This is a genomic window from Bacillus sp. JH7, assembly GCF_001563515.1.
Taxonomy (GTDB): Bacteria; Bacillota; Bacilli; order Bacillales; family Bacillaceae_G; genus Bacillus_A; species Bacillus_A cereus.
Window position 1 is genome coordinate 1 of sequence record NZ_LPUS01000032.1, and the last position, 57,671, is coordinate 57,671.

A 57,671-nucleotide genomic window follows, 5' to 3' on the forward strand; every position below is an offset into this window, starting at 1 on the left:
GTAAGATCCCTGAAAGATGATCAGGTTGATAGGTTCGAGGTGGAAGCATGGTGACATGTGGAGCTGACGAATACTAATAGATCGAGGACTTAACCATATAATATGTAGCAATGTTATCTAGTTTTGAGAGAACATAAAAAACTTGTTGACTTTTAAAGTAAATAAGTTATAATAATGATTGTCTCAAAAGAATAATGTCTGGTAATGATGGCAGAGAGGTCACACCCGTTCCCATACCGAACACGGAAGTTAAGCTCTCTAGCGCCGATGGTAGTTGGGACCTTGTCCCTGTGAGAGTAGGACGTTGCCAGGCAATATTATTCCGCAGTAGCTCAGCGGTAGAGCTATCGGCTGTTAACCGATCGGTCGTAGGTTCGATTCCTACCTGCGGAGCCATTGGAGAGCTGTCCGAGTTGGCCGAAGGAGCACGATTGGAAATCGTGTATACGTCACAAGCGTATCAAGGGTTCGAATCCCTTGCTCTCCGCCATAGGATTTATAATATTTGGCCCGTTGGTCAAGTGGTTAAGACACCGCCCTTTCACGGCGGTAACACGGGTTCGAATCCCGTACGGGTCACCACTTTGGAGGATTAGCTCAGCTGGGAGAGCACCTGCCTTACAAGCAGGGGGTCGGCGGTTCGATCCCGTCATCCTCCACCATATAAATTTTATATGAATAGTATTACCGCGGGGTGGAGCAGCACGGTAGCTCGTCGGGCTCATAACCCGAAGGTCGCAGGTTCAAATCCTGTCCCCGCAACCAAATGGTCCCGTGGTGTAGTGGTTAACATGCCTGCCTGTCACGCAGGAGATCGCCGGTTCGACCCCGGTCGGGACCGCCATTTTAATAAGGCTCGGTAGCTCAGTCGGTAGAGCAGAGGACTGAAAATCCTCGTGTCGGCGGTTCGATTCCGTCCCGAGCCACCATTTATTTTAATAAAATACGCCGGCTTAGCTCAATTGGTAGAGCAACTGACTTGTAATCAGTAGGTTGGGGGTTCAAGTCCTCTAGCCGGCACCATGTAAGTTTCGGAGGGGTAGCGAAGTGGCTAAACGCGGCGGACTGTAAATCCGCTCCTTCGGGTTCGGCAGTTCGAATCTGCCCCCCTCCACCATTTACATAGGGGCATAGTTTAAAGGTAGAACTGAGGTCTCCAAAACCTCCAGTGTGGGTTCGATTCCTACTGCCCCTGCCAAAATATATTTACACAACATGGCGGTTGTGGCGAAGTGGTTAACGCACCGGATTGTGGCTCCGGCATTCGTGGGTTCGATTCCCATCAGTCGCCCCATTTTTATTTTAAAAATTACAAATAATCTAATGGATACTTACATATAATTAAGTAAGAATTCGATGGGCTATAGCCAAGCGGTAAGGCAACGGACTTTGACTCCGTCATGCGCTGGTTCGAATCCAGCTAGCCCAGCCATTTTTGCGGAAGTAGTTCAGTGGTAGAATACAACCTTGCCAAGGTTGGGGTCGCGGGTTCGAATCCCGTCTTCCGCTCCAATAAATTTTATATGGCGGCATAGCCAAGTGGTAAGGCAGAGGTCTGCAAAACCTTTATCACCGGTTCAAATCCGGTTGCCGCCTTTTCTTTTGTGCCGATGTGGCGGAATTGGCAGACGCGCACGACTCAAAATCGTGTTCCTTCGGGAGTGTCGGTTCGACCCCGACCATCGGTATCATGAACGGCGTAAAAAAGCTCTATACGATTAGTATAGAGCTTTTTTGTTTTCTTTTCATTACATGACAAAATAAGCAGAAAAAATATTGTATATACAATATTTCTTTCGAGTACTCTAGAGAGAATTTCTCCACCCCGGTGACATGAAGTTAAATCCGATACCACCAGTAGATATTAGTACATTATCAACGGTTAAGTTTGTAACCTCTAAAAACTTCTTTTCAAACCCTTCTCTGTTGTACTTATACATAGTTGAGTGGCATGCCCACATATGCGTTGAAGTACTTAACCAGTCCCCTAAATCTTTTAATTCAGGGAACGACTCAAATTGAATTGGTTCATCTAATTTCATGAATCTCACTTGATAGATAGTTGGGTTTAACTTTTCTTCTATCCCTTTAAGACTATGTGCTTTTTTCTCATTTGAATGTGTCATAATTCTCCCTCTCTCTTTTCTTCAAATTTTTCCCTATTTTTATTATACAACAATAGAAAGTAATTATGGGAATATTATGGAAATAGGTGTCAGCAATATAAAAAGACTCTAACAGAAATGTTAGAGTCTTTTTGTTAAATTATACTATGTGCTTCTAAAATTCGTAATAAACGTAGGAATTCATGTATAATATAACTTGTCGAAAGAACAAAATGATAGTGATTTATATTATGTCTGTAATATGAATCAAAAATGAACTTTTTATATTTCTTTTAAAAATGTGTTGAACACACATTATATTTCATATTAATATTTTTATGTAGATTTAAAACGGGAAAGAGAGTGGAAAGTATGGGCCGTAAATGGAACAATATTAAAGACAAAAAAGCATCAAAAGATGCAAATACAAGCCGTATATACGCGAAATTTGGGCGTGAAATTTATGTGGCAGCAAAACAAGGCGAGCCAGATCCAGAATCAAACCAAGCGCTAAGAGTTGTATTAGAGCGTGCGAAAACATACAATGTTCCAAGAACAATTATTGATCGTGCAGTTGAAAAAGCAAAAGGCGGTTCAGAAGAAAATTATGACGAGCTTCGTTATGAAGGATTCGGACCAAATGGAGCTATGGTTATTGTAGATACACTTACAAATAACGTAAACCGTACTGCAGCAGATGTACGAGCTGCATTTAGCAAAAACAGTGGTAATATGGGTGTGAACGGTTCTGTAGCTTACATGTTTGATGCGACAGCTGTTATCGGCCTTGAAGGTAAAACATCAGATGAAGTTCTTGAAATTTTAATGGAAGCAGATGTAGATGCACGTGATATTCTAGAAGAAGAAGATTCTGTTATCGTGTATGCTGAACCAGATCAATTCCATGCAGTACAATCTGCACTTAAAGGTGCTGGCGTTGAGGAGTTTACAGTTGCAGAATTAACAATGCTTGCACAAAGTGATGTAACACTTCCTGAAGATGCTCAAGCACAATTTGAGAAAATGGTTGATGCATTAGAAGATTTGGAAGATGTTCAACAAGTTTATCACAACGTAGACTTAGGAGAGTAATACGATAGATGACCCTTTTCGCTTAGCGGATAGGGTCTTTTTTTATGAAGTTAATTAAGGTGATGAAGTATTAAAGGTATTTTGTTGTAGGTAGTGAATATGATTATAGGGATATATAATATTCATTATCTCTAGGAGGCTTAATATGGAACATAAGACACCAAAGCATATAGTTGCTGTAGCAGGTTATTTAACAAATGAAAAAAATGAAGTGTTATTAACAAAAGTGCACTGGCGAGCTGATACGTGGGAGTTGCCAGGAGGACAGGTAGAAGAGGGCGAAGCGCTCGATCAAGCTGTCTGTAGGGAAATAAAAGAGGAAACAGGGTTAACGGTGAAGCCTATCGGAATTACAGGGGTTTATTATAATACCTCTATGCATATTCTAGCTGTTGTTTTTAAAGTAGCATATATAAGTGGTGAAATAAAAACTCAACCTGAAGAGATACAAGAGGCTAAATTTGTTGATTTAAATGAAGAGAACATAGATGAGTATATAACGCGTCCTCATATGAAATCCAGAACGCTTGATGCAATGAGAGCAACACATTTTATTCCGTGTGAAACGTGGGAAGTACAGCCGTATAATTTAATAGGAAGATTGTAAAGAAAAGAGTAGCCGATTTGAGATACATTCGAATCACTACTCTTTTTTGTATACTGTTTAAGAAAAAGGTCAAAATAATAATAGCACTAGTATTGATTTGTAGAACGTTTGTTCTGTATAATAAATCTATATGTTATATACATTTAGATTACTAGATAGTCAAAAGTATATATATTTGTAGATGATATAATTAAAGTGTAAAGTGAAAATATAATAGTCTTAAGGGTTTCTCTTTTATTGGTTATTCATGCTTTAACATAACCTATATTCAATATTTCAGATGAATAGTAGATAAAAAAATACTGTGATACAATACTTTTTTATCCCACTATTTGCTGGACAGTAAGCCTGATTGATGAGGGCTCATTAAAGTTCCACTTTATACCTTACAATGATGTAAGGTACGTGTAAGAGAAATCGATGGGATATTTTTTTACAACAATGTATTCTTAAAGTAAGAGTTATATGCTGTGTGGAAAAGAGGTGTTCAAGATGAAAGAACGAGTATTATCTAGGGTGAACTATCATCAAAAAGTTGCATTAAATCCAATGACTAAACTTTTTTATAAAGCCATTATATTATTATTATTGTTAAGTTGTACGTTATTATTCATTGGAAATGTAATGATTGAGAAAAGTGATATTAGTAAATTACATGTACCGGCTAAGTTAGAGGTGCCAGAATCATTAACACATGCATTTATTGCGACAGAAGATAAAAGATTTTATCATCATAACGGTTTAGATTATATAGCAATTATTAGAGCCTCAGTTGAGAATATAAAGGCTGGTGGTGTCGTGCAAGGAGGAAGCACGATTACACAACAGCTATCTAAAAATGCCTTTTTAACAAATGAACGTACATTTTCTCGTAAGTGGAAAGAGATTTTTTATACGAAAAAAATTGAACGCACATTTACGAAGGATGAAATTTTAAAATTATATGTAAGTAATATTTATTATGGAGAAGGAGCGTGGGGAATTGAAAAAGCAGCAAACCTTTACTTCGGTAAAAAGGTGAACCAATTAACGTTGGCTGAAAGTGCAATGATGGCTGCTGTAGTAAAAGCACCTGCTTATTACTCACCTGCCCAAAACTATGATAAAGCAGTAGAGAGACGAAATGTCGTTTTGAGACTAATGGAGAAAGAAGGCTATATAAGCCATGATGAGTATGTTCAAGCAGTTAGTGAGAAATTAGTAATTCGTCATGATATAAAAATAGAGCAGTCGATGTTAAATAGCGCGCGTAAAAAAGCAGTAAGTTAAGAGAAGTTCCTACAGAGGAGCTTCTTTTTTTGAATAAATTGTGACACAATATCGTCACAATTATTGTGTTTTTGTAATTTATGTGAGCGTGTTCATTGCGTGACGTATATAAGTGTTGATATTATGTGTATTGTGTACAATGCTGTATACAGAATATGAATTTAAAGAGGAATGTATATGAAATCAAATAAACTCATGGCTCTTGGTATAGTTTTTTCTATCGCAGTATTGATTGTAATTGGAACAATTGCGTATAGCATCATAAATGACAAAAAAGATAAAGGGAATGAGATGTTTGCTTATTCTACGCAACAATCTTTAGGGAAAGATGATGCTCCAGTTAAGGTAGTTGAATTTGGAGACTTTAAATGTCCTGCTTGTCGTACTTGGGATGTAACAGTATTACCTCGATTAAAAGAAGAGTATATTGATAAAGGCAAAGTGCAGTTATATTTTATTAACTTCCCATTTATCGGAAAAGACTCGGATTTAGGTGCAGCAGCTGGTGAAGCAATTTATAAACAAGATAAAGATTCATTCTGGATCTTCTATGATGAGATTTATCAAAATCAAAAGAAAGATACGGAAGAATGGATTACAGAAGATTTGCTTCTTAGCATTGTGAAAGAGAAACTTCCAAAAGTTGATGTAGAGCAATTTAAGAAAGATTTACACAGTAAAGACATTAAAGAAAAAGTACGTAAAGATTCAGATCGTGCTCAAAAATTAAAAGTTCAAGGTGCTCCTTCTGTATATGTAAACGGAAATCTTGCAAACCCTGATTTCGATAGTATGAAGAAGGCAATTGATAAAGAATTGAAAAAGTGATGAGGTCTCTCATCACTTTTTCGACTTTTTTCGATAAAATTCTTGCCTCTACTTTTTTTACATGCTATACTACTTTACATAAGTTATTCTAATATCTTATATGTAATTCATATTTGCGGGTGTAGTTTAGTGGTAAAACAAGAGCCTTCCAAGCTCTGGTCGAGAGTTCGATTCTCTTCACCCGCTCCAAATTTTATTAAATGTTTTTCTATAAATTGTGATCAACGCAGTGTTTCGTTTCCGAGATAAACGAGGCATTGCGTTTTTTAATGTTTGAAAAACCTAATTACATGCGAAAATAGAAGTAAATAATAGTATTCCAAAAGTGAATTACTAACCAATAGAGTCGTTACATAAGGGATGGATTCATCTGAGGAGGCGATTAAGAGTGGATTTTGAACAATTAAAGCAAGATGTAATTGCGTATAGTAAAACAATTGGCATAGATAAAATAGGCTTTGCGAGTGCTTCTCCTTTTGAGGAATTAAAGCAGCGCTTAATCCAGCAACAACAATTAAATTATCAATCTGGATTTGAAGAGCCTGATATAGAGAAGAGAACGAATCCGCAACTGTTATTACCGGGTGCTAAATCAATTATTGCGATTGCTTTAGCATATCCTTCAAAATTAAAAAATGCACCATTAAGTAAGCGTGGAGAACGCCGTGGGATTTTTTGTCGTGCTTCTTGGGGACAAGATTATCATCTTGTTTTACGAGATCGTTTGCAAAAATTAGAAGCATATTTAATTGAAAAACTTCCGGATATAGAAGTGAAGTCCATGGTTGATACAGGTGAATTAAGTGATCGAGCTGTATCAGAGCGTGCAGGCATTGGATGGAGCGGTAAAAACTGCTCTATTATTACACCTGAATTTGGTTCGTACGTATACTTAGGGGAAATGATTACAAATGTTCCATTCCCGCCAGATAAGCCGATAGAAGATCAATGCGGGGGCTGTACGAAATGTATCGATATTTGTCCTACCGGTGCTTTAATACAGGGGGGACAGTTAGATTCGAAGAAGTGTATTGCGTTTTTAACACAGACGAAAGGATTCCTACCTGAAGAATATCGCGATAAAATAGGAAATCGTATATATGGATGTGATACGTGTCAGACTGTTTGCCCGAAAAACAAAGGAATGGATTTTCATAATCATCCTGAGATGGAGCCGGATCCTGAGCTAGTTAAACCATTATTAACGCCACTTTTAACAATTAGTAATCGTGATTTTAAAGAGAAATATGGGATTATGTCAGGGTCATGGAGAGGGAAAAAGCCACTGCAAAGAAATGCGATTTTAGCATTAGCACATTTTAAAGAAACATCGGCAATTCCTGATTTAATTGGTGTTATGAAAGATGACCCAAGACCAGTACTACGCGGAACGGCAGCATGGGCACTTGGGAAAATTGGCGGAGATGGAGTAGGCGAAGCGATTGAGAAAGCGATGGAACGTGAGAAAGATGAAGAAGTGCTTCATGAAATGAATCGCGGGCTTGAATTGTTAGCACAGAAAAAAGAGTAGATAATATTTCCCTTTTTCATATTGTAATATGGGAGGGAGACAGAATGGTTGTAAAAACGAAGATTGAAAACCAAGTACAACAATTTTTAGCATATATAACGGAGAAAAGAACGAATGTGGATGGTATTGCTGAGGATTTACTACAAATGGCACTGAGAAAGAAACAATTGTTTCAAAGACGTAGTGCACATATAGTGAAAGCAACTGCGGATGTTTCTTTCATTAGACAATTAAATAGTAATGACCATCAAGAAATTGATTATCAAATACATTTTAAATATTTAATTAAGCATAAAGAATTATTTTATATTGAAGAGGAACAATTAAAACGAAAAGTTTGTTTAAATAATAGTCGGATTATAGGCGATTATGCTATTGAAGTGTCAGAAGAAATTAGAATGGGTGAGACATTAGAAAGGGAAATTACGAAAGAGAAGTACGGTTCTTATCAGTATAATCGTTTAGAGGCAGTGAAATATGCAGAGCGTTGGTGGGATGACCGAAATCCTATGTATCGTAATTTCCCTGATAATTGTACGAATTTCATTTCTCAATGTCTTCATACTGGAGAAGTACCTATGAGCGGATATCCTAATATTCGTAAAGGATGGTGGCAAAGGGAGAATCAGTGGAGCTGGAGCTGGGCTGTTGCACATTCTTTTTATTGGTATTTGTCAGGTGCTACAACAGGACTTCGAGCAGAGGCGGTAGAGAGGCCAGAAGAACTTATTCTTGGAGATGTCATTGCTTATGATTTCGAGGATGACGGAAGATGGAATCATACGACGATTGTAGTAGCAAAAGATGCAGATGGTATGCCGCTTGTAAATGCACATTCAGCGAATAGCCGTCGACGTTATTGGAACTATGAAGACTCTAGTAAATATACACCACAAATGAAATATAAATTCTTTCATATTATTAATGGGTAGAGATTTTTCGCTCAAGTGGTATAATACGTAGTAGACAAAAAACAGAGGTGAATATCGCGTGGGAGTACATGTTGTTTTATATCAGCCAGAAATTCCAGCAAATACAGGGAATATTGCTCGTACTTGTGCAGCAACTGGAACAGAATTACATTTGATTAGACCGCTTGGATTTTCAACGGATGATAAAATGTTAAAGCGTGCAGGATTAGATTATTGGCAGCACGTAAAAATTACGTACTATGATTCAATTGAAGAATTTTATGAAAAAAATAAAGACGGTGAATTCTTCTATTTAACAAAGTATGGCGAGAAAGCTCATACAGCGTTTGACTATAGCAAGCGCGAGAAGGATTACTATTTTGTATTTGGAAGAGAAACAAACGGCTTACCAGCTAATGTAATCGAAGAAAACTTTGATCATTGTTTACGTATTCCAATGACAGATAAAGTACGTTCATTAAATTTATCTAATACAGCAGCAATTTTAATTTATGAAGCGTTCCGTCAACAAAATTACCCTGGATTAGATTTAGAAATCGTTTATTAAAAGTCGCCATATGGCGACTTTTTTTATAAAATAAAAATAATATATAATCATACATTTAAAAGAGAGGACATAATCATATAGAATGGGATATATGATTAAAAATAGATAAGACGGGTTGAGATAAATATGAAGGAAGAATATAGTAATCAAAATACCTTTTTAAGTATGATAGATATGGATTTAATTAGACAAGGATTATTACATGCTATTCAAGATTTAGTATTCATATTGAAAGTTATTGATAATGAAACGTTTCAATATATGTATGTGAATAAAATAGGAATGGATTATGCTAGGTTAAGCGAAGAGTGCTATGGAAAAACCTTTGCAGAAGTATTACCAAAAGATATAGCGGGGATATTGCAAAGGCAATATGCAAAAGTAGTGAGAGAAGCGAAAGCACACACCTTTTGTGATGTAGTCAATTTACCAAAAGGTGAGATACACTATGAATCTTCACTTAATCCTGTCTGCGACGAAGAAGGAATATGTCAATTTGTTATTTGTATTACAAGAGATATTACAGCTCAAATTGAGGAGAAGACAGAGATAGAGGAAAAACAAATGTTATTTAAGTCGTTACTGGAATATAATAATGACTCAATTATATCTATAGATTCTATAGGGAGAGTTACATATGCAAATCCGGCAACGTATGAAATATTTGGATACCGGTATGAGGAATTAAATAATAAATTTATTTTTGAATTCATTAATAAAGAATATGAAAAAGATTTTCAAATTATATTTAAGGGATCGATGCAAGGAAAAGCAAAACAAATTGTTTCAAAGAAATATGTTCATAAAGAAGGGTACGAGCTATATATTTCTTTGAGAACTATCCCGATTATTGTGAACGGTGAAATTGTTGGGATTTATATTGTTACGAGAGATGTTACAAGGCAAGTATTAAACGAAATGCGAACAGAATATTTAGCTTACTATGACCAGTTAACGGGATTAATGAATAGAATTTCATGTACAAATAAGTTAAATACTTTTTTAAATGAGAGTGTAAATTTTGCACTTGTATTTATAGATTTAGATGAGTTTCATCGTATTAATGATACATTTGGTCATAAAGAGGGAGATAAAGTATTACAAAAAGTTACAGAATGTTTAAGCAATCTAAAAATAGAAGATATGCACTTATTTAGAGAACACGATGATCAATTTGTTATGTTGATAGAAAATATAACGAAAGAATATGTAGAGGAAATTGCAAAAAGCATACTGAAAAATATTAGTGAATATTTTGTAATCGAAGAAGAAGATGTATATTTAAGTGCGTCAATTGGAATTGTAATGGCTCCAGCAGATGGAGAAGATGAAAAAATACTATTTCAGAGAGTCGATGCTGCTTTAGAAAAAGCAAAAGAAAAAGGAAAAGGACACTATCATTTTTATTGTAGTGGATTAGACTGTGAGCGTGAACAAAGGTTTATAATAGAAAACCAGTTGCACCGTGCTATAGAAAAAAATGAATTTTTCTTATATTATCAGCCACAAATTAATATTGAAACGAAAAAAATAGCTAGTATGGAAGCTTTAATAAGGTGGGAGAATAAGGAATTAGGATTTGTTTCTCCAAACCAATTTATTCCGTTGGCAGAAAGAACAGGATTTATTATTAAGCTGGATGAATGGGTAGTAAATCAAGTGTGTCAGCAATTGCGCGAATGGTTAAATAAAGGGTATGATGTGGTCCCAATTGCAGTTAATATTTCAGCTAGACACTTTCGTTCTATTACATTAATAGAGATGATTACACGGGCTTTAAATAAGTACAATGTACCAACTCATTTATTAGCGATAGAGGTTACAGAAGGAGCTCTTATACATAAAGATATATCGAAGAGAGTGTTACTACAATTAAAAGAGAAAAATTTAAAGATTCATTTAGATGATTTTGGAACAGGCTATTCATCTTTAAGTTATTTAAAAACATATCCAATTGATACTTTAAAAATTGATCGTTCTTTTATGGAAGGTATACATATAGATGAACGTGATACGAATATTACAGCTGCAATTATTCATTTAGCTCATACTTTAGAATTAAATGTAATTGCAGAAGGAGTAGAAAAAAAGGAGCAAATACAGTTTTTGAAAGAAAAGAATGTGAAGCTTGTACAAGGCTATTATTATAGCCGACCACTATCCAAATATGATATGGAAAATATGTATTATAAATAAAAAATGATGTGCTAAAAGCACATCATTTTTTATGTGTACCTGGTTTGTCATTGTAACCGGATGTAAAAATAGCTGTAAGAAATGTGAGTGATACACCTAAAATTAATAATAATTTCATACTAATATCCTCCTTACTTTTTTCGGTTCATGAGTTTTATTTATTACCCAAAATGTATGTAAGGTTCTTAGAAGAAAAGAATTTATTTATAATGAATAGCAGTGTAAAAATGTTAATACCTATATTATACAGAATTTTCTTTGAATTTTGGAGAGAATTTTAGTGTGCTATTATATATTTCGTTTTGATTTAAAGAATGTTTAAGGACATCCTAGCATACCTTTTATAATAATCCGATTGAACAAGGAGATGGGGGAGGAGCTATAATGGATATTCTAAAAAAGATTGAACAGCATCGAGCAGCAGAAGAACGTTTACAATGGGAAGGTACGTTTGCGGAGTATTTGGAGCTTGTGAAAGAAAGACCATGGGTGGCTCAAACAGCACACTCTCGCATTTACAATATGATAAAAGATGCTGGAATTGAAGAAGTTGATGGTAGAAGAAAGTATAACTTCTTTAGTAATCAGCTCTTTGGATTAGAGGATGCTCTAGAACGTCTTGTAGAGGAATATTTTCATCCATCTGCAAAACGATTAGATGTTAGAAAAAGAATTTTATTATTAATGGGTCCTGTTAGTGGAGGGAAATCAACGTTAGTTACAATGTTGAAACGAGGATTAGAAACATATTCAAGAACAGATCGCGGAGCAATTTTTGCAATTAAAGGATGCCCAATGCACGAGGATCCACTGCATTTAATTCCACATCATTTACGAGATGATTTCTTTGATGAGTATGGGGTTAGAATTGAAGGGAATTTATCACCACTAAATGTCATGCGTTTAGAGCAAGAATACGGATCAAGAATTGAGGATGTAGTTGTAGAGCGTATTTTCTTCTCGGAAGATCGCCGTACAGGGATTGGTACATTTAGCCCGTCTGATCCAAAATCACAGGATATTGCAGATTTAACAGGTAGTCTGGACTTTTCTACGATTGCAGAATATGGTTCAGAATCAGATCCGCGTGCGTATCGATTTGATGGAGAACTAAATAAGGCAAACCGAGGAATGATGGAGTTCCAAGAGATGTTAAAATGCGATGAGAAGTTTTTATGGCACTTATTATCGCTTACGCAAGAAGGGAATTTCAAAGCGGGAAGATTTGCGCTTATTTCAGCAGATGAATTAATTGTAGCGCATACGAATGAAACAGAGTATCGCTCATTTATAGCAAATAAGAAAAATGAAGCATTGCACTCAAGAATTATTGTAATGCCAGTTCCTTATAATTTACGAGTAAGTGAAGAAGAACATATTTATGAAAAAATGATTCGTGAAAGTGATGTATCGAATGTTCACATTGCACCACACACACTTCGCGTTGCAGCAATGTTCACTATTTTAACTCGTTTAAAAGATCCGAAGCGTCCGGATATTGATTTAATTAAAAAGATGCGTTTGTATGATGGAGAAACGGTAGAAGGTTATAATGCGATTGATGTAGAAGAATTACAACGCGAATATCAAGATGAAGGTATGAAGGGTATTGATCCTCGTTATGTCATTAACCGAATTTCGTCTACAATCATTCGAAAAGAGGTACCATCTATTAACGCGTTAGATGTACTTAGATCTTTAAAAGATGGGCTAGATCAGCATCCATCCATTAGTAATGAAGACCGTGAACGTTACATGAATTTCATCTCATTAGCGAGAAAAGAATACGATGAAATCGCGAAGAAAGAAGTACAAAAAGCGTTTGTTTATTCATATGAAGAATCAGCTAAGACGCTTATGGATAATTACTTAGATAACGTCGAGGCGTACTGCAATAAATCGAAATTACGTGATCCGTTAACAGGAGAAGAAATGAGTCCAGATGAAAAATTAATGCGCTCAATTGAAGAGCAAATCGGAATTTCAGAAAATGCTAAGAAAGCGTTCCGTGAAGAGATTTTAATTCGCATTTCTGCTTATGCCCGTAAAGGAAAACGCTTTGATTATAATTCACATGAACGTCTTCGTGAAGCGATTCAGAAAAAACTATTTGCTGATTTAAAAGATATAGTGAAAATTACAACATCAACGAAAACGCCGGACGAAAATCAGCTTAAGAAAATCAATGATGTTGTTGCGCGTTTAATTGATGAGCATGGCTATAATTCTTCTTCAGCAAATGAATTACTACGCTATGTAGGTAGCTTGTTAAACAGATAGTTTGATAACAAAACGCTGTCTCTTGTATTTTGCGGGACAGCGTTTTATTATCCGTTCATATGTGTATAAAGTGTCATACCTTGTCCAAATGTAATAAATTAAGATGCAATTTTATGAATTTATTGTCAATTATTTTTACAATATGCATATGATAGAGTAACCAACCATTCATACGAAAAAAGCCAACACAATACAATATGTTGCAAAGTAAAAATGTGTGCAACAATGCATTGTGTTTCTTTCTTATCAGTGGCTGAATATTTCTTTCTATTATGTGAGTGGCAAAATTTTGTTTAGGATGCTCGGGGTATTGTATGAAAAACGTTATAAATGTTTATGGGATGATTTTCTATGGGCAGTTACCTTTCAAACATTCTAGCTTGCACATTACAGAACAAAATTTATAGATTGCTGTTCATACAGGAAGACAATTACAGTAAGGAGGGAAAGGAATGGGCGAAGAAAATCAACCAAATTATACGATTTCACAGGAAAACTGGTCCCTCCATCGCAAAGGATATGACGACCAACAGCGCCATCAAGAAAAAGTACAAGAGGCAATTAAGAATAATTTACCCGATCTTGTAACAGAAGAAAGTATAGTTATGTCTAATGGCAAGGATGTTGTAAAAATACCAATTCGTTCTCTAGATGAATATAAGATTAGATACAATTATGATAAAAATAAACATGTTGGGCAAGGAAACGGTGACAGCAAAGTTGGTGATGTCGTTGCGAGAGATGGATCAGGTGGTCAAAAACAAAAAGGGCCAGGAAAAGGGCAAGGAGCAGGAGATGCAGCTGGGGAAGATTACTATGAAGCTGAAGTCTCTATTTTAGAATTAGAGCAAGCGTTTTTCAGAGAGTTAGAACTGCCTAATTTAAAGAGAAAAGAAATGGATGAAAACCGGATTGAACATGTTGAATTTAATGACATTAGAAAAACAGGATTATGGGGAAATATCGATAAGAAACGAACAATGATATCCGCATATAAACGAAATGCAATGAGTGGTAAAGCATCTTTTCATCCGATTCACCAAGAAGACTTAAAGTTCCGCACTTGGAATGAAGTATTAAAGCCAGATTCAAAAGCTGTTGTATTAGCGATGATGGATACGAGTGGATCGATGGGAATATGGGAGAAATATATGGCACGTAGCTTCTTTTTCTGGATGACAAGATTTTTACGCACAAAGTATGAAACAGTAGATATTGAATTTATTGCCCATCATACGGAGGCAAAAGTAGTTCCAGAGGAAGAGTTTTTCTCAAAAGGAGAAAGTGGCGGAACGATTTGTTCTTCTGTATACAAAAAAGCACTCGAACTTATCGATAATAAATATTCACCAGACCGCTATAATATTTATCCATTCCATTTTTCAGATGGTGATAATTTAACATCAGATAATGCTAGATGTGTAAAACTTGTTGAAGAGCTAATGAAGAAGTGTAATATGTTTGGGTATGGGGAAGTGAACCAGTACAACCGCCATAGTACACTCATGTCAGCCTATAAAAATATTAAAGATGAAAACTTTAGATACTATATTTTAAAGCAAAAAGCAGACGTGTTTCATGCGATGAAAAGCTTTTTTAGAGAAGAATCAGGTGAGAAAATGGCATAACCTCTTTTAAAGAGGTTCTTTTTTTGTAAACTTTTTATTTTCCTAGTTGACAATGATAATGAAAATCATTATCATTCATTCGAGAAATGATTACATTTCGAATTATATATTTCGGAGGAGATGTAAAGTTGAAACAAAATAAAAGAAAACGTATAAATGCAATGATTATAGCGGCAGCGTTATCACTTCCGTTTGCTGTTTATTCAACACCTGCTTTAGCGGCAGTAGCAATTGAGGCGAATAAAACTGGACAAGGTTTAGAAGATGGTACATATGACGCTGTTATTAAAGCGTATAAAGATAAAACGAATGAAGAGTCTATGGCAGCTGTTTATATAAAGGATCCGAAATTAACAATTGAGAATGGAAAGAAAATTGTAACAGCAACATTAAGTGATAGTGATTTCTTTCAATACTTGAAAACAGAGGATATTCATACTCCAGGTGTGTTTCATGATGTGAAAGTAATATCAGAAGATAAAAAGAAAAATGGAACGAAAGTGATTCAGTTTGAAGTAGGGGAATTAGGAAAAAGATACAATATGAAAATGCATATTTATATTCCAACGATGGCCTATGACAATAAGTATCAAGTACAGTTTGAAGTAAATACATTGAATTTAGAGAAAAATGTTCCAGAAAAACAAAAGGAAAATAAAGAGGATAAAGTGGATCAACAAGATGGAATTGGAAATGTAATAGTAGATAAGCAACTACAAAGGCATATTAATAAATATAATTTGAATAGAGAAAATCTAGATACTCCAATAACTAAGGAAGATTTATTAAAAGTTAAATCTTTAATAGTCGTTGAAGCTAAAAATAAAGGAATACAAGACGTAAGCGGTCTAGAATATATGACGAACTTAGAAAACTTAAAGTTGGAAGAAGTTAAGTTAAAAAATATAAAATTTATCTCGGGATTGAGGCAATTAAAATCATTAAGTATAACCTATGGTGAACTTGAAGATATTGGACCTTTGGCTGAGTTAGAGCATATTGAGTTTTTAACTTTGAGAAACAATAAAATCTCAGATTTAAGCCCATTAAGCCAAATGAAGAAGATTAAAATGCTAGATTTAAATAGTAATTATATAAAAGATATTAAACCATTATTTACAGTGAAATCTTTAAAGACTTTGACTGTGGCAAATAATCAAATTAGTAATGATAACCTTGCTGGAATTGAGCAATTGAAAAATGTAAAAAACTTATCTTTAAGTAACAATGGACTTACAAATATTGAACATATTACATCAATGAAAAAATTAGTAGAGTTAGATCTTGCTAAAAATGAATTAGAAAACATCGAACCTTTATCAAGATTATCTACTGTACAATCACTTAATTTAGAAGAAAACTATATTTCAGATATAACGCCACTTAGTCACTTAACAGACTTATATGATTTAAAGCTAGGTTCAAATGAAATTCGTGATGTTAGACCTGTTCAAGAGCTAGGAAAAAGAATATATATCGATATTCAAAGACAAAAAATCTTTTTAGATAATGTAGAAAAAGATAAGGAAGTTAAAATACCTATCTATAATTTACAAGGAGAGCCACTTGATACTATTCAATTGAAGAGTGAAGATGGGATAGTTAATAATGGTTCTGTTAAATGGGGGACTACTGGTGAAAAAACATATGAATTTATGTTGGATATAAAGCCAGAAGAGAATCGTATTAAGTTTAATGGAACAGTAATTCAAAATGTTGTTGAAAGTTTAGACGAAATCAAGGAAACAATAAAAGAGGATAATGAACAAAAGGAAAATGTAATTCTCGATAAAACTTTACAACAACATATTAATAAAGAGAATTTAGGTAGAGAGAATTTAAACGCTCCTATTACAAAAGAAGATTTATTACAGATTAAAAAATTAGAGATACTTAAAGAAAATGGAAATGAGATAAAAAATATAACAGGTTTAGAGTACATGACGAACTTAGAAAAACTCACTTTAGAAGGAGTAGGCCTGAAAAATATTGAGTTCATCTCAAACTTGAAACAATTGAATAATGTGAATGTATCTCATAATCAAATTGAAGATATAACACCACTATCTTCATTGGAAAATTTACAGTGGTTAAATCTTACAGATAATCGTATTAAAGATGTAACGGTTCTTGGATCAATGCTAGACTTACTTAGTTTAAAATTAGCTGAAAATGAGATTCGTGATGTAAGGCCATTAATACAATTAGGTCAGTGGATAACAATTGATGTTAGAAGGCAAAAGGTCATTTTGGATGATGCAGAAATAAATAAAGAAGTGAAAATTTCTGTATATGATTTAGAGGGAGAGCCAATTGAAAAAATTACACTAAAGAGTGAAGGTGGAACGCTTACTGATGAGGGAATCATTTGGCGTACTTTAGGAGAAAAAATATATGAATTTGATTTAGATGCAGATCATTATGAGACTGGCATATTATATAGTGGCATTGTAATGCAGAATATAGTAGAAAAATTAATACCAAAAGAAGAAGTGAAAGAACCGGTAAAAGAAGTTGAAGAAACAAAAGAAGAAGTGAAAGAACCAGTAAAAGAAGTTGAAGAATCGAAAGAAGAAGAAAAAGAGCCGGTAAAAGAAGTTGAAGAAACAAAAGAAGAAGTGAAAGAGCCGGTAAAAGAAGTTGAAGAAACAAAAGAAGAAGTGAAAGAGCCGGTAAAAGAAGTTGAAGGAACAAAAGAAGAAGTGAAAGAGCCGGTAAAAGAAGTTGAAGGAACAAAAGAAGAAGTGAAAGAGCCGGTAAAAGAAGTTGAAGGAACAAAAGAAGAAGTGAAAGAACCGGTAAAAGAAGTTGAAGGAACAAAAGAAGAAGTGAAAGAGCCGGTAAAAGAAGTTGAAGGTACAAAAGAAGAAGAAAAAGAGCCGGTAAAAGAAGTTGAAGAAACAAAAGAAGAAGTGAAAGAACCAGTAAAAGAAGTTGAAGAATCGAAAGAAGAAGAAAAAGAGCCGGTAAAAGAAGTTGAAGAAACAAAAGAAGAAGTGAAAGAACCAGTAAAAGAAGTTGAAGAAACAAAAGAAGAAGTGAAAGAGCCGGTAAAAGAAGTTGAAGGTACAAAAGAAGAAGAAAAAGAGCCAACAAAAGAAGTTGAAGAAGCGAAAGAACCAAAGAAAGAAGTAAAAGAATCAGCAACAGGATTGGATCAAGAGCCAAAAGGGAATAATCAAGTTGTTGAAAACGAGGGAAGAAAAGCAGACACTTTAAATAAACAACATACTAATAAGCCAGAGGAAGGCAAGAAATTTTTACCATCAACAGGCGGTGAAGCTAGCACTTCGACTTTACTTTCTGGCATAACACTTGTTCTTTCCGCACTAAGTATGTTCGTATTTAGAAAGAGATTATTTAAGAAATAAATAACGCTTAATCTTATTATTATATATAATTAATTTTTGCTTTTTTGAGAAGACATTATCATGGCGGTTTTATTAGAAACATGCATATGATGATGTCTTTTTTTACTAGAGAAGGATATTACTAGTGATTGTCTAAGTGTATTAGAAAAGGAGGGGAAGTTATGCATATTAATTCTATTTCAAAGATCGAAGAAGCTGCAGAATTTATTTCGATGATGAATAAAGATATTACGCAGCATGTTGGTTATTGCGGGGAAAATCATGAAGAAATATTGGACGCTATTCTTCATGGTTTTTCTGATATAGGGTGGGAGAAGTCTTTTGTCGTTTCTTATAATGATAATAATGAAATTGTAGGTGTATTAGGATTTGATATAGATGAGATAAGCGAAAGTGCGGAGATTTGGGGGCCTTTTATTATAGCTTCGAATTGGGGAGAGATTGCTTTAAGTATGTGGAAGAAACTTATCGAGAAAATTCCACTTCATATTCAAAAGTTTCATGGATTTTATCACGTGAAAAATAGTAATGGTATCGACTTTATGAAATATTTACAAGCTAAAAAACAAGAGAAACATAGCGTTTTAATTTTAAAGAAAACTAATGTGGAGCAATGTACAATAAATCAAGTAGAGGAAGCATCTCAACAAGTATTTGAGCAGTTTATTGTTTTACATAATAATATTTTTCCTAATACATATTATGAAGGAAATGAAATCATTGAACGTTTAAGTGATACGAATAAATTATTTGTAAGTATAAAGAATGGTAAGTTAGAAGGTTATGTATATGTTGAAGTAAATCCGGAGTTTCATGAAGCGAATATTGAATTTATTGCAACCGCTGAAAATAGTAGAAGAAAAGGTGTCGGAGAGCAGTTATTACAAGTTGCAATTCAGTATATTTTCTCTTTCCAAGGGATGAGAGAGATAGTACTATGTTTGAATACGAATAATGATCGTGCGATGAAATTGTACAAGAAAGTAGGTTTTGAGGAAAAAGCATGTTTACAACACTATATAATAGAGTGAAAAACCCATTCATATGAATGGGTTTTATTACGGATTTAGAAGTGATTTGAGGCGCCAATCGTTACATAACCTTTTTTATTTTTTTCGGCACTTCTTTCGTTTGCAAATTAACATCTTCTTTTCGTAGCTCTTTAAAGAGTGAAGTAACCATAAGAACGACTACAATAGAAAATGGTAGCGCAGCAATTATAGCTGCGATTTGTAGTGCATTTAATCCTCCAGCTTGTAATAAAATAGCGGCAATTATCGCGATTGTTAATCCCCATATAAGTTTTAAACTATTTTTCGGTGATAAACTTCCGTTACTCGTTTGCATGGAAACAACAAATGTTGCTGAATCGGCAGAAGTAACGAAAAATGTGGCTACTAAAATTAACCCGATAATCGTTAAAAATGTAGAGAATGGTAGATGTGAAATAACAGCAAATAATCCAATCTCTGTACCATTTTTTGCAATTTCATCAGCTATTCCAAGCGATTGGAACATTTCCATATGGATTGCGGTACCACCAAATACTGCAAACCAAAATGTACAGATAAGAGTCGGGACTAATACAACTCCAAAAATAAATTCTTTTATTGTGCGCCCTTTAGAAATACGAGCGATGAATGTACCGACGAATGGAGACCAAGAAATCCACCATCCCCAATAGAAAATAGTCCAGTTTTCAATCCAAGAAGAAGATTTTTCATTAAATGCTCCTAAATTTAATCCCATACTAGGCAAAGCTCCAATATAAGAACCGAGTGTAGATGTGAAATATTTCATAATAAATACGGTTGGCCCTAAAAATAAAAAGGAGACGAGTAAAATACCTGCAAGAGAGAAATTTAAGTTACTCAAATATTTAATCCCACGATCTAAGCCAGTTTGTGCACTCGTTAAATATAAAACGGCGAAGATGGCGATAAGTACGAGCTGTGTAAGTAAAGTGTTATGAATAGAAGGGAATAAATAGCTTAATCCTCCAGCAATTTGTTGAGCACCAATCCCAACAGATGGTACAATGCCAAATACTGTGGCTAAAACAGCTAAAATATCGACTGTTTTTCCGATACGAGAATTTTTCGATCGATTAAATAATGGAGTAACTGTAGCCCCGATAGTGCTACCTTTTTGTTTGCGGAATGTGAAATATGCAATTGTTAAAGCGACCATTGCGTATAGTGACCATGGAAAGAGACCCCAGTGGAAAAATGAATATTGCATAGCGAGTTTGGCACTTTCCTCTGTCCCCGCTTTTCCTGTTAATGGATCTGTAAAATGTGAAATCGGTTCAGCGATTCCATAAAAGAGGAGTCCAATCCCCATTCCTGCTCCAAACAACATGGATAGCCAAGATGGATAATTATATTTTGGCTTTTCTCCATCTTTACCAAGACGAATAGAACCGTACTTAGAAAATGCTAAATAAGCAGCCAAAATAATCATTGTAGTCATAAGTAGAGAGTAAAACCACCCAAATTTATTGAGGATAAATGAGTTTAAAGAAGATGTAACACTTTGTAAATCGTAGCCTTGTATCCAACTTGCTGGGGTAATTCCCCATATAATGAATAATGTTGTTAGCAAGAAGGAGATATAAAATACACTGTTTTCTTTTTTTATCATAGAATCCCACCCTTATTTAATAAAGTTAACAATTATAATAATCATAACAATTAAGTTTTTAATTGTCAAAAAATTCCCTTTTTATAATGTGAAAGGATGCAATTTGTTTTAGGGAGGTAAAGAGCAATGTGTTCACGATATGTACAAATTATAGGAAGAAATAATATGAAATATTGCATTTTATATTGTTACATCCAGATTTTATGTTAAATTCTTGAATGGAATATTAAAATAGGGGGCAAGGATATGAACAAGAAATCAAAGATCAATAAAGTGATGCTTAGCATTAGTACAATGGCTTTATCGTTAGGCGCACTTCAAACTCATGCAGCAGCGGAAGAAAAAGTACCGTATAACGTGTTGAAAACGAAACCGGTTGGAATTGAAAAGTCGGTAGATGAAGTTGGACATATTTCAAAAGTTGATGAAACTTTATCATTTCAAGAACGTTTAAAAGTAGGAGATTTTTCACAGCGACCAGCATCTATTACGAAGAAAACTGCAGTAAAGCAAGTTAAAGAAAGCTATTCAATGGCTGATTTAAACAAAATGAATGATCAAGAATTAGTTGAAACGTTAGGCAGTATTAAGTGGCACCAAATTACAGACTTATTCCAGTTTAATGAAGATGCAAAGGCTTTTTATAAAGATAAAGGAAAAATGCAAGTCATTATAGATGAATTAGCTCATAGAGGTAGTACATTTACGAAAGATGATTCAAAAGGAATTCAAACGTTTACTGAAGTGCTGCGTTCAGCTTTTTATCTTGCATTTTATAATAGTGAATTAAGCGACTTAAATGAAAGAAGCTTCCAGGACAAATGTTTACCTGCTTTAAAAGCAATCGCAAAAAATCCGAATTTTAAGCTTGGTACAGTTGAACAAGATACAGTCGTATCTGCATACGGTAAATTAATTAGTAATGCTTCAAGTGATGTTGAAACGGTTCAATACGCATCGAATATTTTAAAGCAATACAATGATAATTATACTACTTATGTAAATGATCGAATGAAGGGACAAGCAATATACGATATTATGCAAGGTATTGACTATGATATACAGTCGTACTTAACTGTGGCTCGTAAAGAAGCGAATGAAACGATGTGGTATGGAAAAGTAGATGGGTTTATTAATGAAATAAATCGTATTGCTCTTCTAAATGAAGTAACGCCAGAAAATAAATGGCTCGTTAATAATGGCATTTATTTTGCTAGCCGTTTAGGGAAGTTTCATAGTAATCCAAATAAAGGATTAGAGGTTGTTACACAAGCAATGCATATGTACCCGCGCTTAAGTGAACCGTATTTTGTTGCGGTAGAACAAATTACAACAAATTATAATGGTAAAGATTATAGCGGGAATACAGTAGATTTAGAGAAAATACGTAAAGAAGGAAAAGAGCAATACTTACCAAAAACGTATACATTCGACGATGGATCAATTGTGTTCAAAACAGGAGATAAAGTATCAGAAGAAAAAATTAAGAGACTATATTGGGCTGCGAAGGAAGTAAAGGCACAGTATCACCGGGTAATTGGAAATGACAAAGCGTTAGAGCCAGGAAATGCGGATGATGTATTAACGATCGTAATTTATAATAGTCCAGATGAATATCAGTTAAATAGACAATTGTATGGATATGAAACAAACAACGGTGGAATTTATATTGAAGAGACAGGTACATTCTTTACATATGAGCGTACACCAGAGCAAAGTATTTATAGTTTAGAAGAGTTATTCCGTCATGAATTTACTCATTATCTGCAAGGGAGATATGAAGTTCCTGGTTTATTTGGAAGAGGAGATATGTATCAAAATGAAAGGCTAACTTGGTTCCAAGAAGGAAATGCAGAGTTTTTCGCAGGATCTACTCGTACGAATAACGTTGTACCAAGAAAGAGTATAATTAGCGGATTATCATCTGATCCTGCAAGCCGTTATACAGCAGAGCGTACACTATTTGCTAAATACGGTTCTTGGGATTTCTATAATTACTCGTTCGCATTGCAATCTTATTTATATACACATCAATTTGAAACGTTTGATAAAATTCAAGATTTAATTCGAGCGAATGACGTGAAAAATTATGATGCTTATCGTGAGAATTTAAGTAAAGACTTAAAACTAAATAAAGAGTATCAAGAGTATATGCAGCAGCTAATCGATAATCAAGATAAATATAATGTACCGGAAGTAGCAGATGATTATTTAGCTGAACATGCAACGAAGTCGTTAGCAGCGGTGAAGAAAGAAATTAGTGATACGTTGCCTATGAAAGATACAAAAATGACAAAACATAATTCTCAATTCTTTAATACATTTACATTAGAAGGTACGTATACAGGTAGTGTCACAAAAGGTGAATCAGAAGATTGGAAAGCAATGAGTAAAAGAGTAAATGAATCTTTAGAACAATTGGCGCAAAAAGAATGGAGTGGCTACAAAACTGTTACAGCATACTTCGTCAATTATCGTGTGAATAGCTCAAATCAATTTGAATATGATGTAGTTTTCCACGGTATCGCAAAAGATGACGGAGAAAATAAAGCTCCAACGGTTAATATAAATGGCCCTTATAGCGGTCTTGTAAAAGAGGGAATTCAATTTAAAAGTGATGGCTCAAACGATGAAGATGGAAAAATTGTTTCTTATTTATGGGAATTTGGAGATGGAAGCACAAGTGCAGAAGTGAATCCAGCACATGTATATGAAAGAGAAGGTTCTTATAAAGTATCGTTAAGAGTAAAAGATGATAAAGGCAAAGAGAGCAGAAGTGAAACAACTGTTACGATTAAAGATGGAAGTTTAACAGAATCAGAACCAAATAATCGTCCAGAGGAAGCAAATCGTATCGGGCTAAATAGTACGATAAAAGGTAGTCTTATTGGCGGGGACCACACTGATGTTTATACATTTAATGTAGCATCAGCGAAAGATATCGATATTTCCGTTTTAAATGAGTATGGAATCGGGATGACATGGGTGCTGCACCATGAATCAGATATGCAAAATTATGCAGCTTACGGTCAAGTTAATGGGAATCATATAGAAGCGAAATTTAATGCAAAACCAGGCAAGTATTACTTGTATGTATATAAATATGATAATGGCGATGGAACGTACAAATTATCAATAAAATAAGTGCTTTTCCAATGTATGTTTAACTTTACTTTTTGTGGAAAATAGTATATTATATAGATATATAATATATCGGTTATTTTCTAGGAGGAGCCTGTCACAATAGGTTTCTCCTGTTCTTTTTTAGAGGCCTGTCTTACAGGTTTTTCTTTAAAAGATAAATAACTGAAAATTAAGAACTATAATCTTTGAAAGAGGTGGGGCATACACATAACAAAAAAGGGATTGTTTAAGAGAGGGGGATAAGAAATGGTTTTGTTTGGTTATCCACTTGAAACAATTTATTTATACGGATTTATTATTGCTACTATACTCACTGTGATTTATATCTTTTTTGGAGATATATTTGAATCCATATTTAGTTTTGGAGGCGGATCGGTATCCGTTGTTACTTTATTACTTAGTTTTTTCGCCATGTTATGTGGGCTTAGTTATATAGGAGAATATTTATTTTCCTTTAATAGCATTCTTATTTTCGGGGCTGCATGTGCTATATCCTTTATTGGTGTATTCATAATGAAAATACTAATTTTAAAGCCGATTGCAGAAGCAGAACAAAATACTGTGCAACGTATGGATGAGTTCATAGGTTGCAAGGGGGAAGTCATTACAACAATTCCTACAGAAGGATTTGGAGAAGTACTAATCTCCTCTCAATTTGGAAGTAATGCAATTCCAGCTAAAACAATTGGGAAAAAAGATATTTCACAAGGAACTGAAGTTATTATCGAGGGAGTCCAAGATGGTGTTTTACTTGTACAAAACATCGCTTATTCTTTAAAAAAACCAAAATTATAAGGGGGAATTCACATGACGATTCCATTAATTATTGGTGGAGTGTTACTCGCAATTTTAATTTTACTCATTTTAGTATTCATTACGAAGTATCGAACAGTTGGACCAGATGAAGCGTTAATTGTTACAGGGAACTGGCTTGGTGGCGGAAAAAATGTAGTTACCACTGATGATGGAAAGAAGATTAAGATTATTCGCGGTGGCGGTACATTCGTAGTTCCAATTATGCAACGAGCAGAGCCTTTAAGTCTATTAAACTATAAGTTAGAAGTGGGTACACGTGATACGTATACGAAGCAAGGTGTTCCAGTTACAGTAAATGGTGTTTCTATTATTAAAGTAGGTTCTACGATTGAAGAAGTATCTACAGCAGCTGAGCAATATTTAGGAAAAGAAACAGAAGAGTTAAAAGTAGAAGCAAAAGAAGTTTTAGAAGGTCATTTACGTGCGATTTTATCTTCTATGACAGTAGAAGATGCGTATAGTAATAGAGAGCAATTTGCTCAAAAAGTACATGAAGTAGCTTCTACGGATTTAAAGAAAATGGGTCTTCGCATCGTTTCCTTTACAATTAAAGAAATTATGGATAAGAATGGTTACTTAGATGCACTTGGTCAGCCGCAAATTGCGACAGTGAAGCGTGATGCAACAATTGCGAATGCAGAGCGTGAAAAAGAAGCTCGTATTGAAAAAGCTCGTGCTGAGAAAGAAGCAAAAGAAGCTGAATATCAACGTGATGCTCAAATCGCTGAAGCTGAAAAACATAAAGAATTAAAAGTACAATCTTATAAGAGAGAGCAAGAACAAGCTCGAGCAGACGCGGATCTTTCTTACGAATTACAACAAGCGAAAGCACAACAAGGTGTTACAGAAGAGCAAATGCGCGTTAAAATCATTGAGCGTGAAAAGCAAATCGAGTTAGAAGAAAAAGAGATTGCGCGTCGTGAAAAGCAATATGATGCAGAAGTTAAGAAAAAAGCAGATGCAGATCGCTATGCTGTTGAGCAATCAGCGGAAGCAGAAAAAGTAAAACAAATTAAAAAGGCAGATGCGGATCAATATAAGATTGAAGCTGAAGCGAGAGCTCGGGCGGAAGAAGTACGTGTAGAAGGTTTAGCGAAGGCGGAAATCGAAAAAGCGCAAGGTCAAGCGAAAGCGGAAGTACAAAAAGCACAAGGTACGGCGGAAGCAGATGTTATTAGATTAAAAGGTTTAGCAGAAGCAGAAGCGAAGCAAAAAATTGCAGAGGCATTTGAGTTATATGGCCAAGCGGCAATTATGGATATGGTTCTTAAAATGCTTCCAAGTTATGCGAAGGAAGTTGCAAGTCCGCTTAGTAACATTGATAAAATTACAGTTGTTGATACAGGCGGCGGTGGTAAAAATAGCGGCGCCGGAAAAGTTGCGGGTTATGCAACTGATTTAATGGCAACGATGCAAGAAACGTTAAAAGCTTCTTCTGGCATTGACTTAAAAGAGCTATTAGAAGGATTTGCAGGAAAAGGAGCGGTACAACAATTATCAAGCGATAAACCTGTTGTATCTGTAGTAGAAGATGAGAAAAAAGAAGTAGATAAAGAATAGTAAGGTGAAAAGAACCTCTAGTAAGTGAAATACTAGAGGTTCTCCTATGAATTATAATATTTCGAATAATATACATTTTTATACATTATTTTAATTATTTAATTTATATAGAATGAAAAAGATATATATCAATTCTTTAGATGTATAAAAAGATAGAGAGTCTCATTGATACATTTAAATCGTATTATTTTTATAGAAAGATTAAATGTTAATTAATTACATTTAAAACGGTATGGAGGGGTAGAAGTATGTTTCAAGGGAAATTAAGGAGTAGTAGTTTAAAAACAAAGTTACTTGTATCATTTATTATTATTTTAATTCTTCCAAGTATTGTAATTGGTTGGACGTCTTATCAACAGGCGAAGACGAATTTTAATGAAACAATTTTAAACTCGGCGAAAGATAATATAAAAATTTTGGATAATGTAATTAATAAGGAATTGGATAGTAAAAAAATAGATGCAACTTATTTTACGAAATTATTTACACAATCAAGTTACCAAGCAGATCAAATTCAAAACATACAAAATAAACTAGAAGAATACAATAAACTGCATCCAGAAATGGAAGCAATCTATACAGGATCTAGTAATGGACAGTTCATTCAATCACCAGCTATTCAGATGCCAGATGGATATAATCCTACAGAAAGAGATTGGTATAAAGAGGCAGTGAAGAAAAGCGGAGAAGTAATTGTAACTGCTCCATATAAGTCAAAAACGACAGGAAATATTGTTATTACACTAGCAAAACAAAACGAGGATAAAAGTGGAGTTCTTGGGATTGACTTAATCATTAATGATATCGTTACTACTTCTAAGATGGTTAATATCGGTAAGGAAGGATATGTAGCGATATTTGATCAAGATAAAAATGTAGTAGCGCACCCGAAAATGAAGCCAGGAGAGAAATTAGAAGAGAAACTTAGTAAAGAATTGTATAAACAGGAAGCTGGGGATTTTCATTATTCATTAGATGGTGAAGATCGCAATATCACTTTTAAAACGAATAAGAAAACTGGATGGAAAATAGCAGGAATTATGCCTTCCAAAGAAATTATCGAAGCGGCTGAACCTATTTTCTATAAAACAATAACTGTTCTTGGAATTTCACTAATAATCGGTGGGATTGTAATTTACTTCATAATTGCGTCTATTATTAAACCGTTAAAACAACTTGTCATATCATCGAAGAAGATTAGTGAAGGTGATTTAACAGAATCAATTACAGTTCATTCTAAAGATGAAATTGGACAGCTAGGAGAAAGTTTTAACGAGATGGCTGCATCGTTACAAAGTGTCATTTCTAATATAAACACTTCAGCAAGTCATGTAGCGGCATCTTCAGAAGAATTAACAGCTAGTATGAAGCAGACAAGCGAAGCAACGGAACAAATTACACAGGCTATAGAGCAAGTATCAAGTGGTGCAGAAATACAAACGAAAGAAGTTGAAGAAGGAGCAACATTGTTAGAAGAAGTTACAGAAGGAATTCAGCGTGTTGCAGATAGTTCTTCATTAGTATCTACAGCCTCTATGTATACGAAGAAAAAAGCCGAAAATGGTGGGAAGTTAGTTGAACAAACTGTGAATCAAATGCAATTAATTCATGAGTCTGTTTCGCAGTCAGACAAAATCATTGGTTTGTTAGACGATAAGTCGAAACAAATTGGAGCAATCCTTGAAGTGATTCAACATATTGCTGAACAGACAAATTTATTAGCGTTAAATGCGGCAATTGAGGCTGCGAGAGCTGGAGAGCAAGGAAGAGGATTTGCAATTGTAGCAGATGAAGTGCGAAAGCTAGCAGAACAATCAGGACAGTCTTCTACGGAAATTGGGAAACTAGTGAAAGAGATTCAATTTGATATAAAAGAAACAGTAAGCTCTATGAATCAAGTTGGAGTAGAAGTACAATCAGGACTTGTAGTTGCAAATGAAACGAAGCAAAGCTTTGCCGAAATATTGAAGTCTACAAATGATACAGTTGTACAAATTGATAGCATGGTAGATGTAGCAAAACAAATGACGGTAGATGCAAAACAAGTAAGTGCATCTATTAATGAAATTGCAGCTACGATTGAAGAAAATGCAGCAAGTGTTCAAAATATTGCTGGTTCCTCTGAGGAACAATTAGCTTCAGTAGATGAAATAAATGCAGCAGCAGTTCATTTATCACAAATGGCAGAAGAATTACAAGAGATGATTAGTAAGTTTAAAGTGTAATAACAAATATTAAGAAACGAGGTAATAATTTTACTTCGTTTCTTTTTTTATGAAGAGAAAAAGAAAGAAATATAGAGTAACCGTGTTATGATTAAGTATAATTAAAGAGACTGTATATTCTTTAAATTCTATCTTTAATCATGTTAGGGGAATGGTTTTGAAATTTAAAAAATTAAAACTCCAACCGAGAATTACATTAACTATAAGTACACTTATTTTAGTTGTACTTATGCTAACGAGTTATTTATTTTATTACATATTATCTGAAACGGTAGAAGAGCAAATTGGGAAACGAGCTTTGCATGTTGCGAAAACAGTTGCTGCTATACCTGAAATAAAGGAAGCTTTTCAAAAAGAAAACCCAGCTTCTATCATTCAGCCGATTGCAGAAAGAATTCGAATGGATACAGAGGCTGACTTCATTGTAGTTGGAAATAAAGAGGGGATTCGATATGCACATCCTGAGCGAGATAAAATAGGAGAAGCGATGATTGGTGGAGATAACAAAGGTGTTTTATTAGAAGGAAAATCATATGTTTCGAAAGCAACTGGATCATTAGGCCCTTCATTACGTGGAAAAGTTCCAATCCGTAATCAGGAAAATGAAATCATTGGTGTGGTGTCTGTTGGATTTTCAATGGACGATATTCATGGAGCGGTAGAAGTGTATGGAAAGCGTGTATTTTGGATTACAATAATAGGGCTATTAATTGGAGTAATCGGCTCTATATATTTAGCGGCAAGTATAAAAAGAATGATGTTCGGTATGGAACCAGAAGAAATTTCCTCTTTATATGAAGAGCATAGTACAGTGATTCAATCTGTACGTGAAGGGATTATTGTAATCGATAAAAATGGCATGATTAGTTTAGTCAATCAAGCAGCTTATGATATTCTTTCGCTAGATAAACAACAAAATATTATTGGGGAATTTATTTTAAATGTAATTCCTAATTCAACGATACTAGATGTACTTCAAACTGGTGAAGAACAGTTTGATCGCCAATTAAATATAAAAGGACAGGCTGTTATTGCGAACCGTCTACCTATTAAAGTAAAGAATAAAGTAACTGGCGTTGTATCGAGCTTACGTTTGAAATCTGAAATGGATCAGTTAACAGCAGAATTATCTCAGACGAAGCAATATACAGAGGCATTACGAGCGCAAGCGCACGAATATAACAATTTATTGTATACGCTTTCAGGTCTTATCCAATTAGAATCATACGAAGATGCTTTAGAGCTTATTCATAAGGAAACAGCGGTATATCAAGATTTTGTTCAATTTATTATGAAGCGGATTCAAAATCCATGGCTAGGTGGAATTTTAATTGGATTTTATAATAGAGCACGAGAGTTGAAGATTGATTTTATGCTAGATAGAGAAAGTGGTTTAGAAAAATTAAGTCCACATATTGAGAGTAATTATGTCGTTTCTATTTTAGGAAATTTAATTACGAATGCATTTGAAGCAATTGAAAAAAATGAAGAGAATGATAAGACAGTAAGGATGTTTGTAACTGATATTGGAGAAGAAATAGTAATTGAAGTGGAAGATTCAGGGCAAGGGATTCATGAGGAAATAATTACTAGCATATTCTATAAAGGCTTTTCGACGAAAGAAGGAGGAGAGCGAGGATATGGATTAGCAAAAGTGAAAGAGTTAGTAGAAGATTTAAATGGAAGTATTGCAATTGAAAAAGGGGATTTAGGTGGTGCGTTATTTATTATTGCACTACCGAAAGAGAGAGGCGAATAGTAATGGGTGAGGAGATTGAAGTATTAATTGTAGAAGATGATATTCGGATTGCTGACATTCATCGTCGTTTTACTGAAAAAATTGAGGGATTTAAAGTAATTGGAACGGCAACGACTGGAGAACAAGCGAAAGAATGGCTAGAGCTTGTGAAGCCACAGCTTGTGTTATTAGATGTGTACTTACCTGATATGCAAGGAACGGAACTTGTCACATATATTAGGCATCATTTGCACGATACAGATATTATTATGATTACAGCGGCATCGGAAACAGATGTAGTGAGGCATGCCCTGCGGGGCGGAGTAACAGATTATATCGTAAAGCCACTAATGTTTGACCGATTTAAAGCAAGTCTGGAAGGCTATCAAAAAAAGATTGTGCAGCTGAAGAAAAACAATCAATTATCTACAGAACAAATAGAACATTTATGGTCTCAAAGAGGCGTAAAGGGAAATGAAATGGAATATGCCCCGAAAGGGATAGACCCCTTAACTTTAGCAAAAATAAAAAAACATATGTTAACAGTTAATGAAGAAGGGATTACAGCAGAGGTACTAAGTTCAATGGTAGGCGTAAGCCGATCAACTGCAAGACGCTATTTAGAGTATTTGATATCTGGGAAGAAAGTTCATGCAGAGCTAATATATGGGAGTGTGGGGAGACCGGAGAGACGGTATTTTCTTGAAGTAGTAAAAAAATAAAGAAGTATCAATAATTTAATATAAGGTTTTAATAAGTATATATCAAAGACTGTGTTTAAGATTAAAATTAATGGTTTTTGAATTTTTTATTTTATAAAGTATAATGATGAAAAAATCTTAAGGGGTTTATTATCAACAGAGGAAAAAAATAATAGAGATTTTATTGAAAATGAGATTATGAATGATTCAAAAATTACTGATTCGGAAAAACAGCAGTTAATTAAAGAAGGCAGGGAAATTGTGATTATTATTGAATCAATCGATAAAAGGTTTATTTCTAATTTTACAATTCAGGGAAACTCAAAACAATTACTTAATGAATTATTAGTACTTAAAGGGATTAATCAAGCGGAATGTGTATTGACTAATGAAGAGTATAAGACTTTTCTTAATGCTTTAGTAATTGCAAAATATATTTAATAAAAAGAACGTAGCTTACTGAAGTTACGTTCTTTTTGGAAGGGAATATATTATGACTCAACGTTATTTTCTTGCTGCAAAAAAGAGGTTGCCTATAGGGATATTTGGTAGAAAAGAAACAAAGAGAGTGGAAAGGGATAAGGCTTTCTTAGGATCAGAATTAGACTTTGCTGCAATTGTTGTAAGAGAGATAAAAAAAACAGAGATACCTAGTCATTTGCGAAATCCTTTTTGTGTTTCCATTACTCCAGAAGGAGGACAATTTAAAAATGGTTGCGAAACGAATTTGAAATGTTTACAGTTACTTTTTAATTATATTCAAGATATGAAGGATGAGTTATTTACACTTGAATTTTATACGGCTTGGTATGGAGAAGAAAATAATCCTGTATCTAACTATAGTGAATTGAATTTTAAAGATTTAGTTTCTCCCTTGCAATTAATATTGGCGGATCGGGAATATGTACTCTTAACAAAGAAAGATTGGTGAGTTTTATAAATAGCACATAAATTTATTTATGTGCTATTTATATTGGAATAATCCCAATTACAATGCCAGTAATCAACATCACCATTGTCGTTCCAACTGCCCACAATAAAGTAAAACGTTGATGTTCACCAAAATCAACTTTTGCCATCCCAACTAATAAATAAGTGGATGCAACAAGAGGACTTAATAAGTGAACGGGTTGCCCAAGTAAGGAAGCACGTCCCATTTCAGCTGCACTAATTCCGTAAGTAGCAGCAGCCTTAGTTAAAATAGGTAATACCCCAAAGTAAAATGCATCATTGGACATGAAAAATGTGAATGGCATACTAAGAAGAGCTGTAATAATTGGCAATTGTGGTCCAAGTGCATCTGGTATAAGAGTTACTACACTGTTAGCCATTGCATCTACCATTTTTGTTCCAGATAAAATACCAGTGAAAATACCGGCAGCAAATACGAGAGAAACAACTGCTAATACATTCTCTGCATGAGAAGCAATACGTTCTTTCTGTTGTTCTAAGTTTGGATAGTTAATCATAACAGCAATAGCAAAAGCGACTGTAAATAAAACAGGTAACGGCATAACTTCTAGTATGAGACAGACAAGTAATGTAGCGGTTAATAAAAAGTTAATCCATAGAAGTTTAGGACGTTTATGCACTGCGGCTTCGACAGTTGCAGCTTGCTCATCCATTGTTTGCATTTGTTTTAAATACTGTACATCCATAATTCCTAAACGTTTTCTTTCTTTTTTTCCAAGATAGTAAGCAACGAAAACAACCCAAATTGCACCAGCAATCATTCCTGGAATAAGAGGTGTAAATAATTCAGAAGCCTCAAGTCCAAGTGCGCTCATAACACGAGCTGTGGGTCCACCCCAAGGTGTAAGATTTGTTACCCCCGCCCCTAACATAACAATTCCAGCTAATATGAGGGGGTTCATTCCAAGGCGCTTATATAGTGGATACATTGCGGAAACTGTAATCATGTATGTTGTTGTACCGTCACCATCTAGAGAGACGATAATAGTCAATATAGCCGTTCCGACAACGATTTTTAAAGGATCTCCTTTTACAAATTTTAAAATCTTACTAATGACAGGATCGAATAAACCGCTATCAATCATAATCCCAAAATATAAAATAGCGAACATAAGCATAATACCAGTAGGTGCTAACTTTTGAATCCCCTCTAACATCATAGGCCCCATATTGGCATAGAATCCGCCAATTAATGCAAAAACACTCGGAATTAATATTAATGCTACTAGCGCTGACATACGTTTCGTCATAATTAAAAACATAAAGACAAATACCATCGCAAATCCAAGTAGTGCTAACATGTAATTTCCCCCTCAAAAGAATGATTGCGCTTTCAAAATAGAATAAAAATTCAGAAAAAGGTTTTTTATTTATAATAAAAGCATCTATTCAAATGGTAAATAATTTAAAAAATAACATCATTAGAAGCATAATTTTTATTTTGTTCATTTTGTTCACGGTAGTTAATTTGAATTTTTAAAAAGTAAGCTGCTCCTCGTAAGAATGGTAGAATAAGATGAAAATAGTGAAGTGTGAAATAGGGAGTAGATGTTATATGAAAACGAGAATTGAAGAGATTTATAGCTCTTATGAAGGAAAAGTAGAGGAGATTTTTATTAATGAATCTTCTTACGTATATGAATGGGAAAAATTATTGATGATTCGAAAAAATGACGGTGAGCTTAAAAAAATCGCAGTCGGTATTAGTGGAAATATAAGATTGGTAAATGTAGAAGTTGGACAGGAAATTAGTGCGGATACATTATTAGTTAAGTTAGAAGATGATTTATTAATTACAGGTTGCGAGTGATGAGAGATGTGTAGAAATAACTACACATCTTTGTTTGTTTCCTATATTACAAAAAGCACATTGTTTTTTCACAAATCTCACACAACCTTTTGGTATTCTTTTCGTGGAGTATACGGTTTCTAGGGAGGAATATTGATGAAAGTAAAATATGTCGTACTTGCTATATGTTTATGTTTCGTATTTACGGTAGTCGGGTGTGGGAAAAAGGAAACAGCAGCTGTTGCCATTGATGAGAAACATGATAAATGTGATATTTGCCAAATTGGGGTAACAGATAATCAATTTGCAACAGAAATTATTTTAGAAAATGGAAAAGCGTTAAAGTTTGATGATATCGGTTGTATGTATAAATGGATGGAGATCAATTCAGGTGAAAAGACGAAAGAGAAATTTGTCCGAGATTATGATTCGAAAGATTGGATTTCGTTAGAAGAGGCTACTTACGTATATGATAAAACAATAACGACACCGATGGCTTATAATGTCATTTCATTTAAAAATAAAAAAGATGCAGAGAGCTTTGTATCTAACTATAAGGGTAAAGTTCTTTCGTATAAAGAGCTAGCAGAGCATAAATGGGAAATGAATAAAGAGATGATGGGGAAACCGAAAGCAGGAAATCATGGTGGACATCATTAATAATAGAAAAAGACAACTATATAGTTGTCTTTTTCTATTATTACTCAGGTGCAAATATAGAAAAGGTGTAAAATTTTTAGAAGAACGGTTACAATGGAATATAGTAACCTAAAGCAATCATTTATCCCGCATTAACGGGCAGTAAGATCCCCACCTCAAAATTTAGTGAAAGCAAAGAAGTTAGGTGGAGTCGGGCTGCCCGTAAAAGCCCGATTGGTGTGGGCTAATAATTAGTGGTGGATGAACAAAACCCCCACCAATTAAAGTTTCACTTTATGTACTTTTTAGAAATGTATACAAATGCGGTAAAAACGTGCTAAACTAATTGCTTCATAATGTTAATGATGGGGCCATCAGGCGTATCATTTCAATAGGTTGAGAAACATAGTATAAGCTTAAGATAATCCGATTAAAGAAGGAATATAAAGGGCTTATGGATAAATGTACTCAAGAAGAGTTATTGTATGTGATGGAGGAATGGTTAAGAAAACATTATCTTTCATAGGAGCTGTAGTTGTGAGAAAACAAAAAATTTTATTATGTATTTTATTAGGACTTTTAATGACGGTAGTGGCTTGCGATAAGCAAGAAGAACCAGAATCGAAACCGGTTCATGTGAAAAATGAAAAGAAAAAAGAGAAGCATAAAGAACAGGAAGAATCTAAAGAAGAGAAAAGTATAAATTTAATGGACAAACAGTTGTTACTTTCAGCTACCCTTGGAGACACAGAGACAGCTATGAAGTTGATTCAGGATGGAGCGAATATAAACGTAGAAGGTGACAACGGAGAAACGCCTGTCCTTGCAGCGACGTACCAAAATCATGTAGAGACAGTTAAAGCATTAATTGGTGCAGGTGCTAATATTGAAATTAAAGATGAGAAAAAAAGTAATCCACTTCTTTATGCAAGTAGAGAAGGATATACGGATATTGTAAAAGTATTAATTAATGCAGGAGTTAATACGAAAGAAACGACTAGGTCAGGTGGGACAGCACTTATTTCTGCATCTGAGCGTGGCCATGTAGAGGTTGTTAAAGAATTATTAGAGCATACAGATATTGATGTGAATTATAAAAATGAACGTGGTGGAACAGCGCTATTAGAAGCAATTGTATTAGGAAATGGTAGTGAAAACCATAAGAAAGTAATTCAATTGCTTATTGATCACGGTGCAGATGTAAATATGGCTAACAAGGAACAGCTGACGCCACTGCAATACGCTGAAAAAAGAGGTTTTAAAGATATTGTAAATATGTTGAGGGTAGCTGGAGCGAATGAAGTAGTACAGCCACAACAGCCAGTAGAGTAAAAAACGAAAAATAATCCCATTTAGATAGACAGAATGAAGAAATCAGTTAGTATGATGGATTCAGTAATGTGTATTTGAATGGGATTTTTATTTTGAACATGAAAAATAGATTATGAATGGATGGTAAATGGAGTAAATAAGGAGGCAACCTTATTTGGCAATTGTAAAAAATGAAAAGGTAGTTTCTGTTTGTTGCAGTGCCAGAAGTACGCCCGTAGCTGCTGAGGCAAGTGTGGAAACTTTAGCGGAGTTTCAAGGGAACGGATATGGTACTGATGGTGTTACAGCCTGGGCGATATCAATACAAGAAGAAAAAAGCATTCCACTTTATAGTACTTCTTGGAATAATTATGCTTCACAAGCCGTTGCGAGAAAACTAAAACTAATTAACTATGGAATGAATTTGCATATCACTTAAATTTTAAAGATAGTTGTTTGCCGTTGGGATTTATTTGTATATCTAGATTAATATTAAGAAAATATGGTGAATATTAACATTCGATTAACACCTAATTAACAATCTATCAAAACTGACTTAATAAATGCGTAATATAGTAAAGGTAACAAAATAAATAGGGTAGAGAACATTTGAGAACACCCACTTACATATAATGTGCCACTTTCTTAGGTGTGCTCTATTCCCTAGAGTTCAAATAAGGAGAAAGGCGTTCTATGTAAGTAGGTGTTTTTAGTTTGGATAAAAATAGAACAGTTAGGTGGAAAAAATGTTTAAAGAACCTTATATTGCGATGATAAAGGATTGGAAAGGATACAAAGCATACAAAAAATTGCCGAAAACAGTTTTTCTTATGACTGGTTCAATGCTGGAATTACCAGAGCGTGTATATGAATTGCAGAAACATGGACATGATGTATTTCTTCATTGTGATTTTATACAAGGCTTAAATACGAATACAGAGGAAGCGCTTTTGTATATTCAAGATGTTATCGGGGCACAAGGTATTATTTCAACAAAGGGTTCAACAATTCGAAATGCTAATAAAATTGGATTGAAAACAATTCAACGTATTTTTATTGTAGATACTTTATCTCTTACTAAATCAATTGAAAATTGTAAAACGACTAAACCAAATGCAGTAGAGATTATGCCGGGGATTATGCCTTCTATTATTAAACAGCTAGTAGAGGAAATAGAGTTTCCTATTATTGCAGGAGGGTTGATTCAAACGCGAGAAGATGCGGAAATTGCAATTCGTGCAGGAGCAAGTGCAATTTCAACAAGTCATTATGAAGTATGGATACAAGAAGAAAAAAGGAGTGCAACCTTGTGATTGAATTGAAAAATGTTTCAAAGGTATATAAAAATGCAGAAGAGACAGCGGTTAAAGGCGTATCGGTTCATATTAAGAAGGGTGAATTTTTTGTTTTAGTTGGACCTTCGGGATGCGGGAAAAGCACATTATTACGAATGATCGCTGGCTTAGAAGAGATTTCTTCAGGAGATTTAATTATTAATGAACGTGTTGCAAATGATCTAGAGCCGAAAGACCGTAATCTATCAATGGTATTTCAAAATTATGCATTATATCCACACTTATCTGTAGAAGAAAATATTTTATTTGGACTTAAGGTAAGAAAAGTACAAAAAGAAGAGCGACAAAAGCGATTAATGGAAGCTATTGAAATGGTAGGACTGAAAGAGTATGTGAAAATGAAACCAGGCCAATTATCAGGCGGACAAAGACAGCGTGTTGCACTTGCCAGGGCAATTGTGAGTCAAGCACCAATCTGTTTAATGGATGAACCACTTTCGAATTTGGATGCGAAATTACGTGCGCAAATGAGAATTGAAATTAGAGAAATTCAGCAGCGATTAGGAATTACGATGATTTACGTTACCCACGATCAAATAGAAGCGATGACTATGGGAGATCGTATCATGGTTTTAAATAAAGGAAGTATACAGCAAGTTGGAACACCACTTGACATATATAACGAACCTGCAAACGAATTTGTTGCAAGCTTTATAGGTTCTCCTTCTATGAATATAAATGATGGGGAAGTAAATAAAGAAAAAGGTGTATTACATATAGGGCAATTGCAAATTCCATTATCTATTAGACAGTTAAAGCAATTACCAGAAGGAACAATTCGCATAGGCATGCGCCCTGAGCATATTGCACTGTCTGAGGAGGGACAAGAAGTGACGTTGCAATCTGTAGAAGTATTAGGGAATGAATCTATATTGAACTTTGTGGTAAATGGAACAACTTGGAGTGCGAAAGTCATCGGACAGTTACTCTTGAACAAAGGTGACAAAGTAAAATTATTATTCTCGCAAGAAAAGTTATGCTTCTTTAATGAAAACACGAATGAACGCTTAAAAGTGGTAGCTGAAGAAGAGTTGAAAGTGGTGGCGAAATAATGATTGGAGTAAGTAAGTTACCAGTTCAAACAAAGGTGTCAAAAAAGAAAAAAATATGGGGGAGAACGAAAGATTTAAGAATAGGATTATTGTTTTTGGCGCCATCTATTTTGTTATTTTCGATTTTTTTGTTCTATCCATTGTTTAGGACGATTTACTATAGCTTTTATTTAACCGATATACATGGGGAAGCTAATCTTTTCGTTGGCTTAGAAAATTATCAATACTTATTCTCTGATCCAGCCTTCTACAAAAGTATAAAATCAACTTTATTATTTGTTTTATATACAGTGCCTACGAGTATTATATTTGCTTTGTTTCTTGCATTGATTGCAAATGGAAAAGTAAGAGGTATTGGGTTATTCCGAGTTCTGTTTTCTTCGACGATGGGAATATCAGTAGCCGCTAGTGCAGTGATTTGGCTATTTTTATTTCATCCAAGTGTAGGATTATTTAATAATATATTAGCCTCTATGAACCTTCCTGCAATCGCATGGTTAACGAGTCCGGACTGGGCACTATTCTCTGTATCAGTTACAACAGTTTGGGTGAATACAGGTTTTGCATTTTTAGTTATATTAGGTGGTTTACAAAATATCGATACGTCGTTATATGAGAGTGCATCTATAGATGGTGCTAGTTATTTATATAAACTTCGCCGTGTTACATTACCGATGCTATCACCAACTTTATTCTTTATTGTAACAGTAACATTAATTAGTGCGTTCCAAAGCTTTGGGCAAATTGATATTTTAACGCACGGTGGACCAAATGATGCAACGAATTTGATTGTGTACTCGATTTACAAAGAGGCGTTTGTGAATCATCAATTTGGAACAGCAAGTGCACAAGCAATGGTATTATTTGTTTTCATTTTCATTGCTACATTACTTCAATTTAAGTTTGCTGAGAGAAAGGTGCATTATAAATGATTGTTAAACAGTGGAAACAAAATTTCCTATTATACATGCTGCTCATTATTAGTGCAGTAATGGTATTTTTTCCTGTACTGTATGCATTTTTAATAAGCTTTATGACACCAGACGATATTCAAATGAGAAGGTTATTTCCGACTCAATTTACTTTTGATAATTTTATTAATATTTTTCAAAAGGTACCGCTTTTTACATACTTATATAACAGTTTAATTGTATCGACAGTCGTTATGATTGGACAACTTATCGTATCAAGTTTAGCAGCTTATGCTTTTGTTTTTCTTCAGTTTAAAGGGAGAAACTTAATTTTCTTCCTGTTTATTTCAACGATGCTGATTCCGTGGGAAGCAACGATGGTGCCTAACTTTTTAACGATTCAAAACTTTGGTTGGATCAATAGTTTTGCTGGGATGACAGTGCCGTTTTTTGCAACAGCTTTCGGTATTTTCTTGTTACGTCAACATTTTATGACACTTCCGAATGAACTGAAAGAAGCTGCGTTTATTGAAGGGATTGGAAATATAAGATTTTTATTCAGCGTTGTAATTCCGTATTGTAAAACGAGTTTTATTACGCTTGGAGTATATAGCTTTTTAACAACATGGAATATGTATTTATGGCCACTTTTAGTGACCACTGATGAAAAAGTAAGAACAGTGCAAATCGGTGTGAAGCAGCTTCAGTCTCAAGAAGTTGCAACTGATTGGGGAAGCGTAATGGCCGGTGTTACGGTTATCGTTATTCCAACATTGATTTTACTATTTTTAGGGCAAAAGCAATTACAACAAGGATTAACAAAAGGTGCAATTAAATAACTAAGAGAAGGTGAGATTTAAATGAGTCTAGTTAAAAAAGGTGCTGCGCTATTAATGGTAGCAACAATGGCATTATCTAGTGCCGCTTGTTCAAATAGTAAAACAGAAGGAAAACCTGAAGCACAGGCAAAAGTAGCACCAGTTGAAAAAAATGGTGATAAAACTGTAATTCGCTTCTGGCATGCGATGGGTGGAAAAACACAAGGAGTACTAGATGGTCTTGTTGCAGACTATAATAAGTCGCAAAATAAATATGAGATAAAGGCAGAGTTCCAAGGAACATATGAAGAGTCTTTAACGAAATTTAGAACGATGTCTGCAACGAAAGAAGCGCCAGCTCTTGTTCAATCGAGTGAAATTACAACGAAATATATGATTGATAGTAAAAAAATCACACCAATTGATAGCTGGATAAAAAAAGATAAGTACGATACGTCAAAATTAGAAAAAGCAATTACAAATTATTATTCAGTTGATGGAAAAATGTATTCTATGCCATTTAATTCATCTACACCAGTATTAATTTATAATAAAGATGCTTTCGCAAAGGCGGGCTTAGATCCAGAGAAAGCTCCGAAAACATATGCGGAATTACAAGAAGCAGCGAAAAAGTTAACGATTAAAGAAGGCGGAAATGTAAAACAATATGGATTCTCCATGCTTAACTATGGTTGGTTCTTTGAAGAATTGTTAGCGACACAAGGTGCTTTATATGTAGATAACGAAAACGGCCGTAAGGATGCTGCAAAGAAGGCGGTATTTAACGGTAAAGAAGGACAGAAAGTATTTGGAATGTTAGATGATTTAAATAAAGCTGGCGCACTTGGAAAGTATGGAGCAAGTTGGGATGATATTCGTGCCGCGTTCCAGTCTGGACAAGTTGCTATGTATTTAGATTCTTCAGCAGGTGTTCGTGATTTAATTGATGCATCTAAGTTTAATGTAGGTGTTTCATATATTCCGTATCCAGAGGATTCGAAACAAAATGGTGTTGTTATTGGTGGAGCATCATTATGGATGACGAATATGGTTTCAGAAGAAACGCAACAAGGTGCTTGGGACTTTATGAAATATTTAACGAAGCCAGACGTACAAGCAAAATGGCATACTGCAACAGGCTATTTCTCAATTAATCCAGATGCATATAATGAGCCATTAGTAAAAGAGCAATATGAAAAATACCCACAGTTGAAAGTAACAGTAGATCAACTGCAAGCAACGAAGCAATCTCCAGCAACACAAGGTGCTTTAATTAGTGTATTTCCAGAATCAAGAGATGCAGTTGTAAAAGCATTAGAAGCGATGTATGACGGGAAGAATAGTAAAGAAGCGTTAGATGAAGCTGCCAAAGCAACAGATAGAGCAATTAGCATTTCAGCTCGTACGAGTCAAAAATAAGAGAAAGCCGTATCCTTAAAAGGGATACGGCTTTCTTTATAGGGAGATAAGGGATCAAAGAAATGATGAAGTCTTATCTCTTTTATATGAGTAAAGGGTCTAGAGTGAATGTTGTCCTTTTCATTATTTATTTAACTCCATTGCCACTTGTTTACCATTTACGAAAACCTCTACTACCGCTACTACAACTTCCATTACTTTTTTCATCGCTCATCTCTCCTTATTTTTTGTTTCATTTCTTACTCTCAGTATAAGGAAATACAGTAATTACAACTATCGAATTGGATGACAAGAGACTTACATTGTTGTAAGGATAATAGTTTAGTTTGTAATAAAGTGAAACTGTATTCAGTGGGGGGCTTACTGCCCGTTAATGCGGGATAAATTTGATTTAAGATTAAGATTCGGAAGTTTCTGTTGTTTTGAACTATAATTAGAAAGAGGGGGGATAATATGAAAAGAATTCTTGTTATTAGTGATATTCATGGAGAGATAGAAAAGTTCGAACAGTTATTGGAAGAAGCACAATATGATGCGAAACAGGATCAATTAATCTTACTGGGAGATTATGTAGATCGTGGTCCAAATGCGCGTGCTGTAATTGAAAAGGTAAGAGAATTGAAAGAAGAGGGAGCACTCATTTTAAAGGGAAATCATGAAGATATGATGATTAAGGCGTTAACGACAAATGAGGAACGTTCATGGAACCATTGGGTAAAAAGAAATGGTGGAGATAAGACATTATATAGCTATGGATTTGTAGAAGAGGATATTGCGGTTAATGACAAAGACTTCCAAAAACCGATTTTACACTCTCGTGTATTAGAGGAACATATAAAGTTTATTCAAGAATTAGATCATTACATTGAAACAGAAGAGTATATATTTGTACATGCTGGGGTTGAACCGATGAAACGAGTTTCTGAATCTGAACCATATACGTTAATGTGGATCCGTAATGAATTTCATAATGGATATAGCGGTGAAAAGGTTGTTGTATTTGGGCATACGGAAACAAAAACGCTTCATGGTAGTGAGGATTGCGGAGTGTATTTTGGTAGTAATCGTATTATTGGAATTGATGGCGGGGCTGTGTACGGTGGTCAGCTAAATTGTTTGGAATTGCCGAGTAAAAAGGTATATGTAATAAAAAATTGAAAGAGATAAGAGGAATCTTATTTCTTTCAATTTTTTATTAAGCTAAATTTAAGACAAAGTTTTTATAATAAAACTTCAAAATTTTAGAAGGAAATAGTTAAAAATGAAACGTAATGTAACTACATTCTTTTGTTATGAAGAGAAGAAATGTAATAATAAATAGAATTGAACTATTTGATGGAAGGTGAGAGCATGCGCTTACTTGTAGTAGAAGATAATGCCTCGTTATTAGAGTCTATCGTACAAATTTTGCGTGATGAATTTGAAGTAGATACGGCAATAAATGGAGAAGATGGATTGTTTTTAGCTCTTCAAAATATATATGATGCAATTTTACTGGATGTGATGATGCCAGGGATGGACGGATTTGAAGTAATTCAAAAAATACGTGATGAAAAGATTGAAACACCAGTCCTGTTTTTGACAGCGAGAGATTCTTTAGAAGATCGGGTGAAGGGATTGGATTTTGGTGGAGATGACTATATCGTTAAGCCATTCCAGGCCCCTGAATTAAAAGCGAGAATTCGCGCTTTACTACGCAGAAGTGGTAGTTTAACAACGCAGCAAACGATTCGTTATAAAGGGATTGAATTGTTCGGAAAAGATAAAGACGTTCAAGTAGATGGACAAAGTATTAAGTTGACATTGAAACAATATGAGCTGCTAGAGTATCTCATTCAAAATAGCGGGAAGATTTTAATGCGTGAACAAATTTTTGATCGTGTTTGGGGATTTGATTCAGATACGACAGTAGCCATTGTGGAAGTGTATGTGCATCATTTGCGTAAAAAATTAGAACCATTCGGTTATCAGAAAGATATTCAAACCGTTCGAGGTATTGGATATATATTAAAAGAACAATGAAAAAGGGAAGTATGTTTCAAAAGACACGCATTCGTTTGACTATAGTGAATTCATTAGTATTTATCCTATTAATAGGTATATTAGGTAGTATTATTTATTCATACACATATAAGCGTATTTATAATGAAGTGGATCAATCTATAAAAATGATGGCTCAGTATAGAGAAAAATTAGATGTTAAAATACCACCAAGAAAACGTATGGAGAATATCCAAATTGGAGATCCGCGAGTAACTAGAATAACTTGGAATGGGAAAATAGTGAAAATAGAGGGCGATAACCGTAAATTCCGTTCTATTTTTGAAGAGAATTTGGAAAAGTTTTCTCCGGAAAAAATAGGGGAGTTACAAGATATCAAAGTACAAGGACGATATTTTAGAGCATTTTCGCTTCAAAAAGATGGAGAAATAGTTCAAATCGTGCGAGATATAACAGCGGAAGAAGGAATGTTAAATACTTTATTTTTAATCCTCGTTATAGGTTGTAGCATAGGAAGCCTCTGTGCGATAGGTATCGGCTTTTTCCTAGCTGGCAGAGCACTCGTACCTATTCAAAATTCATGGGAGAAACAGCAGCAATTCGTTTCTGATGCATCACATGAACTCAGGACACCACTTGCAGTTATTCAATCAAAAACGGATGTTTTATTTCAGTCACCATCCGCTACGATAGAAGAAAAAGCGATGGATATTTCTACAATTTCAAAAGAATGTAGGCGGTTATCGAAACTCGTTAGTAATTTATTATTGCTAGCACGTTCTGATTCTAATCAAATTGAGATGGATAAGAAAATATTTGAACTTGATAAATTGTTAGAAGAAATAGTAGCTCCATATAAGGAGATTGCTTCTTATCAAGAAAAAGAAATGATGCTAAAAGTAGAACGTGGTGTATCTTTTATGGGGGATAGAGAGCGGATTCATCAAATGATGGTCATACTGTTGGATAATGCGATGAAGTATACAAATGAAGGTGGGCATATTCAAATTGATTGCACGCAAACGAGTAGTTCAATTCGTATACAGGTGAAAGATGACGGGATAGGAGTGAAAGAAGAAGATATTCCAAAATTATTTGATCGTTTTTATCAAGGGGATAAAGCAAGAAGTACGTCAGAAGGAGCTGGATTAGGTCTTTCAATCGCAAATTGGATTGTAGAAAAGCATTACGGAAAAATATCAGTAGAGAGCAAATGGGGAGATGGCACTTGTTTTGAAGTGATTTTCCCTAAAAACCAAAAAATATAAGTAAAAAGACGACCTTGTTTTTACACAAGGTCGTCTTTTTTTAAGGTAAAGTTAAGAAACTATTTATATTATGTATGGCATAAAGAAAGTTCGTTACATGAAGAAGAGACTAGGTGTATGTGAGTGGGGTTTATCAATCATAATGTTATCTCAAGCAGCGATGAGATGTATGTATAGTATTAAAAAAACTAGGGGAATGATGGGAAAGAAAGTATAAGAGGGAGGAATTAATTTTGAAAAAGAAAATGATGACGGTATTCACTATTGGAGTAATGAGCTTAAGTATATTAGGGGGTGCCTCTCCTTCTGAAACACAAAAAGGAAAGACTGATTACACGCAGCGCAGTAAAGAACAATTAAATAATGGTAAGATACATGCAGTGCATACAGAAGAAAAAGCAGAGAAACTAGGTATTGAAACGGAAGGAAAAGAACAAATTACACTAGAAAAAGAAATTCATGAAACAGAAGTAGGAAGGGAAGCAGAGCAGTTAGGCATATCGATTGAAGGAAAAGATGTTGGGACGTTGTCAGAAGAAATCTATGAAACAAAAGTGAAGCAAGAAGCGTTAAAACTAGGCATATCTATAGAAAATACATCAATTGTAAATTTAATTAATCAAATTAATATGATTAAAATTAATGATGAAGCAGATAAATTAGGTATTTCGACAAATGGAAAAGAAATAGAGGACATTGCAGAAGAAATCTATGGAAAGAAAGTAAGAGAAGAAGCAGGGAAGTTAGACATTTCTCAAAAGGGAAAAGAAATTGAAGAATTAGCACAAGAGGTGTACGAACAAAAAGTGCAGGAAGAAGCAAAAAAATATCATATTGATTTGTATGGGAAAGATATATATCAAGTATTAAGAGAAATTAATGAACAAAAGGTGCTACAATTGGCAGATGAGCTTAATATGGACAAAGCGAACATGAATATTCAAGAGCTAACAGCAAAAATAAAAAAAGATCAACCTGAGAGAGAAAAAGAACTAAATTTTGTACCAGTGATTCGAACGGATGCTGACGCATTTTATTCTTATTTAACGAACTAAAAAGGGCGTGAGAGTGATACGGAGGTTTAAGTGGTATATATGTATAGCATTACTAGCTATAGCGGTATGGAGTGTATATACAAATGGAGTTACAAAGTATGTGGAGAAGTTGACATTCTTCAATATACAAAACGGAAAAGAACCGGAATTTAGTAATAATGATGAAAAGGTCATTTTATCAAGTGTACCATTAATTCAGCAACTACCAGAGCTAGATCGAGGCTGTGAAGTGACAAGCTTAGCGATGATGTTACAATACGCTGGTGTTTCAGTGGATAAGATGACATTAGCAAATGAAATAAAAAAAGTTGATTTTATAGATGATGGTGTGCGCGGGAATCCAAATGAAGGATTTGTAGGTAATATTTATACATTTTCTGAATCAGGATACGGTGTATATCATGGGCCACTTTTTCAGTTAGCGGAAAAATATTTACCTAATAAAGCTGTAGACTTAACAGGGAAGAATATAGAAGAAATTTATAAGAGTGTAAAAGCAGGACAACCGGTAGTCATGATCACAAATGCAACATTTGCACCATTAGATGCAGATGAATTTACTACATGGGAAACAAATAGTGGAGATGTTTCAATTACGTATAATGAACATTGTGTAGTGCTTATTGGATATGATAAGGAATTTGTATATATTCGAGATCCTCTTAATGAAAGTTTAGATGTAAAAATACCGAGAGAAAGTTTTGAAAAGGCATGGATGCAAATGGGGAGTCAGGCGATTAGTTATGTGAAAAGCTCTAAATGAATGAGTAAGGAAAGAGATGTAAGGAATTGTAAGAGGAGTTTTTGTGGGGGTTTTTTGTTACGAAATAAGAGAACTTGAACTTATTATATAAGCTGAAGTTCTCTTATTTTTTTATGATTACATCTTTAGAAGGAGTGAATATGTAAAAATGCATAATTGACGAAAAATTTACATGTTATCATTATATATTGTTTTATATATGTTAATTGTATAAAATGACACAAGTATCCACATTACATAAAGGAGGCTTATTATGCAAAAAATATTTAACGGGGTTAAATGTATGAGTATCAATAAAAAATTAATCATTTCATTTTTTATTATTTTAACTATACCAGGAATTATTATCGGTGGTGTTTCATATCAAACTGCCAAAACAAATTTTGAACATCAAATGACAGCTAAAGCAAAGGAGAATATTTCGATTTTAAATACTGTTATTTCTCAAAATATAGAAGAGAAATTTGTTGATGCGACGTACTTTGCAGACATCTTAACAGAGGATACCTATCCAAATGGACAGGAAGAAATAGTAAGAACGAAGCTAGCGCAATATATAAAACTTCATCCAGAAGTAGAAGGTATTTATATTGGAACAGAGACGGGAAAGTTTATAAGAGAACCATTTATCAAAATGGATGATGGGTATAATCCAACAGATAGATCTTGGTATAAAGAAGCACATGAAAATAAAGGGAAAGTAATTGTTACTGCACCATATCAATCAGCATCTACAAAAAATATGGTAGTAACAATTGCAAAAGAAGTAAAAGATGGTAAAGGTGTTATAGGAATTAACTTAAATTTAGATAACATCTTGAAAATTTCCAAAATGATTAACATTGGTGAAAAAGGTTATGCAGTTATTTTAGATCAAAATAAGCAAATTGTTAGTCATCCATCTAGAAAACCAGGTGCAAAAGTTACTGATCCTTGGATTAAACCGATTTATGAAGAAAAACAAGGAAATGTCTCTTATACAGAACAAGATGATAAAAAGAATTTAATCTTTGCAACAAATGAGAAAACGGGCTGGAAAGTAGTTGGAGTTATGTTTGATGAAGAAATTACCCAAGCTGCGAATCCAGTATTTTATAAGACTTTGATTGTTATTGCTATTGCTATTGCATTTGGTAGTATATTAATTTATTTCATTACAAAGTCTATTACAGGGCCATTACGAAAAATAGCTGAATCGGCATATAAAATTAGTAAGGGAGATTTAACAGAGAAAATTACAATCCATTCCAAGGATGACATAGGGAAATTAGGGAATTCATTTAATGAAATGTCTACGTCTTTACAAGATGTTATTACCCAAATTAGCTTTTCAGCAGAACATGTTGCAGCATCGGCTGAAGAGTTAACAGCGAGCGTACAGCAAGCAAATGATGCGACAGATCAAATTACAATTGCGATGGAACAAGTATCAGGTGGGGCTGAGTCACAAAGTCAAGGTGTTGAAGAAGGTGCTGCTACATTACAACAAGTAAATACAGCAATTCAAGATGTAACCGGAAGCGCAGAGTCAATTTCTATTTCCTCATTACATGCCCGTGAAAGAGCTGAAGAGGGAGAAGATTTAGTTGAACAAACCGCAAAACAAATGCAGTCTATTTCTAGGTCGGTATCCGAGTCAGATGCTATTATTAAACTTCTTGATGAGAAATCAAAGCAAGTAGGAGCTATTTCTGAAGCAATTCAAAACATTGCAACTCAAACAAACTTATTAGCTTTAAATGCGGCTATTGAAGCAGCAAGAGCAGGTGAACAGGGACGAGGATTTGCTATTGTAGCAGATGAGGTTAGAAAATTAGCAGAGCAATCAGGAGAGTCATCTGGAGAGATTGCAAATTTAATTGCAGAAATTAAGGCGGATATTGAACATACTGTTAAGGCGATGGATAATGTGAATGGAGAAGTTCAACAAGGCCTTGATGTTGTAACAAAAACGAAAGTAAGTTTTACGGAAATTTTAAGTTCTACTACACATATTGTTTCTCAAGTTAATCAAATGGTAGAAACAACGAAGAGAATTGCTGGAGATGCAAATGAAGTGACAAATGCTATTGATGAAATTGCAGCTGCTGCAGAAGAAAATACAGCTAGTATGCAAAGTGTTGCAGCTTCAACAGAAGAACAGGTTAATTCCATGGAGGAAATTAGTTCAGCTTCGCAAAACTTAGCTGAGATGGCAGAAGAACTACAAGCGATGACTAGTAAATTTAAAGTATAATAACAGCAGATAAGTAAGGTGAAAATAATATCACCTTACTTATTTTTCTATTCAGCAATTAGGGGAGTCATTAACAGGATGAAAAAAAGAAAAAGACTATGGAATTTATGGAAAACGATTACATTGTTAGTTTGTACAGTTGTAATTTTTTCTTTACTTGTGACAGATATATTAATTAGTCATAATGTAGAACGGACGACGGAGGATAGCCAAGCAGAGAAAGCAAAAACAATTGCACACATTGTGGCGAATGATTCGATTGTAATCGATGGTTTGGTTGGGAAAGCAGATACCTCTGCAATCCAAACGTATACAAATAGAATATTACAAAACACAGGTGTTCAATTTATTGTAGTTATGGACATGAATGGAATAAGAAAGTCACATCCAAATCCTCAAAAAATAGGGCATCATTTTATTGGGGGAGATGAAGGGCCTGCATTGAAAGGAAAAGAACATGTATCGTTAGCAGAAGGAACTTTAGGTATTTCCATGCGAGTGTTTGTACCAATATTTTCTGAAACAGGTGAACAACTTGGAGCAGTGGCTGTTGGTATTTCAGCAGATAATGTAAAAGAGAGAGTTAAGGAAAGTAGACATATCATTTATATTGGTGTCGGAGTGGGTGTATTAGTCGGAATTATAGGAGCAATATTGCTAGCTAGACATATAAAGAAAAGTTTATTCGGTCTTGAGCCGCACAGGATAGCAAAAATTCTTGAAGAAAGAAATACGATGCTACAATCTGTAAAGGAAGGTATTATTGCTGTAGATAAAGAGGCTAGAGTAACGTTAATTAATAATGAAGCGAAACGTCTATTTAAAAAAAGCGGACTTGAAGAAGATTTTATCGGTAAAGATGTTGAGTTGTATATGCCAAATTCACGTATAAAAGAAGTATTGCAAACGGGAGAAGTACAATTAAACGAAGAACAAAATATTTATGGAATTACGATTGTGACGAATCGAGTTCCTTTATATGTAAAAGGAGAAATAGTTGGTGCAATTGCAACATTTCGTGATAAAACAGAGATTAGAAAACTAGCAGAGGAACTAACTGGTATTAGACTATATGCAGAAGCATTACGGGCACAATCTCATGAGTTTATGAATAAGATGCATGTCGTATTAGGGCTTACACATATGAAACAGTATGAAGAATTACAGAAGTATATAAGCGGCATGGTATCAGAGCATCAATATGAAATTGGTGGAGTTATGAAAAGAATAAAAAGTCCAGTATTTGCTGGTTTTTTACTAGGTAAGCTCAGCTATGCTAGAGAGAAAAATATAAAATTAATTATAAGTGAAGATTCTTATATGCCGGAAATAGATGATGAAAGTATTACTCATGAACTTATTACGATTGTCGGAAATTTAATTGATAATGCATTAGAAGCAGTGACGAATTGTGAAAAGAAGCAAGTTGAAGTTGAGATACAACATGGGGATATACTAACTATTACAGTACAAGATACGGGAAAAGGTATACAAGAAAAAGAAATAGAGGAATTATTTACGAAAGGTTATTCCACAAAGGGAGATAACCGCGGTTATGGTTTGTATCTTGTAAAAGAAAGTATACAGCGAATAAATGGGGAAATTCATATGCATTCATTAGTAGGAAAGGGAACAACGATAACAATTGAAATACCTAAAGGTAGGGATGAGAGGCAAATATGATTAAAGTTTTAATTGTAGAAGATGACCCGATGGTAGCAATGTTAAATACGCATTATTTAGAACAAGTAGGAGGGTTTGAACTTGTTCAAGCAGTTAACTCAGTAAAGTCAGCGATAGAAGTATTAGAGAAATCACGAGTAGATTTAGTATTACTTGATATTTTTATGCCTGAAGAGACTGGGTTTGAGCTTTTAATGTATATCCGGAACCAAGAAAAAGAAATCGATATAATGATGATTTCAGCTGTACATGATATGGGGAGTATTAAAAAAGCATTACAATATGGAGTTGTAGATTATTTAATTAAACCATTTACATTTGAACGATTTAAAGAGGCATTAACTATATATCGAGAAAAATTTACTTTCATGAAAGAACAACAAAAAATTAGTCAATCGGAATTAGATTCGTTAATTTTACAAAAAGAAAAAAGAGAGCCTACTGTCACTAAAGAGCTTCCGAAAGGTTTAACGAAGCAAACGTTGCAATTAATTTGGCAGAAGATCGAGTCTCTGAATGGAAGAGTATTTACAACAGATGAAATGGCACAATTAGTTGGAATTTCAAGAGTTTCTATTCGAAAATATGTAATGTTTCTGACTGACATTGGGGTGTTAGAAAACGAAATGATGTACCAACATGTGGGAAGACCTGTAAGTAAATTAAGATGTGTTGATCAAAAGAAAATAGAGTTTTACGTATAAGCGACTTAATATAAGTCGCTTATACTTTTTTTAATTACAAAATCAATTACAAAACTTACAAAAACTATTTTTACTATTGAAAGCGTTTTAATATTGTTATTAAGAAAACGAGGGGGTGCCATATGGGAATTCAAAAGAATGTGGAAGCGGTATCACTTTCTGAAGGAAATGAAGTACAAAGAGAATCTTTCGCTTCTAAAATTATGAATGTAAAAATCGGTGTTATACCTTTACCGTTATATGTAGTATTGGCTGCTATTATTTATGGGGCATCTGTATATAATAAATTGCCAGCAGATATGATTGGTGGATTTGCAGTTATTATGATCATGGGGATTTTCTTAGGTGATATTGGGATGAGAATTCCAATTTTAAAAAATATCGGCGGTCCAGCAATACTTTCGTTATTTATTCCATCATTACTTGTATTTTTTAACTGGATGAATCCAGCTTCAATGGAAGCTGCGACTATGTTAATGAAAAAATCGAACTTTTTATATTTATATATTTCTTGTTTAGTAGTCGGAAGTATTTTAGGAATGAACCGTAAAGTGTTAGTACAAGGTTTCGTTCGCATGTTTATTCCTTTAGTAGTAGGGACGTTAGCTTCTGTAGCAGTAGGATTATTGGTCGGTTCATTATTTGGATTTGAAATGAAGCACACATTCTTCTTTATCATCGTACCAATTGTGAGTGGTGGTATCGGGGAAGGGATTTTACCATTGTCGCTAGCTTATAGTGATATTTTAAATGAATCATCAGCAACGTTTGTATCACAGCTTATTCCAGCAGCTATTATTGGAAATATGTTCGCAATTGTAAGTGCAGGGTATATGAAGCGTTTAGGTGAGAAGAAACCGGAGCTTAGTGGTAACGGTGTATTAGTGAAAACAGACAATCAAGCAGAATTATTAAAAGAACAAAATACAGAGAAGCCAATTGACTTCTCATTAATGGGAGCAGGTTTATTAATTGCGTGTACGTTCTTCATCTTCGGAGGATTTGCTTCTAAGTTCATCGGTATTCCTGGGGCAATCATTATGATTTTCTCAGCAGCGCTTGTGAAATACTTTAAATTAATGCCAGCAAAAATGGAGCAAGGAGCATTCCATTTATATAAATTTATTTCGAAGAATTTAACTTGGCCTTTAATGGTTGGATTAGGATTGCTATATATTCCGTTAAAAGACGTAGCAGCAGTTCTTTCAGTAGGATATGTTGTTGTGTGCGCATCGGTTGTTCTTACAATGGTAGCATCAGGTTTTCTTGTAGGGAAAGTGATGAAGATGTATCCAGTTGAATCGGCGATTGTAACTGGATGTCATAGCGGTTTAGGTGGAACTGGAGATGTTGCTATTTTATCGGCTTCAAATCGTATGGAATTAATGCCGTTCGCGCAAATTTCGACTCGTTTAGGCGGGGCGGCAATGGTTGTAACGGCGACAATATTATTAAAGATGTTTTCATGATCAAACAAGCTAGCTATATTCATATAGCTAGCTTGTCAAATTAAGGGGAGATTATAAGTATGTTAGCAAATCAAATTAATGAAAGATCATTGTTATTGCATAAAGAATTAGTAGGGAAAATTGAAATTACAAGTAAAGTAGAAGTAAATTCAGCGGATGATTTAAGCCTGACGTATACACCAGGTGTAGCGGAGTCTTGCAAAGCAATTGCGGCAGATGAAGAAACGGTGTATGACTATACAGCACGTGGTAATATGGTGGCAGTTGTCTCAGATGGAACAGCGGTACTCGGTTTAGGAAACATTGGACCGAAAGCGGCTATGCCTGTTATGGAAGGAAAAAGTATTTTGTTTAAGAAGTTTGCGAATGTAGATGCTTTCCCATTATGTTTAGGCACAACGGATGTAGATGAAATCGTTACCCTTGTAAAAAATTTAGAGCCTACATTTGCAGGGATTAATTTAGAAGATATTGCAGCACCGCGTTGTTTTGAAATTGAAAAACGATTAAAAGAAGAAACGAATATTCCTGTATTCCATGATGATCAACATGGAACAGCTATTGTCGTTTTAGCAGCTGTTATTAATGCATTAAAAGTTGTTAGCAAACAAATGGATAATGTGAAAATCGTTATTAACGGTGCGGGTTCGGCAGGAATTGCAATTGGAAAATTATTATTAAAGGCTGGTGCAAAGCACATTACGCTAGTTAGCCTAGAAGGTATTGTTTGTGAAGGTGAAACATGGATGAACGAAGCACAAATTGAAGTTTCAAAAAAGACAAATCGTGAACATGTGCGTGGAACGTTAAAAGAAGCGATTAACCAAGCTGATATTTTTATTGGCGTATCTGCTCCTAACGTATTAACGAAAGAACTTGTACAGACGATGAATGAGAAAGCAATTGTGTTTGCAATGGCGAATCCAATTCCAGAAATCTTCCCTGAGGATGCATTAGAGGCTGGGGCAGCTGTAGTAGGAACTGGGCGCTCGGATTATGCGAATCAAGTAAATAATGTATTGGCGTTTCCCGGAATATTCCGCGGTGCGTTAGATGTGCGCGCAACTGATATTACAGAAGAGATGAAATTAGCGGCAGCATATGGGATCGCTAACATCATTACTGATGAAGAACGTAATGCGAATTATGTAATCCCGAATCCATTAGATAAAAGAGTTGTTCCAAGTGTTGCGGAAGCAGTAGCGAAAGCAGCTATTGATTCAGGCGTGGCACAAATTACGAAAATACCACGTTATTAATAGCTAAAAGCAGTGCCTAAAAGGCACTGCTTTTTTGAGATAAGAAATCAAAATAATGAAGAAGTGTAGAATTATTTATGTTTCTTCACTATTTATTTAATTCCATTGCAACTTGTTTACCATTCACTAAAACCTCAGTTATTGCTACGATTACTTCTATCATTTTTTTCATCTCTCATCTCTCCTCATTCATTTCTTACTTTAAGTATAAGAGAAGAGAGATAATTCAACTATCGAAGTACATGACGTAGAAATTACATTGTTGTAAGAAAGTGGTTTATTTTTGTCACTTTACTCAGCGGTGATTACAAACTGATCATAATATTTTTCATTCACATATATATTTAATAACCATAATCCAGATGAAGGTAGTGACATAGCGAGAGGGAGTTCGCTTGTAGTAGAATTGATTGTATTTGAAGTAGTCCAAGTTTGTTTGGAAATTTCTTTTTGAAAGAGTACTGGTGTTGGCGTTACAGATCCTTGTTTTAGCGCAATAATAGACAATTTTCCAGTTGGTATTTCAGAATCTAGAAAGTACCACATTATTTCATTTTGTTCATTTGCGATAATAGGACTATCAGCCATTGCGATTTTTCCTTCGATGCCTTTTAAAGGTATTTTTCCGTCTATGAATGAGGGTGCTTCTTCCCAATTTACATCTTTTAAAACACTAAGATGAAAGAAGGAAGGTGCGTTCACTTGATTGGACGTTGCGACAGCTTCAGTTTTAGATGCTTTTGAATCAGGTTGTGCTTGTGTGCATCCAGTGATGAGAAAGGAGAGAAGTAGCATAGTTCCGATTTTTTTCATGGTGCCACACTCCTAGTTTTTATTGTTAGTGTAATTGTATTTGCTAGAAGGCGGGACAATTCCTTTAAAATGTCAAAAGAGGTCGTAAGTTTTGTACGACCTCTTTTGACATTTTGTATCCCGTAAAAGCCCGATTGGTGTAGGTTAATAATCAGTGGGAGATAGCCCCACTAATTAAAGTTTCATTTTATATTTGTTCCGTTGTATAGGTTGGTTCGGTTTCTTTTTGGGGCATCGTCAAAAAAATAACGGATAGAACGATACATATGCCGCCTAATAATTGATATGCTCCAAAAGATTCACTTAGCCAAGTGATTGAAACGATGGCAGCTACAAGGGGTTCAATGCTAGATAAAATGCTTGTTTCTGTTGCTGCTAAATATTTAAGACTACCGATATACAGAAGGAAAGAAAGGGTACCACTAATAATGATAAGAATAAGCATAGAAAAAGTTTTTAGTGTAAAGGTTTGTGAAAATTGATTCCACCCGAATGAATGATTATAAATAAGTAGTGCAATTCCTCCGATTAACATCCCCCAACCAATTACTATAGTTGTTCCGCATGCTTTAATAAGCGAAGCTGGATGAAGGGTATAAAATGCAAATCCAATTGCTGTTAATAGTCCAAAAATAATAGCTTCTTTAGATAAAACAATATTTTCAATTGAGCCATTTGTAATAATAAAGTATGTTCCTATTAGCGCGGCTATAATTGCGAATAGTTGCATGGAAGCAGGGAATTTTCTTTGTTCAAATGCAACATACATGGTAATAAGAACAGGACCTAGAAATTGAAATAGCGTTGCTGTGACCGCGTTACTAATATGAACCGTTTCGATAAAGGCGTATTGCGCACCAAGCATGCCGAGAATAGAGAAAATAATAAGTTGTATAGAATATCTAGGGTGTTTCCAAATTTGAAATATGTTTTGTTTCTTTATAAGTAAGAAAGACAAAATAAATATTCCTGCAAGTAACAATCGAATTGTTAAAAAATCAATTGAGGATACATTAGTATGCTGAAATAGCCACTGAATCATTGGACCAGATAATCCCCATAATGTAGCCCCTGTAATAATCATAATGAGTCCGATACGTCTACCATTGTTCATTATCATGTTTCTCCTCTCCGGTATTTGATTTTTGATGTGTGACATGATAAAAGGAATTATATATAAAATCTGGTACTGTAAAAAGTATCAGATTTTAGTTTTATTAAGGGGTCAGATATTATGTTAGAATTAACGCCTAATTTAAATGTGAATAGTAAAAAGGCATTATATGTGCAATTGTATGAGTATATAAAAAAAGAGATTAAAGATGGATCGATTGTCCCTTTTACGAAATTACCGGCTAAGCGAAAGTTAGCGATACATTTACAAGTAAGTAAAAATACAGTAGAGGCAGCCTACGAACAATTACTTGCAGAAGGTTATATTGAATCGATATCGAGAAAAGGTTATTTTGTATGCAAGATTGAGCAAATGGTTCATGTAGAGGATAGCGAAGAGAGGATAGAAGAAGTCCCGTTTCAGGAGAAGCGTTATAAATTTGACTTTACACAAACAGGAATTGATACAAATGCTTTTCCATTTAATATGTATCGGAAAATTGTAAATGAAGTATGGCAACCGCATAATAACGAACTTCTCTTTCTAGGACACCCTCAAGGGGAAGCAAGCTTAAGAGAAGAGATTACGAATTATTTGTATGAATCTAGAGGTGTGCGTTGTTCAGCTAGTCAAATTGTATTAGGAGCGGGAACACAAATATTAGTGAAACTATTGTTTCAATTGTTAAAGGGAAGCAATTATGCAGTTGAAAACCCAGGGTATCATAGAAAGATGGTTGTTTTTGAACAGGGAGAAGCAAGAGTCCAAATGTTATCTTTAGATAGAGATGGAATTTGTATTGCAGATTTAGAAAATAGCAATGCGAATGTTGTATTTGTTACACCTTCTCATCAGTTTCCATATGGAATGATTATGCCTATTACGAGAAGGATGCAGCTTTTACAGTGGGCAAAGAAAGAAGAGAGCAGGTATATTATTGAAGATGATTATGATAGTGAATTTCGTTATTCTGGAAAGCCTATACCGGCGCTGCAAGGGTTAGATACAGAGGGGAAAGTTATTTATATGGGGACGCTATCTAAAGCATTATTGCCATCGCTACGGATGAGCTATATGGTGTTGCCGAAGAAATTAATTAAAAAGTATCAACAGCAATATTTATTTTATACACAAAGTGTTTCAAGAATAGATCAAGAAGTGATTAGAAGATTTTTAAATGAAGGATATTGGGAAAAACATATTCATAAAATGCGTGTTGTCTACCGAAAGAAGAGAGATAGACTTGTTTTTGAAATAGAGAAGTATTTCTCTAATCGTGTTGAAGTGATAGGAGAAGATTCCGGATTACACATTTTATTAAAAGTGCATAATGGAATGCAGGAAGAAGAATTAATTCAAGAAGCTGCGAAATATAGTATTAAAATATATCCTGTGTCTACGTACTATAAAGACGGTACGGCGCCTGAGAGTGTAGTTTTACTTGGGTTTGCGATATTATCAGAGGAAGAGATTGCGAAAGCGATTCAATTATTACACACGGCATGGTTTACAAGAAAGTAAAAAACATCCTCCAAACATGAGGATGTTTTTTATTATTTATTTTCATCTAAGAATAAGACCATATGCTCTTCGTCCCAATATTGTCCGTTATATTTTAATGAACGTTCTTGTACACCGAATGTTTTAAAACCTAATGATTCATAAAGTTTTTTCGCTCCATCGTTGCCAACAACAACATCAAGCATAACTTGTTCTACTTCTAAAGATTTAGCAAGCTCAAGACATTCTTTAATAAGTGCTTTTCCTGCTCCAAGTCCGCGTGCTTTTGGAGATACATATACAGAACCGATTTTAGCTTTATGTTCT

45 protein-coding genes, 16 tRNA genes, 2 rRNA genes and 1 pseudogene (1 of these 64 running past the window's edge) are annotated in these 57,671 nt (G+C 34.5%); 58 read left to right on the top strand and 6 right to left on the bottom strand.

Translation table 11 applies throughout. The features are described from left to right. The 17 genes from AU379_RS26005 to AU379_RS26085 form a co-directional block, all read left to right on the top strand. A 23S ribosomal RNA gene (locus tag AU379_RS26005) occupies window positions 1-97 on the top strand; the annotation flags it as partial. A gap of 100 nt (window positions 98-197) precedes the next feature. Continuing rightward, a 5S ribosomal RNA gene (rrf, locus tag AU379_RS26010) occupies window positions 198-313 on the top strand. Window positions 314-321: 8 nt separating this feature from the next. Continuing rightward, window positions 322-396 (top strand) — tRNA-Asn (locus tag AU379_RS26015). 2 nt (window positions 397-398) lie between these two features. Beyond that, a tRNA-Ser gene (locus AU379_RS26020) sits at window positions 399-490 on the top strand. 17 nt (window positions 491-507) lie between these two features. Beyond that, window positions 508-582 (top strand) — tRNA-Glu (locus tag AU379_RS26025). A gap of 4 nt (window positions 583-586) precedes the next feature. Next, window positions 587-662 (top strand) — tRNA-Val (locus AU379_RS26030). A 26-nt stretch (window positions 663-688) separates the two neighbouring features. Further along, window positions 689-765: transfer RNA gene (locus AU379_RS26035), tRNA-Met, on the top strand. Window positions 766-768: 3 nt separating this feature from the next. Continuing rightward, window positions 769-844 (top strand) — tRNA-Asp (locus AU379_RS26040). 9 nt (window positions 845-853) lie between these two features. Then, a tRNA-Phe gene (locus tag AU379_RS26045) sits at window positions 854-929 on the top strand. A gap of 18 nt (window positions 930-947) precedes the next feature. Further along, window positions 948-1,023: transfer RNA gene (locus tag AU379_RS26050), tRNA-Thr, on the top strand. 10 nt (window positions 1,024-1,033) lie between these two features. Further along, a tRNA-Tyr gene (locus tag AU379_RS26055) sits at window positions 1,034-1,117 on the top strand. A 7-nt stretch (window positions 1,118-1,124) separates the two neighbouring features. After that, a tRNA-Trp gene (locus AU379_RS26060) sits at window positions 1,125-1,198 on the top strand. Between the two features lie 20 nt (window positions 1,199-1,218). Further along, window positions 1,219-1,294 (top strand) — tRNA-His (locus AU379_RS26065). Between the two features lie 63 nt (window positions 1,295-1,357). Further along, window positions 1,358-1,432 (top strand) — tRNA-Gln (locus AU379_RS26070). A 5-nt stretch (window positions 1,433-1,437) separates the two neighbouring features. Further along, window positions 1,438-1,512, top strand: a tRNA-Gly gene (locus AU379_RS26075). Window positions 1,513-1,525: 13 nt separating this feature from the next. Beyond that, window positions 1,526-1,596: transfer RNA gene (locus AU379_RS26080), tRNA-Cys, on the top strand. 10 nt (window positions 1,597-1,606) lie between these two features. Continuing rightward, a tRNA-Leu gene (locus AU379_RS26085) sits at window positions 1,607-1,688 on the top strand. 117 nt (window positions 1,689-1,805) lie between these two features. On the opposite strand, the gene AU379_RS26090 is transcribed toward AU379_RS26085, so the two are convergent. Next, entirely contained in the window at window positions 1,806-2,126 is a 321-nt protein-coding gene (locus tag AU379_RS26090; RefSeq protein ID WP_000149816.1) for a DUF3884 family protein, read from the bottom strand. A 351-nt stretch (window positions 2,127-2,477) separates the two neighbouring features. Here AU379_RS26090 and AU379_RS26095 point away from each other — a divergent pair, with 351 nt between their 5' ends. From AU379_RS26095 to AU379_RS26155, 13 genes are all read left to right on the top strand, one after another. Then, a complete protein-coding gene (locus AU379_RS26095; RefSeq protein ID WP_000532952.1) occupies window positions 2,478-3,197 on the top strand; it encodes a YebC/PmpR family DNA-binding transcriptional regulator in 720 nt (239 codons plus the stop codon). Window positions 3,198-3,342: 145 nt separating this feature from the next. Then, window positions 3,343-3,804 (top strand): NUDIX hydrolase, encoded by a 462-nt coding sequence (locus tag AU379_RS26100; protein WP_050964460.1) that lies wholly within the window; start codon window positions 3,343-3,345, stop codon window positions 3,802-3,804. Between the two features lie 492 nt (window positions 3,805-4,296). After that, the gene (locus AU379_RS26105) at window positions 4,297-5,073 is read left to right on the top strand and encodes a transglycosylase domain-containing protein (RefSeq protein WP_000664715.1); all 777 of its coding nucleotides are present in this window, start codon (window positions 4,297-4,299) and stop codon (window positions 5,071-5,073) included. A gap of 177 nt (window positions 5,074-5,250) precedes the next feature. After that, window positions 5,251-5,901 carry a thioredoxin domain-containing protein gene (locus AU379_RS26110; RefSeq protein WP_000841306.1) on the top strand — a complete coding sequence of 217 codons (651 nt, stop codon included), beginning with the start codon at window positions 5,251-5,253 and terminating at the stop codon, window positions 5,899-5,901. 115 nt (window positions 5,902-6,016) lie between these two features. Next, window positions 6,017-6,090, top strand: a tRNA-Gly gene (locus AU379_RS26115). 199 nt (window positions 6,091-6,289) lie between these two features. Continuing rightward, window positions 6,290-7,432 (top strand): tRNA epoxyqueuosine(34) reductase QueG, encoded by a 1,143-nt coding sequence (gene queG, locus AU379_RS26120; protein WP_000345216.1) that lies wholly within the window; start codon window positions 6,290-6,292, stop codon window positions 7,430-7,432. A 44-nt stretch (window positions 7,433-7,476) separates the two neighbouring features. Further along, window positions 7,477-8,364, top strand: coding sequence for an amidase domain-containing protein (locus AU379_RS26125; protein WP_061140038.1), 888 nt, complete (start codon window positions 7,477-7,479; stop codon window positions 8,362-8,364). A 58-nt stretch (window positions 8,365-8,422) separates the two neighbouring features. Next, window positions 8,423-8,911 (top strand): tRNA (uridine(34)/cytosine(34)/5-carboxymethylaminomethyluridine(34)-2'-O)-methyltransferase TrmL, encoded by a 489-nt coding sequence (trmL, locus tag AU379_RS26130; protein WP_000538147.1) that lies wholly within the window; start codon window positions 8,423-8,425, stop codon window positions 8,909-8,911. 126 nt (window positions 8,912-9,037) lie between these two features. Then, window positions 9,038-11,107, top strand: coding sequence for an EAL domain-containing protein (locus AU379_RS26135; RefSeq protein WP_000657167.1), 2,070 nt, complete (start codon window positions 9,038-9,040; stop codon window positions 11,105-11,107). Window positions 11,108-11,491: 384 nt separating this feature from the next. After that, entirely contained in the window at window positions 11,492-13,387 is a 1,896-nt protein-coding gene (locus tag AU379_RS26140; protein WP_000353273.1) for a PrkA family serine protein kinase, read from the top strand. A gap of 452 nt (window positions 13,388-13,839) precedes the next feature. Next, window positions 13,840-15,015 carry a sporulation protein YhbH gene (gene yhbH, locus AU379_RS26145; protein WP_000503518.1) on the top strand — a complete coding sequence of 392 codons (1,176 nt, stop codon included), beginning with the start codon at window positions 13,840-13,842 and terminating at the stop codon, window positions 15,013-15,015. A gap of 128 nt (window positions 15,016-15,143) precedes the next feature. Then, window positions 15,144-18,386, top strand: coding sequence for an NEAT domain-containing protein (locus AU379_RS26150; protein WP_061140039.1), 3,243 nt, complete (start codon window positions 15,144-15,146; stop codon window positions 18,384-18,386). A 161-nt stretch (window positions 18,387-18,547) separates the two neighbouring features. Beyond that, window positions 18,548-19,417 (top strand): GNAT family N-acetyltransferase, encoded by an 870-nt coding sequence (locus AU379_RS26155; RefSeq protein ID WP_000547920.1) that lies wholly within the window; start codon window positions 18,548-18,550, stop codon window positions 19,415-19,417. Between the two features lie 61 nt (window positions 19,418-19,478). Here AU379_RS26155 and opuD read toward each other — a convergent pair whose 3' ends face one another. Then, a complete protein-coding gene (opuD, locus tag AU379_RS26160; RefSeq protein ID WP_000591575.1) occupies window positions 19,479-21,029 on the bottom strand; it encodes a glycine betaine transporter OpuD in 1,551 nt (516 codons plus the stop codon). 246 nt (window positions 21,030-21,275) lie between these two features. On the opposite strand from opuD, the gene colA reads away from it, so the two are divergent. The 8 genes from colA (at window position 21,276) to AU379_RS26200 (ending at window position 32,144) form a co-directional block, all read left to right on the top strand. Beyond that, complete coding sequence (colA, locus tag AU379_RS26165) at window positions 21,276-24,173, top strand: collagenase ColA (RefSeq protein WP_061140040.1); 2,898 nt, start codon at window positions 21,276-21,278, stop codon at window positions 24,171-24,173. 246 nt (window positions 24,174-24,419) lie between these two features. Next, on the top strand, window positions 24,420-24,968 hold the full coding sequence (locus tag AU379_RS26170; RefSeq protein WP_000242438.1) for an NfeD family protein: 549 nt from the start codon (window positions 24,420-24,422) through the stop codon (window positions 24,966-24,968). A 12-nt stretch (window positions 24,969-24,980) separates the two neighbouring features. Then, window positions 24,981-26,549, top strand: a complete 1,569-nt coding sequence (locus AU379_RS26175; protein WP_000155016.1) for a flotillin family protein — start codon at window positions 24,981-24,983, stop codon at window positions 26,547-26,549. Between the two features lie 248 nt (window positions 26,550-26,797). Further along, entirely contained in the window at window positions 26,798-28,774 is a 1,977-nt protein-coding gene (locus AU379_RS26180; RefSeq protein ID WP_000486196.1) for a methyl-accepting chemotaxis protein, read from the top strand. A gap of 151 nt (window positions 28,775-28,925) precedes the next feature. Then, window positions 28,926-30,533, top strand: a complete 1,608-nt coding sequence (locus tag AU379_RS26185; RefSeq protein ID WP_080481826.1) for a sensor histidine kinase — start codon at window positions 28,926-28,928, stop codon at window positions 30,531-30,533. 2 nt (window positions 30,534-30,535) lie between these two features. Then, window positions 30,536-31,234: a response regulator gene (locus AU379_RS26190; protein WP_061140042.1), complete on the top strand. Its 699-nt coding sequence runs from the start codon at window positions 30,536-30,538 to the stop codon at window positions 31,232-31,234. A 177-nt stretch (window positions 31,235-31,411) separates the two neighbouring features. After that, window positions 31,412-31,654 (top strand): hypothetical protein, encoded by a 243-nt coding sequence (locus AU379_RS26195; RefSeq protein WP_061140043.1) that lies wholly within the window; start codon window positions 31,412-31,414, stop codon window positions 31,652-31,654. A 52-nt stretch (window positions 31,655-31,706) separates the two neighbouring features. After that, window positions 31,707-32,144: a hypothetical protein gene (locus AU379_RS26200; protein WP_000194259.1), complete on the top strand. Its 438-nt coding sequence runs from the start codon at window positions 31,707-31,709 to the stop codon at window positions 32,142-32,144. A gap of 37 nt (window positions 32,145-32,181) precedes the next feature. Here AU379_RS26200 and AU379_RS26205 read toward each other — a convergent pair whose 3' ends face one another. Next, the gene (locus AU379_RS26205) at window positions 32,182-33,486 is read right to left on the bottom strand and encodes a CitMHS family transporter (RefSeq protein ID WP_061140044.1); all 1,305 of its coding nucleotides are present in this window, start codon (window positions 33,484-33,486) and stop codon (window positions 32,182-32,184) included. A 254-nt stretch (window positions 33,487-33,740) separates the two neighbouring features. On the opposite strand from AU379_RS26205, the gene AU379_RS26210 reads away from it, so the two are divergent. From AU379_RS26210 to AU379_RS26300, 19 genes and pseudogenes are all read left to right on the top strand, one after another. After that, complete coding sequence (locus tag AU379_RS26210) at window positions 33,741-33,995, top strand: hypothetical protein (protein WP_000857376.1); 255 nt, start codon at window positions 33,741-33,743, stop codon at window positions 33,993-33,995. A gap of 135 nt (window positions 33,996-34,130) precedes the next feature. Continuing rightward, entirely contained in the window at window positions 34,131-34,634 is a 504-nt protein-coding gene (locus AU379_RS26215; protein WP_000865667.1) for a nitrous oxide reductase accessory protein NosL, read from the top strand. Between the two features lie 441 nt (window positions 34,635-35,075). After that, window positions 35,076-35,945: an ankyrin repeat domain-containing protein gene (locus tag AU379_RS26220; RefSeq protein ID WP_000287337.1), complete on the top strand. Its 870-nt coding sequence runs from the start codon at window positions 35,076-35,078 to the stop codon at window positions 35,943-35,945. Window positions 35,946-36,087: 142 nt separating this feature from the next. Further along, a pseudogene (locus tag AU379_RS26225) lies at window positions 36,088-36,363 on the top strand (GNAT family N-acetyltransferase); the annotation flags it as partial. A gap of 307 nt (window positions 36,364-36,670) precedes the next feature. Next, window positions 36,671-37,237, top strand: coding sequence for a glycerol-3-phosphate responsive antiterminator (locus AU379_RS26230; protein WP_000472003.1), 567 nt, complete (start codon window positions 36,671-36,673; stop codon window positions 37,235-37,237). Continuing rightward, window positions 37,234-38,331: a sn-glycerol-3-phosphate ABC transporter ATP-binding protein UgpC gene (ugpC, locus tag AU379_RS26235; RefSeq protein ID WP_061140045.1), complete on the top strand. Its 1,098-nt coding sequence runs from the start codon at window positions 37,234-37,236 to the stop codon at window positions 38,329-38,331. Before AU379_RS26230 ends, ugpC begins: the two co-directional genes overlap by 4 nt. Continuing rightward, window positions 38,331-39,263, top strand: coding sequence for a sugar ABC transporter permease (locus AU379_RS26240; protein ID WP_030022966.1), 933 nt, complete (start codon window positions 38,331-38,333; stop codon window positions 39,261-39,263). Before ugpC ends, AU379_RS26240 begins: the two co-directional genes overlap by 1 nt. Next, a complete protein-coding gene (locus tag AU379_RS26245) occupies window positions 39,260-40,081 on the top strand; it encodes a carbohydrate ABC transporter permease (RefSeq protein WP_000635946.1) in 822 nt (273 codons plus the stop codon). Before AU379_RS26240 ends, AU379_RS26245 begins: the two co-directional genes overlap by 4 nt. A 21-nt stretch (window positions 40,082-40,102) precedes the next feature. Then, window positions 40,103-41,479, top strand: a complete 1,377-nt coding sequence (locus AU379_RS26250; protein WP_000060602.1) for an ABC transporter substrate-binding protein — start codon at window positions 40,103-40,105, stop codon at window positions 41,477-41,479. 453 nt (window positions 41,480-41,932) lie between these two features. Next, window positions 41,933-42,637 carry a metallophosphoesterase family protein gene (locus AU379_RS26255; protein ID WP_000821967.1) on the top strand — a complete coding sequence of 235 codons (705 nt, stop codon included), beginning with the start codon at window positions 41,933-41,935 and terminating at the stop codon, window positions 42,635-42,637. A 192-nt stretch (window positions 42,638-42,829) separates the two neighbouring features. Then, the gene (locus AU379_RS26260) at window positions 42,830-43,501 is read left to right on the top strand and encodes a response regulator transcription factor (protein ID WP_001238623.1); all 672 of its coding nucleotides are present in this window, start codon (window positions 42,830-42,832) and stop codon (window positions 43,499-43,501) included. After that, on the top strand, window positions 43,498-44,748 hold the full coding sequence (locus tag AU379_RS26265) for a HAMP domain-containing sensor histidine kinase (RefSeq protein WP_000715829.1): 1,251 nt from the start codon (window positions 43,498-43,500) through the stop codon (window positions 44,746-44,748). Before AU379_RS26260 ends, AU379_RS26265 begins: the two co-directional genes overlap by 4 nt. 233 nt (window positions 44,749-44,981) lie before the next feature. Continuing rightward, window positions 44,982-45,803: a hypothetical protein gene (locus AU379_RS26270; protein ID WP_061140046.1), complete on the top strand. Its 822-nt coding sequence runs from the start codon at window positions 44,982-44,984 to the stop codon at window positions 45,801-45,803. A gap of 13 nt (window positions 45,804-45,816) precedes the next feature. Beyond that, window positions 45,817-46,566 carry a C39 family peptidase gene (locus AU379_RS26275; RefSeq protein ID WP_002004381.1) on the top strand — a complete coding sequence of 250 codons (750 nt, stop codon included), beginning with the start codon at window positions 45,817-45,819 and terminating at the stop codon, window positions 46,564-46,566. Window positions 46,567-46,819: 253 nt separating this feature from the next. Beyond that, entirely contained in the window at window positions 46,820-48,802 is a 1,983-nt protein-coding gene (locus AU379_RS26280; RefSeq protein ID WP_050821591.1) for a methyl-accepting chemotaxis protein, read from the top strand. 78 nt (window positions 48,803-48,880) lie between these two features. After that, the gene (locus AU379_RS26285; RefSeq protein ID WP_000746420.1) at window positions 48,881-50,485 is read left to right on the top strand and encodes a sensor histidine kinase; all 1,605 of its coding nucleotides are present in this window, start codon (window positions 48,881-48,883) and stop codon (window positions 50,483-50,485) included. Then, on the top strand, window positions 50,482-51,189 hold the full coding sequence (locus AU379_RS26290; RefSeq protein WP_000598689.1) for a response regulator: 708 nt from the start codon (window positions 50,482-50,484) through the stop codon (window positions 51,187-51,189). Before AU379_RS26285 ends, AU379_RS26290 begins: the two co-directional genes overlap by 4 nt. Window positions 51,190-51,311: 122 nt before the next feature. Next, window positions 51,312-52,658 (top strand): 2-hydroxycarboxylate transporter family protein, encoded by a 1,347-nt coding sequence (locus AU379_RS26295; protein WP_061140047.1) that lies wholly within the window; start codon window positions 51,312-51,314, stop codon window positions 52,656-52,658. Between the two features lie 59 nt (window positions 52,659-52,717). Continuing rightward, on the top strand, window positions 52,718-53,917 hold the full coding sequence (locus tag AU379_RS26300) for a malic enzyme-like NAD(P)-binding protein (RefSeq protein ID WP_000880782.1): 1,200 nt from the start codon (window positions 52,718-52,720) through the stop codon (window positions 53,915-53,917). A gap of 291 nt (window positions 53,918-54,208) precedes the next feature. On the opposite strand, the gene AU379_RS26305 is transcribed toward AU379_RS26300, so the two are convergent. Together AU379_RS26305 and AU379_RS26310 are read right to left on the bottom strand one after the other, a co-directional pair. After that, complete coding sequence (locus tag AU379_RS26305; RefSeq protein WP_000719682.1) at window positions 54,209-54,730, bottom strand: DUF4871 domain-containing protein; 522 nt, start codon at window positions 54,728-54,730, stop codon at window positions 54,209-54,211. A gap of 187 nt (window positions 54,731-54,917) precedes the next feature. Continuing rightward, window positions 54,918-55,844: a DMT family transporter gene (locus AU379_RS26310; protein ID WP_001059051.1), complete on the bottom strand. Its 927-nt coding sequence runs from the start codon at window positions 55,842-55,844 to the stop codon at window positions 54,918-54,920. Between the two features lie 120 nt (window positions 55,845-55,964). Between AU379_RS26310 and AU379_RS26315 the strand changes: the two genes are divergently transcribed. Beyond that, the gene (locus tag AU379_RS26315) at window positions 55,965-57,365 is read left to right on the top strand and encodes a PLP-dependent aminotransferase family protein (protein WP_000891927.1); all 1,401 of its coding nucleotides are present in this window, start codon (window positions 55,965-55,967) and stop codon (window positions 57,363-57,365) included. Window positions 57,366-57,397: 32 nt separating this feature from the next. On the opposite strand, the gene AU379_RS26320 is transcribed toward AU379_RS26315, so the two are convergent. Then, window positions 57,398-57,671 carry the 3' portion of a GNAT family N-acetyltransferase gene (locus AU379_RS26320; protein WP_000351212.1) on the bottom strand. Its footprint extends 239 nt past the window's final position, so only the last 274 of its 513 coding nucleotides appear in the window; its start codon lies off the right edge, out of view; it ends in the stop codon at window positions 57,398-57,400.

Bases quoted from the DNA above. Each gene is read 5' to 3' on its own strand.
- AU379_RS26090 (WP_000149816.1), bottom strand. From the start codon at position 2,126: ATGACACATTCAAATGAGAAAAAAGCACATAGTCTTAAAGGGATAGAA.
- AU379_RS26250 (WP_000060602.1), top strand. From the start codon at position 40,103: ATGAGTCTAGTTAAAAAAGGTGCTGCGCTATTAATGGTAGCAACAATG.
- AU379_RS26260 (WP_001238623.1), top strand. From the start codon at position 42,830: ATGCGCTTACTTGTAGTAGAAGATAATGCCTCGTTATTAGAGTCTATC.
- AU379_RS26110 (WP_000841306.1), top strand. From the start codon at position 5,251: ATGAAATCAAATAAACTCATGGCTCTTGGTATAGTTTTTTCTATCGCA.
- AU379_RS26125 (WP_061140038.1), top strand. From the start codon at position 7,477: ATGGTTGTAAAAACGAAGATTGAAAACCAAGTACAACAATTTTTAGCA.
- AU379_RS26295 (WP_061140047.1), top strand. From the start codon at position 51,312: ATGGGAATTCAAAAGAATGTGGAAGCGGTATCACTTTCTGAAGGAAAT.
- AU379_RS26300 (WP_000880782.1), top strand. From the start codon at position 52,718: ATGTTAGCAAATCAAATTAATGAAAGATCATTGTTATTGCATAAAGAA.
- AU379_RS26180 (WP_000486196.1), top strand. From the start codon at position 26,798: ATGTTTCAAGGGAAATTAAGGAGTAGTAGTTTAAAAACAAAGTTACTT.
- AU379_RS26200 (WP_000194259.1), top strand. From the start codon at position 31,707: ATGACTCAACGTTATTTTCTTGCTGCAAAAAAGAGGTTGCCTATAGGG.
- AU379_RS26285 (WP_000746420.1), top strand. From the start codon at position 48,881: ATGAAAAAAAGAAAAAGACTATGGAATTTATGGAAAACGATTACATTG.
- AU379_RS26280 (WP_050821591.1), top strand. From the start codon at position 46,820: ATGCAAAAAATATTTAACGGGGTTAAATGTATGAGTATCAATAAAAAA.
- AU379_RS26230 (WP_000472003.1), top strand. From the start codon at position 36,671: ATGTTTAAAGAACCTTATATTGCGATGATAAAGGATTGGAAAGGATAC.
- AU379_RS26255 (WP_000821967.1), top strand. From the start codon at position 41,933: ATGAAAAGAATTCTTGTTATTAGTGATATTCATGGAGAGATAGAAAAG.
- AU379_RS26265 (WP_000715829.1), top strand. From the start codon at position 43,498: ATGAAAAAGGGAAGTATGTTTCAAAAGACACGCATTCGTTTGACTATA.
- AU379_RS26185 (WP_080481826.1), top strand. From the start codon at position 28,926: ATGGTTTTGAAATTTAAAAAATTAAAACTCCAACCGAGAATTACATTA.
- AU379_RS26175 (WP_000155016.1), top strand. From the start codon at position 24,981: ATGACGATTCCATTAATTATTGGTGGAGTGTTACTCGCAATTTTAATT.
- AU379_RS26205 (WP_061140044.1), bottom strand. From the start codon at position 33,486: ATGTTAGCACTACTTGGATTTGCGATGGTATTTGTCTTTATGTTTTTA.
- AU379_RS26215 (WP_000865667.1), top strand. From the start codon at position 34,131: ATGAAAGTAAAATATGTCGTACTTGCTATATGTTTATGTTTCGTATTT.
- AU379_RS26100 (WP_050964460.1), top strand. From the start codon at position 3,343: ATGGAACATAAGACACCAAAGCATATAGTTGCTGTAGCAGGTTATTTA.
- AU379_RS26315 (WP_000891927.1), top strand. From the start codon at position 55,965: ATGTTAGAATTAACGCCTAATTTAAATGTGAATAGTAAAAAGGCATTA.
- colA (WP_061140040.1), top strand. From the start codon at position 21,276: ATGAACAAGAAATCAAAGATCAATAAAGTGATGCTTAGCATTAGTACA.
- AU379_RS26140 (WP_000353273.1), top strand. From the start codon at position 11,492: ATGGATATTCTAAAAAAGATTGAACAGCATCGAGCAGCAGAAGAACGT.
- AU379_RS26245 (WP_000635946.1), top strand. From the start codon at position 39,260: ATGATTGTTAAACAGTGGAAACAAAATTTCCTATTATACATGCTGCTC.
- AU379_RS26220 (WP_000287337.1), top strand. From the start codon at position 35,076: ATGTACTCAAGAAGAGTTATTGTATGTGATGGAGGAATGGTTAAGAAA.
- AU379_RS26305 (WP_000719682.1), bottom strand. From the start codon at position 54,730: ATGAAAAAAATCGGAACTATGCTACTTCTCTCCTTTCTCATCACTGGA.
- AU379_RS26210 (WP_000857376.1), top strand. From the start codon at position 33,741: ATGAAAACGAGAATTGAAGAGATTTATAGCTCTTATGAAGGAAAAGTA.
- AU379_RS26155 (WP_000547920.1), top strand. From the start codon at position 18,548: ATGCATATTAATTCTATTTCAAAGATCGAAGAAGCTGCAGAATTTATT.
- AU379_RS26290 (WP_000598689.1), top strand. From the start codon at position 50,482: ATGATTAAAGTTTTAATTGTAGAAGATGACCCGATGGTAGCAATGTTA.
- AU379_RS26195 (WP_061140043.1), top strand. From the start codon at position 31,412: ATGAATGATTCAAAAATTACTGATTCGGAAAAACAGCAGTTAATTAAA.
- AU379_RS26095 (WP_000532952.1), top strand. From the start codon at position 2,478: ATGGGCCGTAAATGGAACAATATTAAAGACAAAAAAGCATCAAAAGAT.
- AU379_RS26190 (WP_061140042.1), top strand. From the start codon at position 30,536: ATGGGTGAGGAGATTGAAGTATTAATTGTAGAAGATGATATTCGGATT.
- AU379_RS26105 (WP_000664715.1), top strand. From the start codon at position 4,297: ATGAAAGAACGAGTATTATCTAGGGTGAACTATCATCAAAAAGTTGCA.
- AU379_RS26170 (WP_000242438.1), top strand. From the start codon at position 24,420: ATGGTTTTGTTTGGTTATCCACTTGAAACAATTTATTTATACGGATTT.
- AU379_RS26310 (WP_001059051.1), bottom strand. From the start codon at position 55,844: ATGAACAATGGTAGACGTATCGGACTCATTATGATTATTACAGGGGCT.
- yhbH (WP_000503518.1), top strand. From the start codon at position 13,840: ATGGGCGAAGAAAATCAACCAAATTATACGATTTCACAGGAAAACTGG.
- opuD (WP_000591575.1), bottom strand. From the start codon at position 21,029: ATGATAAAAAAAGAAAACAGTGTATTTTATATCTCCTTCTTGCTAACA.
- AU379_RS26135 (WP_000657167.1), top strand. From the start codon at position 9,038: ATGAAGGAAGAATATAGTAATCAAAATACCTTTTTAAGTATGATAGAT.
- AU379_RS26240 (WP_030022966.1), top strand. From the start codon at position 38,331: ATGATTGGAGTAAGTAAGTTACCAGTTCAAACAAAGGTGTCAAAAAAG.